Genomic DNA, 45,760 nt, shown 5'->3' with positions numbered 1-45,760 from the left:
TAACCAACCAAATAGGCAACGAAAGCCCAAGAGGTAGCGATAGCGTTAGATTTGATACTACAACCACTTCAGCTCCGATCGTTACTATAACCGAAGATACTAATAACGACGGAATTTTAAATAGAAATGAAAACGGAATAGATCCTAACACTACGACGGCTAAGATCGAAATACCTGCAAATGCCGTAGCAGGAGATACTCTAAACGTTACCGTTACGAATCCCGACGGTACTCAAAGAACGCACAGCGTAACTATTACTCAAGATATGAAAACTAACGGCTATATCATGGATAATAGCACTGCCGATAAAACGGTTCCTGTCCAGGACGGCAAGGTTTCTACCGTATCTGCAACTATAACCAACCAAATAGGCAACGAAAGCCCAAGAGGTAGCGATAGCGTTAGATTTGACACCACCACGCCTGCGGCTCCTACGGTTGTATTTACGGAAGACAGGGATAATAGCGGGTTGCTTAGCTATTCTGAAAATAAACATGACGGTGATAAAAAAGTTACCGAAGCTAAGATTACCGTACCTTCGGACGCCACATTAGGAGATATTCTAAAAATTACCGTTACTAATCCAGACGGCACGAAAACAACACAAAGCGTAACTATTACTCAAGATATTAAAGATAACGGCTACTCGTTGCAAATCCAAACCAATAAGATGTCCAATAGTGGATCAACTACGGTATCTGCAACTATAACTAACTCGATAGGCAACGAAAGCCCAAGCTCTAGCGATACGTTAAGGTTGGATGTAAATCCAGTAGTTTACTTGCCTGAGAATTACAACGGAGACCGAATATTAACTCCTTCTGAAAATATAAGAGACGGGAATTTAAATTTCACGACAGTAAAAATTACCATCCCTGAGGATGCAAGAGCCGGCGATGATATGAAAATTACTATGACATATACTGACAAAAACGGTAACGTAACTACAGAGGAAAGAATAGAAGTAATCAAGCCGGAACATATAAATAACGGACGAACAATGGTGATCGATGGTATGGCCAAAGTAGCTCCGGGAGTTAAAACCGGAGTTATAGCTAGAGTCGTAGATCACGGTAACGGCGATCAGAAGAGCGAAGATTCAAACAATGCAGAAGTAACATTCTATGACGGCAATATAGGCGTAGAATTTAACGAAAAACCTAGCAAGGTACAGGCATCGGGAGCTAAGATACTATCTAGAGCAGACGGTATGACCGATCAAAACGTAAACGAAACTAACGCTACTATAACTATACCTTACGACGTCAAAGACGGCGATAAACTAGTCTTGAAGGTTGAGGAACCTGGCAAAGGCGTAGTTACAAAAACGTATACTATTAAATTAAATGCGCAAGGCGTTATAGAGTCTATAAAAAATGACGCTGATAGCAGCGATATTTTACCTAGAAAATCTAATAAGCCGATCTCCGATCTAAGAACAGACGACGAGCTCTATAAATTTGAGTACAAAGATCTCGACGTAAGATCAAATCAAGATACGAAAATAACGGCTACCGTACAATACGCTGAACCGCAACCCGACAAAACTGCCGATGCGAAAATCAGCATCGAAGCTATAAAAGAACCGGGCGTGATTTTTGAGGACGCTAAAGGCGGAAAGGTTACGGATAGAACGGTTGCTGGACACACGAGCAGTGAATACACGACGACCGTAACGATTAAAATTCCAAACAATGCGGTTAACGGCGATAAGCTAACTGTGACAATTAAAGAACCTCGGGCTGACGGATCATATATAGATACCGTTAAACACTACACTATCGAGAAAAATAATAACAAGAGCAATGCTGTAACGAGACTCAAAGATAATGATACCGGTAGCTACGTAGATATGAAAACAAAAAATAGCTTCGAGATAAAAAACGTTCGTATGCGCACAGATCACAAAACTACCGTAGAAGCCGAGATATCAGATGCTAGAGGTATAGAGAAGGCTAGTGCTACTAAAGATAATATAATCAACAATCTAGATGCTATGGAAGTTAAATTTGATAAAGACGTTAATCAAAATTTAACCGTATCAAGAGCCGAAAGCGCTGAGGGCGGTAATACGCAGATCCATAAAACTACGGCAAGCATAAAGCTTCCTTACAACATAGTTGACGGCGACAAGTTAAATATTACCGTAAAAAATAAAGCCGAAACTTCAGGCGAGACGAGTCAAACTAAAACATACACTCTTCAATCATACCAAGACGCCGACGGAAATAAGCGCTTTAAGGGTGTGGCTGCCGACGGTACCGAGGTTGAGGTTAAAAAAGACTATACGGTACAAGTAGGCGTAACTATGGATGAGGGATACAAAACCGTAGTAGAGGCCGATGTTTCAGATGGTAAAGGCGGTAAAGCAGCTGCTAAAAATAACAGCGAAATAACACCTCTTTATGACGATATGTATGTGGCATTTGCCGAAGATGAAAACAACGACGGGTCTATTTCTGCCGGCGAAAATGCTCAAAGCGGCGTAACTACCGCTACCGTAAAACTGCCTAGCAACATAGTAAACGGCGACAAACTAGATATCGACATTAAACATAACGGTGTAGTAACTGAAACTAGAACTTACACTATTAAAGAGTATCAAGATCCGGCAGGTAATAAGAAATTTAAAGTCGTGGCTGCTGACGGTACCGAGGTCGAGGTAAAACAAAATAATACTGTAGAAATCAAAAATATACCTATCAGCGATACCGCAAGTACCGGAGTGGATGCCAAAGTAACAGGAGCAGACGGAATCGGAAAGGCCGCGTCTGCAGCTAATAGCACGATCCTAGGAAGCGGCGCGGGACATAGACCTCTTTACTTGGGCTTTGAAGAAGACGTAAACAGAAACGGTAAGCTAACTAGAACGGAAGCAGACCTAGACGGCAATATCCACAAGACAAATGCTCTAGTTACGATCCCTAGCAATGCGGTAGCCGGCGATAAAGTACAAGTTAGCATAAAACAGCCAAAACCGGATGGAACTACCGAGAATATCTCAAAAGAATTCTCTATAGTAGGCGTAAATCCTGATGGAAGCTATAAGGTTAGAGGTAACGACGGGGTTGAATTTGATACCGGCAAAAACGGCATCATAAAAGTTCCTGTATCTATGATAGCCGGCAAAGAAACCTTAGTCGGCGCCAAAGTTGTCGATGGAGCGGGAACTGAAAAAGCGACCGTTGCAGATAAGGGTCTTGAGCTAACTCCTGAGTTAAACACTAAAAACGTATCTGTAAGCTTTGACGAAGACAATGCTAATAGAAACGGCGTAATAGATAGAAGCGAAGCGTCAAGCGACAATAGCGTTCTTACTACTACGATTAGCGTAACTCTTCCTAACGGCGTAGTGGCTGGAGATAAACTAACCGTAAATATAAACGGAGCCGACAAGGTCTATACCTTTGAAAAATCAAACGGCAAGCTACAAGCTGTCGGTACGGACGGCTCAAGGCTAGACGTAGAGGACGATACGGTAAAAATTAAAAACGTACCTATGCAAAACGATACCGAAATCGTTGCAAAAGCAACACTCTCTGACGAATTTGGAATAGATAAAACTCCTACGGCCGAAGCTAAAAATAAACTAAACAGCGACTGGAACGGAGAGCTAACCGCTAGATTTGAAGAGGATGTCGATGACGACGGTAAGATTAGCAGGATAGAAGATACCGCAGACGGCGGATATGCTAAAACTACTATCGCGGTAGGACTTCCAAGCAATATAATAAACGGCGATAAGCTAAATATTAATATTAAAGAGGGTGGCGTAAGCAGAAGCAATAAGTCATATACTATCGAAGAGTATAGAGATGCAAACGGAATTAAGAAATTTAGAGCAGTAAGCAGCGATGGATCAGAAACTCTAGAAGTAGAGGGCGGCGCAGTGCGAATTCGCAATGTAGGTATGAAGCCGGATGATCAAACCAAGGTTTCCGTAGAGGCTACGCTAACCGATGCGTATAACAATAATAGAGTCACAAGTAACGATGAGGCTGTCCTAGAAAAAATGCAAAATATAAGCACGATAGGATATAGCGAAGAAACCAACTATGACGGCAGACTAACGGTAGCGGAAAATAGCCATGACGGAGATAAGGGTTCAACAGGTATAAGCGTTTACCTACCTGACGATACGGTAGCCGGAGATAAAGTCATAGTGAGCTATACCGATCCTCACGATGCAAGCAAAACGATAACCAAAGAGTTGCCTGCTCTGACTCAGGAAGATATAGATCGCGGTCATGTCTCTACCGATATATTGATAAATACCGAAAAAGACAATAACAAGGTAAATATTAGCGCTAAAACGGTAGATCAAAACGGCAACGAAAGCGCTACCGTCCTTTTCCCTACGATAAACGTGGAAAAAGACACCGCTAACGACACCGTCACATACAAAGCGACTCAAGAGAGGATGTACGGCGGACTAGGCGAAGATACGTTGGTATTTAACGATAGTATCGACTTAAGCCAAGTAAGCAACTTGGATCATAAGGTTGAAAGCTTTGAGGAATTACAGCTAGGTGCCAACGGCTCAGCCGGAGCCGTAGAGCTAACCATTAGAGCTAAGGACGTGCTAGATATCACCGATAATGCCGATACGGTATTAAAAATAAAAGGCGATGAGCACGATAAGGTTAAAGGTCAAGGACAGTGGAGGCTATCGGATGATCAAAGCAAGGCCGATGCCGGCTATAAAGTGTATGATAGCGTAGATAGCGTAGACGGCAAAACCGTACACATACAAATCGACGAAAAGATCCAAACGGACTTTTAAGTTTTAAACGCTATGCGGCAAGGGAAGCAAAATCTCTTGCCGCAAATTTATTATTCAAATTTATTCCTGGTTCTCTCAAATTTAGCTCAAAATTTAACTTCAAATTTATCCGACCTTCATTTTTAAATTATTAATTTTAAAAGCATTTAAGTGTATAATCAAGGTAGAAATTTCTCAAAGGAGCACCCATGAAAAATCTAGTCGTTTTTCTAGTCGTCTTAGGCGTTATCGGCGGTATCGCCTTAAAGTACGTCAATGCCTTCCCCGTACTCGACGAAACGGTTAAGGAGAAATGGGCCCAGGTGCAAAACCAGTACAAACGCCGCGCCGATCTTATCCCAAATTTGGTAAAAACGGTTCAGGGCTACGCTAGCCACGAGGAGAGCGTGTTTAAAGAAGTAACCGAAGCTAGAAGCAAAGCTTCTCAAATGACGATCGACGTTAGCTCGTTAGATGATCCGGCTAAGCTAAAAGAGTTTGAAAACGCTCAAAAAACTCTAGGCGGCGCGCTATCTAGGCTAATGGCCATCACCGAAAACTACCCTCAGCTAAAAGCCGATCAAAATTTCCTCTCCCTGCAAAGCCAGCTTGAAGGTACGGAAAATCGCATTGCGGTCGCTAGAAAGGATTATATCGCAGCCGTCAAGGACTACAACGTCGCTCTGCGCAAGATCCCGGGCAAATTTATCGCCGAAATGATTTATCCCGAGCTAAAACCGCGCGTAACCTTTGAAGCTAGCGAAGCCGAACAAGCCGTACCGGACGTATCCTTCGCCAAATAACCCAACCAAGGTACAAAAAATGAAACGCATTTTATCTACTTTATTTTGCGTTTTTACGCTTTTAGGACTTACGGCTATAAATTTATCGGCAGCGGATAATACTACCGAACAAAACAAAACCGTAAAAGAAACTACCACTCAAACATCAAACGAAAAGAGTTTAAATTTCCCTGCCTTAACCGGCAGGGTAGTAGATCAGGCAAGAGTACTAAGCCAGAGCACAAAAGACGAACTAGAAACATTACTAGCCACTCATGAAAACAATACCACTAATCAAGTCGTAGTAGCTACTATAGAATCTCTAGGTAACGCTCAAATAGAAGAGTACTCCCTAGAACTAGCTAGACATTGGGGTATAGGACAAAAAGGTAAAGATAACGGAGTAGTATTAGTAGTAGCTCCAAACGACAAACAAGTACGCATAGAGGTAGGATACGGCCTAGAAGGTACTCTAACGGACGCACTTAGCAGCAACATCATAAACTACTACATAATCCCTGAATTTAAAAAAGGCGATATCCAAAACGGTATAAAGATAGGCACGCAAAAGATCATAGCGCTACTTGACGGGGATGAGGGGGTGAAGAAGGAGATAGAAAAGCAAGATGAGACGCCTGTGGAAGCCTACGGGATAGTAGTTGGCATGGTGATGGTATTTGCTTCGGCTATTTTTGGCGCGGCAGCCCTGCGAATCGGAGCCAGCGCGACGCTATCGGGCTTTATCTCGGGCGTAGTCGCAGGGACGTTTGGTATCGAGGATCTGCTTGTTAGAGGCACGATAGTGCTCGTTCTTTTTGTGCTACTTTTTTACCTAATGCGAAATATGAAAACCGGCGGCAGAGGCTTGTACGGCGGTGGCGGCTCTGGCGGTTACGGCGGCGGCGGATTTAGCGGCGGGGGTGGAAGCTCGGGGGGCGGAGGTTTTAGCGGCGGCGGCGGAAGCTTTGGCGGGGGCGGAGCTAGCGGCAGGTGGTAGTCTGTTGCTTTAAAATTTAGCGTCAAATTTTACGGACTTGCTTGCTAAATTTGACGCCTTTGCTTTGTAAATTTGATTTAAATCCGCGAGTAGGCGGTTTAAATTTGGCCCAAGGCGTGGTTAAAATCTAAATTTAGTTCCGTCAAATTTCTCACGCTTGCTGTCAAATTTGCGGTTTTTGAGTATGTACTGCCGAGAACGTGCAGATTTTGCCGACCATCAAATTTTACTCCAAATTTGTAAATTTCTCCGTCTTTAAATTTACGCGTCAAATTTCTCGCTGTGCCCGTTAAATTTGCTCTAAATCTCTCCCAAAATCTTTTTATAATTGCTAAAAATCGGCGAATCCTCGCCAAAATACAAACTCATCGCGCGCACGTAGCGATCGAGCGGATTTTGGATGCGATTTAGCGTGAGACGCTTGCAAAACGGCAGGTCGTAGCTGCTTAAAATCACGCTAAAAGGTACGGGAAAATCGGTACCAAAAAGGATTTTGTCGTGGATTTGCGTTTGGGTTTTTAGATGCGGCAGTATGCGGGCCTTGTTTATGCAAAGCAGCGCCGAAACGTCGGCGTAAAGCCCGTCAAATTCGCGCAGCCAACGAAGTAGCGTGAAGTAGTTTGCGCCCAGTTTCTCCGGATCGCGCGAAAGCATAGACAAAATGCCGTCGCTTGAGGCGCCCATGTGAGCGCAGACGATGCGGCAACCAAGATTTAGCGGGGATTTTAGCTGCTCGATGCTCTCAAGCGCCTTGTTTGATGCTAGCGAGTTTTCGTCGCCCACGTGTATAACAAGCGGCAGCTCAAGCTCGCTAAGCAGCCTAAAATATGGCTCATATCGCTTGTCGTTTAGATCCGTCTCCCAGTAAGAGTGCAGCAGCTTGCCGCCTTTAAAGCCCATTTTGTAGTACTTTTCGATCAAATTTAGCGCGTCTTTTCGGTTTGGATTTACGCTAAAAAACGGCACGACCTCGTTTGGATTTTGCCCGTAAAAGGCAAAAACCTCCTCGTTTGAGGCGCAGACGGTTTTGTCCTTGTGTACGAGGTTTCCGCTCTCGTCAAATTTCGCATCGACGCCGAAAACTACAGACTTTTGGACGAAATTCGAGCTTTTAATCAGCCGCGCAAAGTTGCTTTTGTAGCCTTCAAAGCCATTTTTTATAAGCTCGCGCCTGTTTATGTCGAATTTTTTGGCGAAAAACGCAAGCGCTAGTTTGTCGTAAAATCGGTCGAATTTGACATCCGCGCTAAGCAAGTGCGAGTGGATATCGACGGTTTTTATCTGCGTTAAATTTGCGCTTTGCAAGCCGCCTAGTTCGCTTTCCCGCACGGCGGTTTCGTTAAATTTACACTGCGAAAACCCGCCAGAATTTACTTCGTTTGCGATTAAATTTACGCTCGTTTTAGCAAATTTATCTTTGGCGTAAATTTGACTAGCGTTTTGGCAAAACCCGAGCGTTTTTGGCGCGGCCGTCTCGCTCGCTCTTAGATTTGAGCTTAAATTTACCCGCGCGTTTTGCTCGGTTAAATTTGCGCGAGTTAAATTTGCCTCCGTTTTTCGAGCTACTAAGCCAAAGCTTGCGGCGTTTGCTCGGGTCAAGCTTGTCGCCGTTTTTCTGCCTATCAAATTTATGTCAAAACCCAAAGCGTCCAAGCGCTCGTTCGCGCGGTTAAAAACATCTCGAAACATCGTTTCTCCTTTTTAAAATTTGACGAAATCATAGCCTAAATTTTAAAAAGTGTCAAGTGACGCTTTACACTTTATGGTTTTCTAAGCTAAATTTGCGTAAGATTTCGTCAAATTTAACAAAAGGAAAGAGATGAGCTACAAGATGAGCGAGCTTTGCGAACTATCGCAAACGCCCAAATCAACGATACTCTTTTACGTCAAGGAGGGGCTTTTGCCCGAGCCCATGAAGGTAAAAGACAACGTACATCAGTACGGCGAGGATACGCTTTTGATGCTAAATTTCATCAAATACGTCCAGAGCAACTTCCACCTAAGCCTAAAAGAGGTAAAGGCGCTCACGCAGCAAAAGGGCTTTAGCTTTAAGCGCTGCTACGAGGCGCTTTTTGATTCGCTCGATACCTTTATGGGGTCAAATTTCGCCCAGACGCTAAGCGCCGAGCAGGCGTGCGAGAGGCTGGGTATCACGGAGACCGAGCTAGATAAATTTATAAAGGACGGATTTATCTTTATGCGAGGCGGCAAGCTAACCGAAAAAGAGGTCGAAATCCTGCAAATCGTGCTAGAAACGCAAAAAAGTGAGCACGGGCGGGAAATTTTACAGACCTATATAAATTTAGCCAAGCAAACGGCCAAAATCGAAGCCCAGTGCGCGCGCGAAATTTACGCGAAAGCAAAGGACAAAAACGCGGCCTTAAAGCTCGTTTTCGATAATATCTTGATCCTAAAACCGTATATCTTAAATTTTCACACATTCGATGCCTACAAAAAGGAGAACAAATGAAGGGCGTTTTTTCGGTTAGGGGCTTTTTGCCCTTTTTGATCGTTATGTTTATCAACGCGGTCGTCGATCTTGGCCACAAGATCACGATCCAAAACATACTTTTTAAGAGCATCGAGGATGAAAATTTACAGATCATCCTGACCTCGCTCGTAAATTTGCTAATCTTGTTGCCCTACATCATGCTTTTTAGCGTTTCGGGCTTTTTAAACGATAAATTTTCGCGCACCCGCATCACGAGATACGCGGCGGCGAGCGAAATTTTACTCACGCTTTTTATCACTATAAGCTACCTTTGCGGCTGGTTTTACGTGGCATTCGGTACGACGCTGCTGCTAGCGGTGCAAAGCGCGGTATATAGCCCTGCTAAATACGGCCTCATCAAAAAAATCGTAGGCGGCGAAAAGCTGGGCGCTGCAAACGGTATCGTGCAGGCCTTTACTATCGTGGCGATACTGCTTGGCTCGTTTGTTTTCTCGGCGATTTTCGAGAGCTACGCCGCTACTAGCACGGACGCCGGTGAGATGATAAAATCGGTCTGGTTTATCGGCGCGATACTTTTCGTTTGCTCGGTAGCCGAGACGATTTTTACGTTTAAGATTCCGTTTTTCGAGGCGACTGACGCAGGGCTTAAATTTGACGCAAAAAAGTACTTTAAACTAGGCTACCTAAAAGAAAATACGAAGCATATCTTTAACAACAAAAATGCCTTTTTATGTACGCTGGGGCTTTCTGTTTTCTGGGCGGTGGCGCAGCTGGTTATCGCCGTTTTTCCCGCTCACTACAAGGCTATGAGCGCGGATAACAACGTCATGATCGTGCAGGCGATTTTAGCCGTTAGCACCATCGGTCTAGTCGCCGGCTCTGCGCTAGCGGGCAGTTACTCGAAAAACCACATCGAGATGGGCATCGTGCCTTTTGGGGCGCTTGGGCTTTTTGTTTCGCTACTTATGTTTGCGCAGGGTTCAAGTGCTGCGTTTATGACGCTGGCGTCCTTTTTGTTCGGCTTTAGCGGCGGCATTTTCATCGTGCCGCTAAACGCAAATATCCAGTTTTTCACATCCGAAGAGCAGATGGGCCGCACGCTAGCGGGCAGTAACTTTATCCAAAACATCTTTATGGCGGCGTTTTTGCTGCTTGCGATGGCGTTTAGTTTATTTGCCGTTAGTACGCCCGAAATTTTCGTCATTACCTCTTTTAGCGTGCTTATTTGCGCGCTGGTAGCGATAAAATACCTGCCGCATCTTTTTGCTCGTTTGCTTATCATGCCGTTTTTTAGGATCGGATACACGATCAACGTCGACGGCGTCGAAAATATCCCGCAAAAAGGCGGCGTGCTGCTGCTTGGCAACCACATGAGCTGGATAGACTGGGCGGTGCTACAGATGGCCTCTCCGCGTCCGATCAGATTTGCGATGCATAAGAGCTTTTATGAAATTTGGTACCTAAAATGGCTGCTAAATTTATTTGACGTGATCCCTATAGGCGCGGGAGCGAGTAAAAGCGCTCTAGAAAAGATCCGCGAGTGTCTAGACGCGGGCAACGTGGTGGCGCTGTTTCCGGAGGGACATATCAGCTATAACGGCCAGATAGACGAGTTTGCGCACGGTTACGAGATAGCCGCAAGCGATACGAACTCCGTCATCGTGCCGTTTTATCTGCGCGGCCTTTGGGGTTCTAGCTTCTCACGCGCTCAAAAATACTACCAAAGAATCAGCCGCAAAATAGACGGCAAGCGCGCTATCAGGGTGAGTTTCGGCGTGCCTTTGGCACCTGAAACCAAAGCCCCGCAAGTACGCGAAAAAGTAGTCGAGCTGTCGTTTTTTAGCTGGGCCGAGTATCTAAAAACTCTCGAGCCTATGCAGTTTAGCTGGCTAAAGCACGCCAAAGCGGATCTGTTTAAACGCTCGATGGTAGATAGCACGGGCGCTGATCTAAACAATCTCAAGGTTATCGCGACGGTGCTTGTGTTTTTGTCTAAATTTAAATTCTCGTTTTTAAAAGAGCGAAACGTCGGCGTGATACTGCCCTCCTCGGTGATGGGTAGCATTATAAATTTGATGCTATTTATCAGAGGCAAGATAAGCGTAAATCTAAACTACACGCTTAGCGAGCAAAATTTGATCGGCTGCGCGGACAAGGCGGGGCTAAGAAGCATAATCACGTCACGCCAATTTATCGCCAAACTAAAGGCTCGCGGCTTTGAGCTGGAAGAATCTCTAAAAGGTAGACTAATCTATCTCGAAGACGTCGCGCAGGGCATAAGCAAGGCTGATAAAATTTGCGCGATGCTAAAGGCGGTTTTGATGCCGCGCTGGCTGCTTGAGCTTATATATTTTCGCGACGTTCGCATCGACGACGAGGCGGCGATACTCTTTAGCAGCGGCAGCGAGGGTACGCCAAAAGGCATCGTGCTAACGCATAAAAACATAATGGCTAACATCAAGCAAATTTCAGAGATTGTAAACACGGACGGCAACGACGTTATCTTAGCGTCGCTACCGATATTTCACTCGTTCGGGCTTACTGCGGCGACCTTTTTCCCGCTTAGCGAGGGTATCGCCTCCGCTCACGTGCCTGATCCCACGGACGCCTTTGCCGTGGGTAAGATGGTTGCTAAATACCACGCGACGATAATGTTTGGCACGTCGACGTTTTTTAGGCTCTATACCAAAAACAAAAAGCTAAATCCGCTGATGTTTTCTACGATCCGCTACGCGATTGCCGGCGCGGAGAAGCTAAACGCGGCCGTTAAGCGCGAGTTTAAGATGAAATTCGGCGTCGAAATTTACGAAGGCTACGGCACGACCGAGACCTCGCCCGTCGTTAGCGTAAATACCGCAAACGTGCTAGAACCGGAGTTTTTTAAAGAGCTTGTTTTCTCAAAAGAGGGCAGCGTGGGTCTACCGACTGCGGGCACGATAATAAGAATCTGCGATCCTACAAGCCTAGAAAAGCTAGAAAGCGGACAGGCCGGCCTAATCCTAATCGGCGGCCATCAGGTGATGAAGGGCTACTATCTAGATGAGGAGCGCACGAAAGAGGCGATCGTCGAGCTAGACGGCGTGCGCTACTATAACAGCGGCGACATCGGCTTTTTAGACGAGGCGGGCTTTTTAACCATCACGGATAGGCTATCTCGCTTTGCTAAAATCGGCGGAGAGATGATCAGCCTAGGCGCGCTCGAGGCTCAAATTTCAGGCGTACTGGGCGATGAGGTTACCTTTGTCTGCACCAACGTCGCCGACGAGAAAAAGGGCGAGCAAGTCGTCATGCTCTTTAGCGGCGAGATCAGCGAGGATGAGCTAGCCGCGCGCATCAGGGCTTCTGCGATACCTTCTATCATGCAGCCTTCAAAGATTTACAAAGTCGAAGCCGTACCTGTGCTAGGAACCGGTAAAGTGGATTTTAAATCAAGCAAAAAGCTAGCGGCCCAGCTTGTCGCTGGCGAGGGAAATTTAGGCGCGGCGGAGGAAGCTGAGGTTTAAATTTGCCGTCGTAACGGTTTGGTTAAATTTGATAAAAGGGCTTAAATTTGCGAGTTAAATTTAAGCCCGAGAAGTAAAATTTGATCAAATTTGACCGCCGCAAAACGAGTCAAATTTACACCAAATCCCTGCTGCTAAAGATAAAATACCCCCCGACAAGCATAATCGCGCCCAAAATCAGCGGATAAAAAATCGAGTAAATAACAAATCCAAACGCGCTAAAGTTGTTTAGCACAAAATTCGACGCTACGCCGATCACGGCTAAATTCGGATCAAACAGGCTAATCGCCGCGATCCTAAAGACCTCGATCGGGTTAATGAGCGCGATAAAAAAGATGATATCCTCGCGCACGTTGCTCTTCATCAAAAAGCCCATGAGAGCTAGATCCAAAAACGCCAGCAAGACAAGCCAGAGTAAAAACGCGACGCCCTGACCCATTTCTTGATTTTTGATTACCGAGGAGATGAGAAATCCAAACGACAAAAACACGAAGCTAAGCGCGAAAAGTAGGGCGGTGTAGAGGCTTAGGATATCCCACGGGATCTCGATTTTTTTAACCAGACCCGCGACTACTGCTAAAACAAAAGAGAGCAAAAGTGGCACGAAAATGACGAAAATGCGCCCCAAAGCCTTGCCGAAATAGTATTCGCCCAGGCTAACGGGGAAGCTAAGCATGTATTCAAGCAAATTCGTATCGCGGTCGGCGCTGATGCTGCGCACGGTCGAGATGAGGATAAAAATAGGCACGATAACGATGCAAATTTGGATAAAAAGCAGCAAAAGCCGCGTAAGTCCGCTAAAGCCCAGCACCCGCGAATCCGTCACGCCGCTAAAGATAAAAGTAACGATAAGCCCCATAAAAACTAGCATATAGATGAGGAACCAGCGCGAGCGCAGCGACTCGGCGACATCTAGTTTGGCGATGAGTAGCAAGTTACGCATGCGCGCCTCCTTGATAGATCGGCTCGTCTTTTATGATCTGCCCCAGGTCCATCTCGACGTAGCGGTTTGATATGCCCTGCACCTCATCAAGCCTGTGCGAGATAAAAACCAGCGTCTTTTCGCGCGCGAACTCGCCTAGCAGATCCATAAAATTTCGCCTGGCTTTCGGGTCTAAATTTGCCGTCGGCTCGTCAAACATCATGGCATCGGTATCTTTAGCAAAGGCGATTGCGATTAGCATTTTTTGCTTCATACCGCCTGAGAGTTTGTAAAATGGCTTATGAAAATTTCCTTTTAGATCAAGCTCCATTTTCTCGCAAAATTTATCTATGTTTTCCTGCGCGACGTTTGAACTTTTACAGACGAACTCGCAAAGCTCTTTTAGGTTAAATTTAAGCGGCGGCGGCGTTTGCGGGACGAAAGATATCACGCCAAGAGCTTCTTTGCGCGCGGTAAAAGGATCAAAGCCGTTTACTCGCACCTCGCCGCTGTTTGGCTTAAATTCGCCTAGGATTATGCGCATCAGCGAGCTTTTGCCGGCGCCGTTTTGCCCGAGCACGACGGTTTTTTGCCCCTTTTCTATGCTCAAATTTACGTTTTGCAGTATCTTTTGCGAGCCAAAAGCCTTGGTGATGTCTTTTAAGATTATCAAATTTATCCTTTTAGATGAGCTTTTTAAAGCCGTTGTCGAATTTCAGCGCGTCGTGGTGACACACGTCGATACAGCGCCCGCAAAGCGTGCAGTCGCCGCCCACGAGACGAAATTCTTTTTTATTTTCGTCGTCGCCCGTTTTAGCGTTTTTCTTCGTGATTTCAAGCACATGCGGCACGAGACAGGTATCTATGCAGACTAGGCAGTGGTCGCAGCGCTCTTTGTTCCAGCTAACTTTAACGGCGTTGGTGCGGGTTAGCAGCGAGTACGTAGCGCCGATTGGACAGACGTAGCGGCACCAGCCTCTGCGGGAGTAGAAAATCTCGACTAAAAGCACGAAAACCGCAAACCAAATCGCGTGAAAATAGCCGTAAATGACGAATCTAGACACTATGCCCGTCACGCTAAATATCTCAAACACGAGCTGCGAGCTAGCAAAACTCATCGCTATAAAAAGCGCGGTAAAGACGTAGCGCCATTTCGGATCGAAATTTCGGCGTTTAATTATCTTTTTGGCGGCTAAATTTTCGTGTATTTTCTCGCCGATCTCGCCTAAAAAAGTATAAGGGCAAATCCAGCCGCAAAAGGCTCGTCCGCCCGCAAGCGCGTAAAAAAGTAAAATCGTAGCCGTGCCGATGATCAAATTTGTCGGAAACTCGTGCGTCGCGGCAAATACCTGAAAGCTCATAAAAGCGTCGGTCAAATGAAAGCCTAGGATCCTTGATCCGCTGATGTCGCCTTCTAAAATTTGAATATCCGCGCGGTAAGAAAGCACGAACAAAATATGCACGAGCGCGATAACGATAAGCCGCCAAGCGCGGATGCTAAGGCGCTTTTTACCCTCGGCGTTTTTTACCGTGAGCGTGCTTAGAAACGGGACTTTGGCGACCGTGCAGCGCGTGGCGTACTTGTCCATTTTCTACTCTTTAAATTTTGAAATTTCATCAGCTAACGCGCCTAGATCCTCGTCTGAAACATTCGTGAGAAGCCCTTTCATCAGGCTATTTGGCACCTTGCCCTCTTTGTAGTTTTTTAGCGAAGCTAGGATTTCGTCCTTGCTTTTGCCCGCGATGCTAGGAGCCATCACGCCCTTGCCGTTTGCTCCGTGACAAGGCGCGCAGGAGGTTAGGTATCGTTTGCTAACGCCCTCGCTAGGCTGATTTGCGACGCTGTTTTGCAGCTGTTTTATCTTTTTGATCTCTTCGCTATCTTGCAAATTTAGCTCTTCATTTACGACTTTTGGCTGCGTTTGCTGTGCCGGTTTTAGCTCGGGCCTGCTAGCGTCCTTTATAGGTGCCGACGGCTGGCTAGTCAGCATAAAAACCATGAGCGCAAGTACCAAAACTCCAAAGATTATCGCTATTTTCTTTCCCATTTTAGCCTCCTATTTTTTTCTAAATTGCTCGTTAAATTCGCTGATTTCATTAGCTAGCGCCCTGATCTGCGCCTCGTCCATACCGCGAACTAGATCTTTCATCAGCGGATTTGCCTTTTGCTTGCTCTTATACGCGGCGATCATGTCGTAAATTTGATCCGAGGTTTTGTTTAGCAGCGACGGGCCGATGATGCCGTTGGCGTAGTCGTCGTGGCAGGCGGAGCATTTTACGATAAAGTCCTTACTAAGGCGCCCTTTTACGAGTTTTAAATTTATGCTTTGCAGCGGGCTTCGCACCATCGCTAGCGCGCCGACTGAGCGGCTAGTCTCGCTCTCTTCGTCATCTAGACCAAATTTGACTCTCTTTTTGCCGTTTATGTCGTAGCTCATAAACTGATCGTAGTCTTTTTGCGCGGTTGCGTTAGCGTCCGCTTTTTGCGTCTCTATTATGCCTGCAGCGACGGGCGTCACTTGCGTTTTTGCCGCTTGCGTAGCGCTTTTTTTATCGTCTTTGCTCTCGCAGCCAGTTATCAGCGCTACCGCAGCGAGAGCCGCGAGACAGCCTAAAATTTTATTTTTCATTTTTATCCTTTGTAAATTTCGTCATAGCTGCGGTTTGGCGCTATGTCGATGATTTGTGCGGGGCAAACCTCGGCACACGCTCCGCATCCGACGCAGCCACGTTTAAATTCGGGCAAATTTCGCCCGTCGCTTTTAGCCATCGTTATGGCGGCGTCTCCGACGGGACAGAGGCTAACGCACAGATCGCAGGGCTTATCCACGCTATTTTGGATGGCGTCTTTTACGGCTTGCTCGCGGTCGTTGTAAATTTTACGTTCAAGCATTCTCGTAACGCCGCTTAAATTTACGTTTTCGTTTTTGTACGCTAGACAGGCTTCGCGTCCTCGCAGCACGCCCACGCCCATCTTTACGTCGCTAATCTGCGTCGTGGCGTGATCTAGCGCGCCGCTGGGACAGGCTAAAACGCAAGGAAAAAGGTCGCACAGATAGCAGCCTCGCTCGTGCGCGTCGATGTAGGACGTGCCGTTTGAGTAGCCCTGCACGATGTCTAGTAGCTTGATGCTGTGATACGGGCAGACCTGCACGCACTGGCCGCATTTTATGCAGAGCGATTCGAAATTTTTAACCGCTCCGGGAGGCCGTAAAAAAAGCTCGTCCGCGCGCGTTTTGGGTAAAAAATATCCGATACCGTAGCCTGCTGCCGCCGCGCCTGCCGTTAGGGCGATAAAATTTCGTCTATTCATAGCGTTGCCTTTTGAGCGTTATTGGGGCGCATTTTAGGAGAGCCGTCCTCTAAAAGCTTGAGCGGCTCGGAAAACGGCGCTAGCTTAGCTAGAAAATTTAGCCCACTAATCACGGTGGAGCCGTAGAAAAAGCGCAGAGTCGGATAGTACTGCCAAAGCTTATCGGCGTAAACAAAGTGCAAGTATGGCGTATCGCCGATACCGTCTCTATCGACGTCGAGTCCTTCGTATTCGTCGAAATAATTACCGCTCCACTCGTTTAGCTCGATCTTTGAGCCGGGCGTATCGTTGATAGCCGTTTCCATGTTGCCGATAAAATCATTGCCCTTAAACACGCTTTTTTCCTGCGTCGCGTGCATTTGCAGCCCGATGACGTTGTATAAAATTTGATTGTTTTCGAGGGTATTTACGGTGCCCGGATTTAGCGGCGAGCGGTCCGAGTAGATGCCGCGCGAGTTATATAAAAAGGTATTTTCTCTGATGTTAAATCCCGAGGCGTCTTTTAGCGCGATACCCACGCCAAACGCTCCGTTTGAGTTGATTATCACGTTTCGGCGCACGAGAGAATTTGTTGAAAACATAAAATACATCCCCACCGCGCCGCCGCTAAATTCGTTATCCTCGATGAGGTTACCCGCAGAGTACATCGTATGCACGGCGTAGCGGTTGTTTTGCCCGTAGTTCTTGCGGATTATATTGTTGCTGGAAAACCACGCCACGATGTCGCGGCTGTTATAGACGTAGTTTCGCTCGATCAAATTTTCGTGCGAATACCACGCGCGCACGGCGTCTCCGCGTCTAGGCACGTCAAAGCCCTCTTTTGAGGTGATGTTGTTATCTCTGATGACGGCTTGGTTGCACTCTGATAGCTCGATACCGAAAAGCACGTCTTTAAAGCGGTTTTTCTCGACTAAAATATTATTGCCCTTAGAGCAGCTGACGCCCGCGTCTAGCTCCATCTGGCTCGTGCCGCTGCCTTCGATGTTTAAATTTATGAGCTTGACGTTTTTTGCCGTTACTTTTATCACGCTTGATTTGCGGTCGCCTCGTATCACGGCGCCGTCGCCCTTGCCTATGATTGAGAGCGGTTTATCGATTATGATATTTCCCTCGTAAAGTCCGTCGTTTAGGCGCAAGATGTCGCCCGGTTCGGCGGCGTTTATAGCGTCTTGTAGCGGACTGGCGAAGGCCGTCAAATTTAGCGCACAAAAGAGCAGAAGCTTAAATTTCATTTCGCGTCTTTGAGCTCTTTTTTCTTTGAAAATACGGCTAGGATACAAAGCGCGCTCATAGCCATCATCACCCAAAATCCTATGCTAGGATACGAGTGCGTAGTAAACTGCGCGACCTTGCCGTCGCCAAGCACTGTCGGCATAAACGGTTTTATCTTAAACGCGCCCCACTCTTGCATATTGTGCCCGTACCAGTATAGCCAGCCCGCAAACGCGCCCATAAAAAGTAGCGGAGCGATGGTCGGAAGCACCATGAGCAGGGAGTTAAATTTGCCGTCGTAGTATAAAAAGGCTAGCATACAAAGCGTCGAAATAAGCAGATAATAAGGCGCAATCGCGCGCTCGACGTTGCCGCCGTGCTCCATCGGATACATGCCGATGTAGTGGTTTATGGTGTTCATCTCGTGCACGTCGCCGCCGTATCCGTCAACGTGAAAATAAACGGGAATGCCGTTTGGAAAGGCGTCTTTTGGGTAGTTTGGCGCTTCAAGCGCGACGTACCAGATAGGAAAAGACGGCGTGCCGATCTCGGCTTTTTGCTCGATCGCTTTTTGCAGGCTGGCTTTTACGTCGTCTGGCATCAAGTGATTTTTGTACTGAAACGAGGTGTAAAGGTCATAAATTTTATACGAATACCCGGCAAGCGGCTCGCCCGCGGCGATCTTAGCCTTGGCTCCAAAAAAGCCCAGCACCGGGATCGTAAAACAAACGGTCATCAAGACTAACGCGATAATAGTGTAAATTTGATACTTCTTCATCGTTTCTCCTTTGTTAAATTTAAAAAATTTTTCGCAAAACGCTTTTTAAATTTAACGTAAGAGGCTCGGGTTACGCGCGCCGAGCCTCAAATTTAGCGGATCTGTTCGGACCGCTAAGCCCGAATCAAATTTGGATTACATTCCCGCGTTTTCGTCGATCCATTTTAGGTATTCGATGATATCTTTGATCTCTTGGTCGCTCATGTGCTGATTAGGCATTCTTAGGTTAAAGTAATCGATCATAGACTTGATATACTCGTCGCCGTAAAATTTAGACGGATCTTTGATAAAGTCAAACACCCATTTCTCGCCGTTTTCGTGACGCAAAAGAACGCCGGTTAGATCTGGGCCCGAGCTAACTTGACCGATGACGTGGCAGCCGTTACAACCGCCTTTTAGATAGGCAGCCTCGCCTTTAGCGGCAGCCGGACTCATAGGCGTGGCGATCTCTTTAGCTAGGTTGTTTTTAGCTCTTAGGCCGACGTCTGCGGTTTTAACCATATACTGCCATACTTGGTACTCCCATAGGATCGCACCGTTTACGTCGCCTTTTTTGTAGGCTTCGTCGGCTTTTGCTTTTACTTCAGGGATTTTGCCGTATTGATCTAGCGCATCGGTAACTAGCTCTTTTACCTTAGGATATTTTTCGTAATGCTTCTCTTTTAGATACGTAACGACGCTTTGGATAACCTCGTCGGTAGCTTTATTCGTAGCGATTACTTTATCGTATTCGGCTTTTAGAGCTTCCGGGCTTAGGGTTTTTAGCTTGCTTGCTTTGGCGGATTCGTATTTTTTGTTCGGATCTTTAACTAGCAAGTAACCCATCATCTCAAGGTGCAGCGCAGAGCAAAATTCGGTGCAGTAGTAAGGGAACACGCCCTCTTCGTCCGCTACGAAATTTACGGTTGCTGTTTTACCCGGCTCTAAAGAGGCGTGGATGTTGTAAAGATCCACGGTAAAGCCGTGCGTCTCGTCCTGTGCGCGCTCTAGGTTGGTTAAGTGGATGGTTACGTTGTCGCCTTTATTTACCTCGATATGCTCAGGGTTGATGTGGCTTCTGATCATCGTAGCGTAGACGGTTACGTTTTTGCCGTTGCGCTCGATCCTCTCTTGTCCGGCGAGAGTTACGAACGGACTTTCTTTACCGGTGCGAGAGTTTGTTCCCATGGCGTAGGTGGTAGCCGGTTTTAGCTTGCTAGCCGCAATCGAAACTACGTCGTGAGGTTCGCCTAGAGGTATCGGCATATCGTATAAAAGCTCCATTTTTGAGCCGGCTATGTCGATTAGCTGGTGGTTTTGCGGGTGAAGAGGACCTACCGGGTTAAAGCGATCGATCGAAAGTTTATCAAGAGCGATAGCGTATTTGCCCTTAGGTTTGGCCGATTTTCCCTCCATAGTATCTAGGTGTCCGATGTTGTAGTGAACGTTGATCCTATCTAGGACTTTTAAATTTTTATAGTCCCATTTCACGATCTGGCTATCGACGTAAAGAGAGGTATAGATGACGCCGTCTTTTTCGTCAAAAGAGTTGTGCAGAGGTCCAAGACCAAGTTCGACTTGTCCTTGCAAGCTCTTTGCCATATCAAGCACCGGGATGCCGTACGGATCGGTGCCGGCGAACTCTTTTTTGTCGATTAGGTTTTTGATCTTTTTAAAATCATAAACCGTCGCGTGAGTATCTAGCTTGCCGCCGATAACGATATAGCGACCGTCAGGAGTGACGTCTACGCCGTGCGGGCTCTTTGGTTCAGGGATCAAAAATAGCGCGCCGGCTTTAACGGCAGCCTCTATCGTAACTACTCTGTGGCCGTTTATTTCTCTGTAGTTTTTCTTATCCTGAGCTAGTTTTTCTAAAATTTGCCAGTTATAAACGTGCAAATAATCAGTGTCGTTTCTGCTCGCGCCCGCTTCAAACGGAGGCAAGCCCTTTTCGATACCGCCCGTATACATCTCGGAGTTTATCGAGTTTGTAAACGCCCAACCAAAGCTCTCGCCCTTACCTGCGTCGCTTAGGTCTTGCCAGTATGGAGGAAGCTCGAGCGAGAAGGAAGCTTTCTCGTCTATCTTGCCTTTTGGATAGTCGAATTTCCAAAAAGTTACCGCACCGCGGAAAACCGCTTCGTATTCGTCCATCGAGTGATAGCCGTTATCTAGCGGAGCCGCGTACTGCGCCGCTTCGATGACGTATTCGCTGTTTGGAGTGATAAAGCTACCGCCGTGTTCGCTTTTCATGATAGGGTTAACCACGATCTGAGTCGTCTCGAAATCATGTAAATTTATCACTGCGATGCGAGGGTTGGCCTTGTCGTTGATGAAAAGATAATCACCGACGTATTCGCCGTTTTTCTCCGTAAGAGCAGGGTGGTGAGTGTCGCCCCACGTGATTTGTTTGCCTCTGATGGCGCCGCTTTTTAGGATGGCTTTAGACTCCTCGTCATAGCCGTATCCCTGCCAAGGCTCGGGCGTAAAGACGCCGATATACTTGTAAATCCTCATCGAAGGCACGCCGTAAACCATCACCTGTCCGCTTTGGCCTCCTGAGGAAAATACGATGTAGTCGTCTTTTTTACCGCTTGGCTGATACGTTTTAGCGGCCGCTAGGATGTCTTTTTCCGTTAGCCCGCGCGCTTTCATGATAGCTTGTAAGTCGCTATCCGCCGCACACGCACTGCTAACGGCAAACGCGAGGCCCGCAGCCGCAACGATACCGCAACTAAGTAGTTTGTTCATTGAAAATCTCCTTTCCTAAGATTTTTTCTTGTAAATTTGGATCTCGCCGTTTACGCTAACGGCTATGACGCTATCTTCGTCATTAAAAATTTTTATCACGGCGTCGGAGTTTTTGCCTATTTTTTCTATCTGTTTAAACTCCGCGTCGCTTCGTAAAATTTCGCCGTTTCCAAGCCCGATATAAACTTTATCCTGCACGACCAGCAAGCTTTTAACGCGCGAATTTGAGATTTTGTAAATTTGAATTTCTGCGTCCGTCAAATTTGCGTTTGCTTTGCCGTTAGTTAAATTTAGATCCGCTTTGTTTTGCGCGTTTTTGACGGCGGTTAAATTTGCACTTGCGTTCTCTTTGTCGCTTGTTTGAGTTAAATTTGCTTCGGCGGCCAAATTTGCCGCGCTAGGCTGCTTGCTTGCTAAATTTTCGTTCGTAAAATTTCCATCTGCGTCAAATTTGAGGCTCGCTATCTCGCCGCTAGCAAGTCCGAAAATCATGCCCGAGTTTATCTCCGCCGCGCTCAGAGCTACGGATTTTAATTTGCCTAGATTTTTTGCCTGCATCGTGCTTAAATTTACGCTAAAAACCGATCTATCCCAGCCCGTTATCAGCACGGCGCCGTTTAAAATTTTACAGGTTGCGATACGATATGCGCCGTCAAGATTGGCGCGCATCAGCTTTTTTGACGCAACGTCGTAGGAGATAAAGGCGTCTTTACCGGCGACCGCGTAAATTTTGCCGTTTGCGACGTGAAGGTGCGTTATCTGCGCATCAAGGCTTAAATTTGAAAGATTTAGCATGCCGGCAAAAGAGCTAAAATCATCGCTAAATTTAGCTATCTCTCCGCCCGAAAAACCGGCGTACAAATTTGCGCCGTCAAAGGCTAGAGAGGTTATCTCATTTGCTTTAAGATCAAATTTGCTTATGGGTTTTAAGTCTTTTTGATTAAGTATTTTTAGCGAATTTTTAGCATCGTAGACGGCTATGGTTTTGTTTTGCTCGCTATAGGCGCAGCTTTTTACGTCGAGGCTAGCTGTAGCGCTAACATCGCTTGCGAAGGAGAAAACAAATAGAGCGCATACGAGCGCTATAATCTTCATGGATGACTTCCGAATTTTAAATTTCCGCTAAAGAAACTATACAACCGGAAGGCTTAAAGTATATTGATTTAAATCAAAATCATTAATAATTGAGTATAAAAAAATATCTTTGTGTTATAACGTAACACCTGCAATTTACGAAATAATAAAGCTGTTATTATTTCAGATTTTCCAGCGTTTTCTTGATATTTTGCGCCGTTAGATTGGAGATCTCGGCGACGAATTTATCGTTTTTGTCTAACACATAAAGCGAGGAGCTATGAGCGACAGAGTACTCTATCGCCGATTTTTCAAGCAGCACCTTTTGATACTTCACGCCGTAGCTTTTGGCAACCTTAGGCAGATCGTCTAACACTATGCCGTAAGAATTCGGATAAAAATACTTCGCATACTCGTCGACGTTTTTAGCCTCGTCGCGCTCCGGATCGAGGGTGACGAAAATCACGACGATGTCGTCTCGTTTAAGTTCGTTTAAAACGCCCGAAAGGATACCCAGAGTCGCAGGGCAGACGTCGGGGCAGGTGGTGTAGCCGAAGTAGATAATCTTATTTTTGCCCTCAAAGCTCTTTAGGCTCACCGCGCCGTTTGCGCCTTGGCCCGTAAGAGCGTATTTGTTTGAGTAGAGTGCGAGATAGCCTGCGCCAAGAACCGTTAAAATCAGTATAACTGCGATAATAAGCTTTTTCATCATCCGCCCTTTTAAGTAAATTTTGCGTCTATTGATGCAAGTCGAAGTCTATATAAAGCCCGCTTCTTTTGCCGTTTTCCAGCACCTCGAAACGGTATCTCATAATGTTTATCAGGCATGCGCTTAGCACGATGTTTGAGACGTAGGCGTTATCGCGCTTTTCGACTTCGGCCTTAATCACGCCCATATCCATATTTACGCCGTGGATCTCAAGGCTGGGGTTTTTAAACCCTTCTAGCCCCTCGATGCGCACGATCGTGGGCTGCATCGTGTAAACGGGCTTTGGCGAGAGGCTAAATTTAACCGTCTTGCCGCGAAACTCCACGCCGCAGGAGTGCTCGGCGTTCATATCGCAAGGAAGCGGGGTTAAATTTGCCCCCACGTCCTCTGCGCTCAAAAAGTCCTCTTGCGCTTGCGGTTTAAAAAATAGGTACGCCGAAGTACCCAAAACGCCGACTAGAAGGACTAAAATTATGAGAAATTTTTTCATTAATGCTTGTGGTGTTCGCCGTCTTTTTTAGCTACGACCGACTTTGCGACGATATCTTTTAGCTCGAGTTTTTGTCCGTTATCAAACTCTAGCGTGGCATCTAGTTTGTCGCCCTCTTTGATCGGAGCTTTGATGTTCATCAGCATTACGTGCAGACCGCCCGGTTTTAGGCTCACGGCGCTTTCCGGCGCTACTTCGATGCTATCTATTTGCACCATCTTTTTCATGCCGTCTACTTCTTTGTGCGTATGTATCTCGCCCGTAGCTGCCGCAGGAGAGCTAGCGCCGATTAGTTTTATAGGTTTGTTGGTGTAGTTTTTGATCTCAAAAAATAGAGCCGTATTTTTTGCGCCAGGAGGCGTAGCTTTGGCATAGATATCTGAAACCTCAACATCTGCGGCGTTTGCAAAGCCCAAAGAGGTGACTACTAGAGATAAAGCTAAAAATTTGCTTTTCATTTTTTGCGTCCTTTTACGTGGAATTTTGATATTCGCTATTGTAACACAAAATAAAAGTTTTTTAAAATTTTTAAGAGAAAATGTAATATAATTCGATCCTTTATTACGAAAATACGCAATGTTAGGAAAATTTTGAAAAAACTACTCGGCTTACTTATTTTTTCTATCTTTTTTTCTCAAATTTTATCCGCCAATGTTCTAGCGGACGCAAATTTGACGGGCGCTAAATACTGGCTGGAAAAGCTAGGTGCAGCCGACGTTAGATACGGCTACTACGAGGCCAAGACTAAAATCATCGTCGTAAATAAAGCGCAAAAAACCCTGCAAAGCTTCGAGTATGCAGGCGGTGCGTTGGAGCAAATTTTTTCGCAAAGCGTGATAACGGGCAAAAGCGGGGATAAATTTAAAGAAGGCGACCTAAAAACGCCGGTCGGAGTTTACGACATCACGGACAAATTTACGCCGCCCGATCCCTTTTACGGGCCGCTTGCGATGTCGCTATCGTACCCAAACGCCCACGACAAGGCCGCACAAAAAACGGGCGGAGGCATCTGGATACACGGATTGCCGATGAAAGGCAAGCGCGAGGACGAAGTAAAAACGCGCGGCTGCGTGGCGTTTAACAACGATGCGCTGGTGAAATTCGGCGAACTGATTGGCAGCGAGGGCGTCGTGATAATCAGCGAAAGCCAGAAGGTAGACGCTAGCAAAGACGACGTCGCGCGCGTGCTGGCGCATCTGCATGAGTGGCTGCAGGCGTGGCGAGATAACGAAACTAAAATTTACCTGGGCTTTTATGCGGACGAATTTGTAAAGATAGAGGGCAAAAACGCGCTAACGAGGGCTAAATTTGCCGAAAATAAAAAGAGAATTTTCGCGCTAAAAGAAAAAAAGAGCATAAAAGCTTCAAATTTTAGCGTGACGCCGTACCCGAACACTAAAGGGCAAAATCTTTTTAGAGTAGTTTTTGACGAGGATTATGCCGCGCCCAGTCACGAATTTAAAGGAAAAAAAGAGCTCTACGTGCGGCTAGATAAAGATAAATTTAAAATCTTAACGGAGAAGTAAATGCAAGAAAAAAAAGAAATAGTAAAAAATCAAATCGAGGAAATTTTAAAGGCTAGGAGCGAGTTTTTCGCCGAGCTGGACCGCCAAGTGCCAAAGGTTGCGGGCACGGACGTGTTTGACTTTGCCGCGGTCAAAGAGGCCGATCTAAAGGCGCTGTATGCTAAATTTTACGCTTATGATTATAATATCAGAAAGCTGCTTCCTAACGTTTACGAGGCGTTTGGCGTAAATTTTAATGTCTGAACTCGTTTTAAACAGATCCGCCTACATACATAATCTAACTAAAATTTGCACCAAAGCTGGCGGCAAAGATCGCGTGATCTTGGTACTAAAAGACAATGCCTACGGTCACGGAGCGGTGCTTGTGGGGCGCGAGGCGGCAAGCTACGGCATCAAATTTTGCGCGGTCAAAAACGAAGTCGAGGCGCGCGAGCTAGAACCCTTTTTCGAGCACATTCTCATCCTTTCGCACATTCCGCACGGCGGCGAGAGTGGGCGATTTATTTATGCGGTAAACGATATTTCGCTGATTGCTAAATTTAAAAAAGGCGCTCGCGTGCATATCGCCGTCGATACGCTCATGCACCGAAACGGCGTTGCTACGTGCGAAGTGCGTGCGGCGTGCGAGGCGGCTTTGGCGCATGGACTGCAAATTTGCGGAGCATTTACGCATTTTAGAAGCGCTGAAGAGCTTAGTAGCGATTATTTCGTGCAGAGGCAAAATTTCGCCGCGGCAAAAGCCGTAGCGCGCGAAATTTGCGGCGAGAGAGATTTGATCTTTCACTCGCACAACTCCGCTGCGACCGAGCGTTTCGGCGAGCTAGCGGACGAGTTTGTGCGCGTGGGTATCGCAGCCTACGGCTACGCGCAGTTTGACGAAAGCTTGGGACTAAAGCGCGTGGCGTCACTCTGGGCGCATAAGGTTAGCGGCAGGGTGCTAAAAAAAGGACAATGCGCGGGCTACGGCGCTAAATTTTGCGCGAGCGAGGATATGCAAATCGCCGTTTACGATCTAGGCTACGGCGACGGACTGTTGCGCTACGGGGGTGAGGGCGAGCTGCGGACGGCCGGCGGACGGCGGTTGCTCGGTAAAATGTCGATGGATAGCTTTTGCTGCGAAGATGCGGGCGATAAAATTTGCGTATTTGACGACGCGTGCGTTTGGGCGGATTTTTTCGGCACGATCAGTTATGACGTTTTGACGAAACTTTCGCCCAATATCTCAAGGCGGTTTGAGTAAAACTCCTCGCAAGTCCGCTTGAGCGTGCATGTAGCAAACTCTGCGCGCAGAACTAGCGGCGAAAGCCAGCTTTGCAAATTTTTGAGCTTAGCCTGCTATCTTCAAAAGCATAAATTTGCCGTCTGATTCAAATTTATGCCGAATTTTAGATTTTAACGAAAGCTTTCCGCGAGGCTTTTTACGTATTAGCGGAGACCTATCTAAGGTTTATATCATTAACGCTAAAGGCGACAGTATGGAGCCTACTATCGCTAACGGAGAACTTCTTTTTATAAGTACGGCAAATGCAGGTGGCGTAATAAGCGGCAATATATACGTCATAAACTACGGCGGAGACGTATTCGTCAAACGATTAGAAAAACCCGATAACAAGAGCCGTAACGTTATTTTCGGATGATGAAAAATACGAGCCTATCGTAATAGACGGCGAAAATTTAGAAAATTGCGCTATCGTAGGACGCGTCGGCACATATCAGAAAAGGTGTGATTTAAAGGGACTTTGAAGCTATCTTTGAAGTTTTTGAAGCAATTTGAAACTTTAGCTTTCAAATTGCAAAAAAAAATGCCTAAATTTTGCATTTTGAGTTCTCATTTTTTACCCTATGTCCCTATCTGCTAAAATAACGCTCTTAACGCTATTTGCTCCATATTTTTATCTGTTCTCATTTTTTTACCTTTTGCATAAGATTTATCAGAATTTTACCTAATATCGGCTCGCGATTTTGTAAATTTATGACATCGTTCGGCAGTCGTAAAAATTTATCGCTTTTTCTTGGGCGGCATCATGCTAATTTTACCCAAGCGTCAGGTTTGCTAAATTTTGTTTACTGATTTATAGCCCGCCATATCAGCGGGCAAAGTATTTTATATTTTAAGCGCTACCGTATTTGTCCTTATGTCTCTACGCCGGCGTTTTTAAAATTTGGATTTGCGATAAAATCGGACGGGATTCTAGCCGCGGCTAGACTTTCGTAGCGAGGTCAAATTTACGCGGGGTTAGCGCTGATTGTTTGAATTTTTAAAGCCGCGACGTAAATTTGCCGCCATGAGAATTTGCATTCCGCCAATTCTCAAATTTACTTCAAAATATCCTCTAGCGCTGCTTTTAGATCGCTAAATTTAAAGCTAAATCCGCTTTTTATCAAGGCTTTGGGATAGACTTTAGCACCTTCAAGCAGTACGCTTGATCCCTCGCCCAGCATCAAATTTAGCGCAAATTTAGGCACTTTAAAAAACGTCGGTCGCCCCAAAACCTCGCCTAAAATTTGAGTAAATTCGCCGTTTGTACTAGGAGTCGGCGAAACGAGATTAAAAACGCCGCTTTGACGGTTTTGTAAGACAAATTTAAACGCTTCCAGCAAATCCGTTACGCAAATCCAGCAAAACGCCTGCTCGCCGCTACCGATCTTGCCGCCAAGACCGAGCCTAAATGCCGGCAGCATCTTAGCTAGCGCACCGCCTTGCCCCAGCACCACACCTAGGCGAAATATCGCCGTTTGCGTCCGCGCTTTAGCGGCCTGGCTCTCCCACTCGCATGCTAGCTCGCCCAAAAATCCGCGGTCAAATTTGACCGAGCTCTCGTCGTGACCAAGCCCATTTTCATATATCCCAACGGCTGAAGCGCTGATGAAAAAGGGCGGATTTTCTAGCTCGTTTATAGCGCAAACCAGCGTGCGCGTAGTCTCTATCCTGCTTGCGCGAAGGCGCTTTTTATAAGCCTCGCTCCATCTTGCGGCGATAGAGGCGCCTGCTAAATTTATAACCGCATCGCAGCCGTCAGCGAGATTTTTGATCGCGTCTTTGTCGGCGTAGGCGGCCCTTGGGATAGCTACTATCTCGTGCCCATGGGCTCTAAAAAAGCGGCAGAGTTCGCCGCCGATAAATCCGCTTGCGCCGTTTACGGCTATTTTCATCTTTTGCCTTTTTGATAAATTTACTTTGACGCGGGCGGTCAAATTTGACGCGACGCGGATTTAAAAATCGGCTTTAACTTAAAGTCCGAAGCCGAGCCGTTTTGCTTAAATTTAACGGCAAGACCTGCGCTTAAATTTGCCCGTCAAATTTACTTTCTAAAATACTCTTTCACGCCGTTTTCGCCATCTATCTGCGAGCGTAAATTTTCTAGCGCGGCGATGCGGTCTTGGGTGCTCGGGTGCGTGCGAAACAGCGAGCCCAGCGCGCTTTTTACGCCGCTAAAAGGATTAACGATAAACATATGCGCGCTTTGTTCGTCGGCGTTTGCCATCACGCGTCCGCGCGCGTAGTCCTCGAGCTTTCGCAGCGCGCCGGCTAGGTGCTGGGGCTTGCCCGTTATCATCGCGGCGCCCCTATCTGCCTCAAACTCCCGCGCCCGCGAGATCGCCATGCGTATGATCGTAGCGGCTAGCGGCATGATGGCGGCTAGAGCGATTAGCATCAGAGGATTTTGCTTGCCTTGACGATTCGCCGCGCCAAGCTGCGCGAAATTCGCCAGTATCGCGATCGCGCCCGCAAATACCGCCGCGATAGAGCCCGTCAGGATGTCGTAGTGGCGCACGTGGCTTAGCTCGTGAGCTAGCACGCCCTCGATCTCGTCTTTGTTTAGCAGATTTAGCAGCCCCTCGGTCACGGCTACCGCGGCGTGGCTAGGGTTGCGACCCGTGGCGAAGGCGTTTGGAACGGCTTCGGGGATGATGTAGATCTTTGGCATCGGCAAATTTGCCTTCGCGCAAAGCTCGCGCACGATCTGATAAAGCCCCGTCGCGTGCGCTTCGTCCACCGGCACGGCTCGGTAGTGCTTTAACACGAGCGTGTCCGAGAAAAAATACGAAAAGAAATTCATCCCAAGCGCAACTAAAAACGCTACCAGCATGCCGCTAGTGCCGCCTATCGCGCCGCCCACGGCTACGAAAAGCAGCATCAGCACCGTCATCAAAAATGCGGTTTTAAAAAGTTCCATTTGTTTCCTTTGCTCGTAAAATTTTACGAAAATATCTCGCCGCCGTCTTTTATCTTTTTTATAAAGGCAAAAATATCTCGTTCCGCTAGGCGCATCGGAGCCGAGCCCAGCGCACCTAGATCGTTAAAATAAATAGCATCGTCCGAGTTTAATTTTATGAAAAATCCAAGGTCGCCGTCTTGGCCTATCATATAAAAATCCGGCTCGTAAAGCGCTACTTCGTAGGTTTCGTTTCGCTCGGCTAGAGACGCGCGCCCGTATAGATAGGCGCCCGCTCCCGCCTCGTTAAAAATGTCTACGCACTCCTCGCCCTCGATACTTTCTAAAAATTTTAGATATAATGGCGGGAAATTTATCATCGTTTATCCTTGCCTATTACGGCGTTTTTAAATATCGCGACGTCGGCTTGATACCCCGCTATCTCGCTAAGTTCGATTTCATCGCCGATTATACAAGCGACTTTGGCGTCAAAGAGATAAAATTGGGCCAAATTTGCGGCCTTTGGCGTAAACTCTCGCTTTGATATAACAAGCAGATTCGCGCCCGCCGCATTTGCGATTATGCACTCGCTTACGTTCTCGCAAGCTACGCTAAATTTAGCCCTTTTTTCTTGCGCCGCTCTTATCATCGCTTTGTCGAATTTAAATAAATTTTGCTCGTCCGCCTTGATCTGATCCGCGTTTTCGCGCCAAAATAGCGGCTCATAGGGCACTAGCTCGTGTCCGATTAATTGCATTTTCTACTCCTTTTTGCTTTGCATGCACTCGGGGCAGACGTATCCGCCGCCGCTTATTACGGCGTCTTTAGCCTCTATAAAGGTACCGCATTTTTTACATTCGACGAAATTTTGCGCATCCTCGTCCTTATTTTTCGCTCCTTTTACGCCTCTTTTGACGCGGGTTTTAAAAAATATCAAATAAATCGCGATTAAAACCGCTAAAAAAGCCGAAATTTTAAATAACATCGCCGCCCTTTATAAATACGTAATTTCTATTGCCGCGCCCGTAAATTTGAGCCTTGAGCCCCCCTAGCTCGCTTTGCACGCTGCTTCCTTTGTAAAGTAAAATTTGAGTTTGCGCGTCAAAAAAACCGTCGCAAATGCCGAGCAAATCTTTCGTTTTCATCAGCGCTCGGCTGGTAATAAGCTGCGCCGTAAAGGGCTCGCCATCCTCGATCTTGCAAGATTTTACGCAGACGTTGGTTAAATTTAGCTCGGCCTTGACGTAGCTTAGAAACGCCGATTTTTTCGGGCTGGGCTCAAAGAGATGCCACTCGCACTCCCTTAAAATCATCGCGAGAAATATCGCCGGAAAGCCCGCTCCGCTGCCGACGTCAATCGCCGTTTTGGCGTCCGAAATTTGCGGGAAAATTTCAAGCGGAGCTATGCTATCTGCTATCTGCTCGTTTAAATTTTTGTAGTTGGTGAGGCTATGCACGCGGTTAAATTTAGCCAAAATCTCGCTAAATTTCGCCGTTTGCGCGTCAAAGTCCCTCGGCAGGTCAATTTTCATCTAGCATATGCCCCATCTGCTCTTTTTTCACGCGCAGGTAGTTTTCGTTAAATTTGTTCGCGTGTATGACGATCGGCACGCGAGAGACGATCTGTACGCATTTTAGCCCGGATAACTTTTTTGGATTATTGGTCAGCAAATTTATCTTTTCGATGCCAAAGTGCTTTAAGATAAAATCCACGATCTCATACGTGCGCTCGTCGGCCTTAAAGCCTAGCTGGTGGTTTGCCTCGATGGTGTCGAGGCCCTCGTCTTGCAGATGGTAGGCGTTTACTTTGTTTAGTAGGCCGATATTTCGCCCCTCTTGGCGTAGATAGATCACCATACCGCCGTGCTCTTCGATGTATTTTAGGCTGGCTTCCAGCTGGTCGCGGCAGTCGCATTTTAGGCTACCGATCGCATCGCCCGTTAGGCACTCGGAGTGGATGCGGACGTTTACGACCTCGCCGAAAGGTTTTTTAAATATCGCTAAATGTTCCTTCTCTCCCTCCTTAAATGCCTGTATCTCAAATATCCCGAAACGAGAGGGTAAATTTGCCGTATTTGAAAGCTCGATATTCATAAAATTTTAACTCCTATTATGTTACACTAAGCGTAAATTGTAGCGAAGTAAAAGGAAAATTATGTTTAAACGTTTTAGAAGGCTCAGGATAAATCCCGCGATCAGGCAGATGGTGCGCGAAACTAGCGTTGCGGCGAGCGATTTTATCTATCCGCTTTTCGTCGTCGAAGGCAAGGGCGTGAAAAAAGAGATAAGCTCGATGCCGGGCGTCTTTCAGATGAGTTTGGACGAAATTTTAAAAGAGTGCGAAATCGTGCGAAATTTAGGCATAAAAGCGGTGATATTGTTTGGAATCCCGAGCCTAAAAGATAGCGTAGGCAGCGATGCTCTAAGTGACGATGGCATCATCGCGACGGCGCTTAGGGCGATAAAGGATAAATTTACAGATCTAGTCGTGATAACCGATCTTTGCTTTTGCGAGTACACCGATCACGGCCATTGCGGTATCCTAGATCACGTCCATCAGACCGTCGATAACGACGCGACGCTGGAAATTTCCGCTAAACAAGCTCTGATCCATGCTAGAAACGGCGCCGATATGATCGCTCCAAGCGGCATGATGGACGGCATCATCGCTACCTTGCGCGGGGCGCTGGATTTGAGCGGATATGAAAATTTGCCGATTATGGCGTATTCGACCAAATTTGCTTCGGCATACTACGGGCCGTTTCGCGACGTAGCGGAATCAGCACCGAGTTTCGGCGACCGAAAAAGCTACCAGATGGATAGCGCAAACCGCCTAGAGGCCGTGAGCGAGAGCCTAGAGGACGAGGCGCAAGGGGCCGATATCTTGATGGTAAAGCCCGCCCTTGCGTATCTAGACGTCATCCGCGATCTGCGCGAAGCGACGAGGCTGCCGATCTGCGCGTATAACGTGAGCGGCGAATACGCCCTGCTAAAAGCTGCGGCAAAAGCCGGCGTCATCGACTATGAGCGCGTGATGATGGAGACGTTAGTCGGGTTTAAGAGAGCGGGGGCGGATTTGATAATAAGCTATCATGCTAAAGAAGCCGCCGCTTTACTAAGAAAATAGCGGCTTGTCTCGCGAGTATTTTTGCTTGATTTCGCAAATTTCGCCCTGCGATAGGCTGCATGCCTTATCTTGGGACGAAATTTACTTCTTCTATTTAGCTACAAGCGTAGCGAAGTAGAAAACAAGCAAATCTATCTCGCGATACTTCGCCTTAAAAATTTTTGGGCAAATTTGGGAATTTAAGGGGGGGGCAAAATGCGACACTTTTTGACGCTAAACGACTTCGGTAAAGACGAAATTTTAGAAATGATAAATTTGGCGCGCGAGATAAAAAAAGAGGCAAAGACGCGAGATTTCAAACCGTATCTAAAAGATCAAAAATTAGCGATGATATTTGAGAAAAGCTCGACTAGAACGCGCGTAAGCTTTGACGTGGGGATGAACGAGCTTGGCGGGCATGCGCTGTTTCTTAGCTCGAGCGATATCCAGATCGGGCGCGGCGAACCGATAAAAGACACCGCGCGCGTGATCTCGCGAATGTGCGATCTCATCATGGCTCGCGTTAATCGCCACGAGACGCTCGAGGAATTTGCCAAATTTAGCCGCGTGCCCGTGATAAACGGCCTTAGCGACAAATTTCACCCGGTGCAGCTTATGGCGGACTACCTCACGATGCTGGAATTTGACGCGGGCAAATGCGTAGCTTATGTGGGCGACGGCAACAACATGGCTCACTCGTGGCTGATGCTAGCTAGCAAGCTGGGCTTTGAGCTAAGAATTGCGACGCCTGCGGGCTACGAACCGGACGGCGAAATCCTAAATTTAGCGATGAAAAACGCTCAAATTTCGGGAGCTAAAATTTATCTAACCCATGACGCAAAAGAAGCCGTCTCGGGCGCCGACGTCGTCACTACCGACACCTGGGTCTCGATGGGACAAGAGGCGGAAAAAGAAAAGCGCCTAAAGGATTTTGCAGGCTTTTGCGTGGATGAAAATTTGATGAAATTAGCTGCGTCCGGCTCGATATTTTTGCACTGCTTGCCCGCCTACCGCGGATACGAGGTGAGCGAGGCGGTGTTTGAGGCGCATGCGGATGAGATTTTTGCCGAGGCAGAAAATAGACTGCACGCGCAAAAAGGCGTGATGGTTTGGCTCGATAGGCAGCGAAACTGGTAAGTTAAGGAAGTAAATGAAAGAAAAAAATCTACAAAAAACATACGAAAAAATAGATGAAATTTCGGGCGAGCTCGGGATAAAAGAGGGCGAAAAAACGATATTTGAGATCGTTCCGACAAGCGACCCCAATCAAATGAGCCTTAGCCTAAAAAGCGGCTCGTGGGACGGGGTGGAGCCGTGGTTCGGTATTGACGAAAATCAAAATTTACACACGATGGTTTCGTTAAAATCGCTCTCGCAGCTCATCGAAGCCTACCGCAACGTCCAAAAGGAAAATTTCGAGCTAAGGCTTGAAAAGACGATCTGGCAGAACGTGCCGATAGATTTCGCCGACGTTTGGGTCGTGGCGATGGACGAGATACGCAAGATCGCCGCAAAAAATAAAAACAAAAAAAGCATTGACGTAAATTTGGAAAAACTGGTAAAGGGTATCAAAAAACAGTATCCCAATTTGTTCGTCGATATGGAGAATATAATGAAAAACGCGAGGAATAAAACGCTATGATAGATTTTGACGCTTACGTGAAGTATTCGCGCCCGGGACCGCGATACACGAGCTATCCGACCGCGCCCGAGTTTAGCGATAAATTTAGCTGCGAGGACTACCTGCGGGAGCTAAAAAACCGCGACGCCTCGCGCCCGCTTTCGCTTTATTTGCACTTGCCGTTTTGCCGCAGCGCCTGTTATTTTTGCGGTTGCAACGTGATTTATACGAGCAAAGAGGACCGCAAAACGCGCTATATGGAGTATCTGCAAAAAGAACTCGATCTGCTAGCGGCGAACCTCGACGCGAGCGCGCCCGTGCTGCAAATGCACTTTGGCGGCGGCACTCCGACGTTTTACGGCGCGGATCAGCTAGATGAAATCATAAAAATGATAAAGGCTAAATTTAAAAACTTCTCGCCCGAGGCTGAAATCAGCTGCGAAATAGACCCGAGATTTTTAACCCTCGAGCAGCTTGACGTGCTCGTCTCTCACGGATTTAACCGTATCAGCTACGGCGTGCAGGACTTTGACGAGCGCGTGCAAAAAGAGATCCACCGCATCCAGCCCTACGAGATCACCAAAAACGCCGTAGATATGGCGCGCTCTAAGGGCATAAACTCGATAAATATGGACCTGATCTACGGCCTGCCGTATCAGACGCTAGAGAGTTTTAAAGCGACGCTGGATAAGGCCTTGACGCTGTCTCCGGACCGCTTGGCGGTGTTTAACTACGCGCACGTGCCGTGGATAAAAAAATCTATGCGTAAATTTGACGAAGCGACTCTGCCTAGCCCTAAAACCAAGCTTGAAATTTTAAAATACACGGCCGAGTTTTTTATCAAAAACGGCTACAAAATGATCGGAATGGATCACTTTGCAAAGCCGGTCGACGAGCTTTTCGGCGCGCTTGCTAACGGCACGCTTCATCGTAACTTCCAAGGCTACACGACCAAGGGTGGAGCCGATCTAATCGGTATCGGACTAACTAGTATCGGCGAAGGGCAAAGATACTACGCGCAAAATTTCAAGGATATGGACGAATACGAAAAGGCCCTAGATAGCGGCGTTTTGCCGTACTGCAAGGGTATCTATTTAAACGATGACGATCTAATCAGAAAAGCCGTGATAATGAGCCTGATGAGTAACTTTGCGCTTGATATCAAGGCGGTCGAGGCCAAATTTGACATCAAATTTTTCGAGTATTTTAAGGATGATTTGGTCGAGCTTGAAAATTTGAGCGAATTTGTAACCGTAACGCCTGAAAAAATCAGCGTAAACGAGACCGGCACGCTAATCATCCGCAATATCGCAATGTGTTTTGACGCGTATTTGAAAAAAATACCGGAAAATTTACGCCGATTTTCAAAAACGGTTTGATGGATTGATATGTTTAAATTTAGCGAAATTTCAGATAAATGCGTAAAATGCGGCAAATGTATCCAAGTCTGCACGATCCATCGGATAAATCCCGACGAAACGACCTCTCCGCGCGGCTTTTTAGACCTTGTCGGAGCCTACGAGCGCGGCGAGCTAAAGCTTGATAAAAACGCTAAAAATATCTTTGAGAGCTGTTTTTTATGCACGAGCTGCGTCGAGGTCTGCCCAAACTCCTTGCGCGTGGACACGGCGATAGAAAACGTCCGCCGCGACATCGCGGAAAAATTCGGTATAGCGTGGTACAAAAAGGCGTTTTTTTGGCTACTGCGCTACCGTGCGGTTATGGATTTGGCGGCAAAGCTTGGCTACGTGTTTCAAAGCTGCGCCTTTAAGATCAGGGAAGGCGCGATGAGTCCGAGGTTTAGCCTGCCGATGGTGAAAAAAGAGCGGCTTTTGCCCACTGCTAGCAAAAAGAGCTTTTTAAACTCGCACGCAGAGTTTATCGATAACGGCGGAGAAAAAACTATCGGAGTTTTTATCGGCTGTATGGGAAACTACGCGTATACTGGCATCGGCGAGGCTCTCGTTAAGATCGCGCGCGAGCTTGGGTTAAATTTAAATTTGATGAAAAAGCAGGCCTGTTGCGGCGCGCCGGCGTATTTTACGGGGGATTTTGCGACGGTCGAGGTTTTAGCAAAGCGAAATATCGAGTATTTTGAAAAAATGTTGGGCGAACTAGACGCCATCATCGTGCCCGAGGCGACCTGTTCGGCGATGATAAAGATCGACTACGAGCACTTTTTTCATGATGACGAGCAGTGGCGAGGGCGCGCAAAAGCGGTGAGCAAGAAGATATTTTTAGCGACGGAGTATTTTGAAAAATTTACGAATTTGGCTGAAATTTTGGCTAAAAAAGGCAAAAACTTAGCCTCCGTGACCTATCACGACCCTTGTCACGCTAGAAAAATGCAAGGCGTCTTCAAAGAGCCTCGCAAACTGCTCGCTCAAAACTACGAAATAACAGAAATGAGCGATCCAAACGAGTGCTGCGGTTTTGGCGGAGTGACTATGCAGTCTGAAAAATATCACCTAAGCCGCGCGGCCGGACAAAGAAAATCAGAGATGATAAAAAACTCGGGCGCAAAGATCGTAAGCGCGGAGTGTAGCGCCTGTAAAATGCAAATTTCAAATGCGTTACATATCGGCGGCTCAGACGTGAAGTGCGAGAACCCGATAGAGTTAATCGCAAAAGCGCTTTTGTAAATTTATAACTTTTTTATTTTTTATAATATATAATCGCGGGTTAATGTATCAGCGTTAATTTAAAATAAATTACAAAGGATTTCTATGAGAAAAGCAGCAGCGATTAGCTTTTTAGTTTGCGGTTTGTTGTTCGCAAATGACGAATATAACGTATTTGTGAGCAGCTTTGGCGACGACGTAAAAGAAGAAGCGATAGAGAGCGCCAGAGCTAGCGTAGAGCGCAAGGTAGGCGACTTCGATGGAGTGGAAAAAGTAGTAAGCGGAACTTTCGGTAAATACCGTGCCGTAGCCGTTAGAACCAAGTCTTTGGATAAAGATAGCATTAAAAATTTAACGGCTAAAATCAAGGCGGCAGGATACCTAGACGCTTATAGCGCAGTCGCTAAAGATTCTATTTCTTCAGACGAAGAAACGCAAAATTTAAGCGAAAGCAAAGAGGCCGCCAAAGCTCCAAAACCTGGTCTAAGAAAAAAACAAGATTTGACGTTTAAGGAAGCGCCGGAGCCGATGGGGGCTGCCTATCTTGAAAACAGCGCGCAAGAGAGCGGTCAAGTGAGCCTAAATACGGCGGTTAAAAACCTGCTTCTTGAAAACCCGGGTCTAAAAGAGACCGAATATGCATATATGCAAGTCGGAAAAGACCTAAATATCGCTAATAACGCATACTATCCGACATTTGATATCGGCGGAACTTACGGCTACAGAAAAGAAAAAATAGATAACGGCATAACCGTACAAAAAGGTAGCGGCAAAAGGCTTACCGCAAATGCGACGCTAACGGAAAATTTATACAACGGCGGAGCCGATAAAAACAGAATGATCTCTCAAAGCCACAGGATGGATGCGGCCGCTTATAGCGTAGCGCAAAAAGCCGACAGACTTACGCTTGAGTTTGCAAACGCGTATATTACCGTGCTTCAAACTAAAGAGTTGCTTGAAATCGCGCAATCAAACGTAAAAACTCACGAGGAAATTTATTCGCAAATCAAAGATAGAACAAGCTCAGGCTTTGCTAGGGGCTCTGAGGAGAGACAGGCCGGCTCTCGCCTCACGCTAGCTCAGGCAAATTTGATCTCTCGCGAAAACAACTACAACGACGCTCTAAGCACCTTTGAGAAACTTTACGGTAAAGGAATCGCGGCGGAAAATTTGGTCGCTCCAAGTTTTGAGTTGCCGTTACCTGGAAGCGAAAGCGCGGTATATAACATCGCTATGAAATGCAACCCGAGCGTTCTTTTGCAAGATGCAAACATAAAAATGAATCAATCGGTCGTTAATGAGAAAAATGCTGCTTTTAGACCGAAGGTGGATCTCGAAGCCAGCGCAAATCACGAGAGAAACGATGTGTTTTACGACGATTATAAAGATACCTCTTACGACGTTTTGCTAAGATTAAAATATAATCTTTACAACAAAAACTCAGACAAGCTAGAGAAAGAAAAAGCCGTCCTAGCCGTTACAGAGTCGTCTCACGGGCTTGAGAGGGTAAAAAGAGAGCTTTCGGAGAGTCTTAAATTTTCATGGCAGACTTACGTGCTAAATCAAAAAAGACTCGAGTATCTAAACGAGCACGTCAAATACGCAAAAGAGACGCTTGATGCGTATAGAGACGAGTTTAGGATTGGCAGACGCGATCTTATAAACTTGCTTGACGCCGAGAGCGAATACAACAACGCTTTGGTTGAGATCGTAAATACTCAAAAAGAGCTTTTATACGCTAAATTTAGGCTTCTTGATAATATGGGTATGATTACCGATAGCTTCGAGCCTGGATTTGCTAAAAAATATATCCAAGGCGCGTGCTCGATAGCCGAGGATCTAAGATAGTCTTAGACTAAAATTTAGATAAATTTTATGAAATTTGGCATAAGCGCGGGCAAATACAGGAGGGCGTTTTTAGCGAGCGCCCTTTTCGTGTTCGCGATTTTTGCGGGAGGCGAGTTTATAAAAGCCTCCACCTACGACAAGATCGCTAAAGTTTACGGCCAAAACGCCAAAAAAAGAGTGGTTGCCTTAAACGAGCTTATGGTGAGCTTAAAGGACGCCACGGAGCAAGAAAAGCTCGTAAAAGTAAATGACTTTTTTAACCGCTTACAGTGGAAAGACGACAGGGAAGTTTGGGGGCAAAAAGACTACTGGGCTACGAGAATGGAGTTTTTGGGCAAGGGCGCCGGGGATTGCGAGGATTTCGTTACGGCGAAGTACTTCACCCTAAAGCAGCTCGGCGTTTCCACGCAAAAGCTTTATTTCACTTACGTAAAAGCGCTTGATTACAACCAAGCGCATATGGTTTTATCTTATTATGACAGCCCAAAGTCCATACCGCTAGTTTTAGACAATATCAACCCAAACATCAAAATAGCTACGCAAAGAAAAGACTTAGCGCCCGTTTATAGTTTCAACGGCGATTCGCTATTTTTATCAAAACAAGAAGGCTTGGGGCAGGCCATCCCCGGCGGAAACAAAAAACAAAATCCAAAATGGCTAAATTTAGTCGACAGAATGAAAGAGGACGGATAGATGACGCTTTTAAAACAAATAATGCTGGCGATAATTTCCTTTATGTTGGTTATTTTCGTAGCCGTCGGGATTTTAAATTTTACGACGACGAACGACTATATCTCCGCTCAGCTAGGCACTAACGCTAAGCACACGGCAAATTCGCTAGGTCTTGCCATAGCGTCGGTAGCAAATCCAAATGATTTATCCGGCATTGAAACGATGATAAATTCGGTATTTGACAGCGGATATTACTCGATGATAAAGCTAGCCGGAGTAGACGGCGAGACGCTGATAGAAAACTCGCAGCCTCTAGTGGTAAATAGCGTTCCCGAGTGGTTCGTAAAAAACGTAAAACTAGAAGCTCCGGTAGCGCAAAGCGAGATAATGCTCGGTTGGAGCAAATTCGGCACTATTTACGTGCAAAGCAACACCGGCATCGCTTATTACGAGCTTTATAACATAGTTAAAAAGGTATTTTTCGTGCTTTTCGTGATGTCGCTATCGGCTCTGCTTATTAGCTATTTTGGCGTAAAGATAATTTTTATCCCGCTTAAAAAGGTTCAAAAGCAAGCCGAGGCCATACTGCAAAACAGCTTTATCTTGCAAGAAAAAATTCCTTTTACGCTAGATATTAGGCAGGTCGTCCTTGCGATGAACGTGATGATAACACGCGTTAAGGACGTATTTGAGCAAAGCGCTAAGACGCTAAGCAAATACGAAGAGCTACTTTATAAAGACGAAGAAACCGTACTTTTCAACAGAAGATATTTGCAAAATAACTTTAAAGATTATATCTCGAGCGAGGAGTATTCAAGCGGCGCTGCATCGATGATAACTTGCAAAGATTTGCGAGATCTAAAACAAGAGATCGGCTTTAACGCGCAGCAAAAGCTTATAAAAACCATCGCGTCTATAATATCCCAAAACGCCATAGGCATGCTGCGAGCTAGGCTAAACGACGATGACTTTATGATCGTAGCCGCAAATTTAACGACGCAAAATGTCAAAGCCATAACCGATAAAATTTTACTAACGATACAAGAAGAATTTATCAAATTTAACGTAGATATGGACAAGCACCCGGTCTTTGCCGCGATCGTGCCTTACGGACCGAAAACTCCGCTAAAAGACGTGCTCATAACGGCCGACATCACGCTAGCAAGAGCTAAAGAGGGCTCAAATTTCTCCTCCCTGATCTATAAGAGCGACAAAGAGATCATGCTAGGAAAAGAGGAGTATAAAGAGCTCATCGAAACCTCTCTTAAAAACGGTATGTTTAAATTTGCGGGACAAAAAGTGGCGTCAAATTTTGCTGAAATAGCGCACTGCGAGCTGTTTATCAGACTCGTCGACGGCGAGGGTAGATGGCAGACGGCGAGCTACTTTATGCCGATGGTAAACGAGCTAAAGATGGCGGTGGATATCGACCTTTACGTTTTAAACAAATTTGCCGATATGCTAAGAGACGGCAAGCTTAAAACTATGCAATATGCGCTAAATTTGGGCAAGGATATCTTAAACTCTACTCAGCACTTTACCGAGCTTGAAAATGCGCTCAAAAAGATAAGACGATACGCGCCTGCTAAAATTTTTATCGAGATCCCGAACAAAGACGACATAGACGTGGCGGTTCTTGACGGACTTCACCAGAGATTGCGCGCGCTCGGTTTTGGCTTTGGACTAGATCACTTCGGATTTGACGCGAAAAGTATCGAAAGGCTCAATGCCGTTAGCCCTGATTACGTCAAAATCCCGGTGGCAAATTTGATAGACTTTTTGGGTGAGAGAACGTCGGAGCAAAGAAGCTCGTTTGAAGCGATGATGAGAAGCAAGGGCGTAAAAATCATAGCCATGGGCGTAGAAAACGAAGAGCAAGAAAAGAGACTGCATACCCTAGAAATCGACTATTTGCAGGGAATTTTCATATCTCAAATAGAAAATATCGGATAAAAAATGCAAGAAAAGAAAAACGACGAACTGCTTGATTGTTTGGTGATATTTACCAAGCTGCACAACAACCCATATACCGCCGATGCGCTAGTGGCCGGGCTACCGACTAACGAAAACGAAGATATCGAGCTTTTTTCGCTTAGCGGCTCGAAATCTCTTTTTACCAGAGCGGCGGCTAGGGCAGGGTTTGTTTCAAGTTTGGTAAATAAACGAGTCGAGGATATCTCGCCCTTGGTGCTGCCTTGTATCCTGCTTTTACGCGGAAAAAAGGCTTGTATATTAGAGAGTTTTGAGGGCAAAACGCACGCTAAAATCATAACTCCCGATATGCCAAACGGCTCAAATTTGATAGAAATCGAAAAGCTAAAAGAGGAGTATCTGGGCTATAGCTACCTGCTAAAGCGCGAATTTATCCCCGAGGATAATAAGCCAAATTTGATAGACACCAAAACTAGCCACTGGTTTTGGGGTACGCTAAAGCGCTCGAGGAAAATTTACATCGACGTTATCGTAGCTAGTATAGTGATAAATTTGTTTGTTTTAGCCAGCCCGCTTTTTACGATGAACGTTTACGACCGAGTCGTACCAAATAACGCCGTAGAGACGCTTTGGGTACTAGCTCTTGGCGTGGGCGTGGTTTATCTTATCGATCTGTTTTTAAAATTTATACGCACGTATTTTCTAGACGTCGCGGGCAAGAAAAGCGACATCATCATGAGCTCGTTGCTTTTTGAGCGCGTGATGGATATAAAGCTCTCCGTTAAGCCAAAATCGGTTGGCTCGTTTGCTAATAACCTGCGCGAATTTGACACGGTTAGAAATTTTTTCACTTCAAGCACTTTGGCTGTTCTCATCGACCTTCCGTTTGCGATTCTGTTTTTGCTGATTACTTATTTTATCGCGAGCTACTTGGTAGTCGTGCCGCTGTTTTTTATGGCAGCCGTGCTTTGCTACACGCTTTTTATCAAAAATCCGCTCCAAACCAGCATAAAAAGTACTTTTGAGGCTAGCGCGAAGAAAAACGGAATTTTGATCGAGACGCTAAACGGTCTTGAGACGATAAAAACCATGGGCGCGACCGGAAACGTACAGTGGAACTGGGAAGAGGCTACCGGCGAGATAGCAAATAAAAGCATAAAATCAAAGCTGATCTCGGCGTCGATAAATACGGTTACGTCGTTTTTCGTGCAGTTAAATACGGTCGGCATCATCGTCTTTGGTGTATATATGATACAAGACACCAAGCTCACGATGGGCGGACTCATCGCGGCCGTGATGCTTAGCTCGCGCGCTATCGCTCCTATGGGGCAGTTTGCGAGCCTGCTGGCAAACTACGAACAGACGAAAACCGCCTACGAGAGCCTAAAAAAGATAATGGAGATGCCTGTCGAGCGTCCAGAGGGTAAAAAATTCGTTCGCCGAAATACCTTTAACGGCAAGATCGAGTTTAAAAACGTATGCTTTACCTATCCGGAAAGCACCAAAGCCTCGCTAGATAGGGTAAATTTTACTATAAACGCAGGCGAAAAGGTGGGCATCATCGGCAGAAACGGCTCTGGGAAAACCACTATTGAAAAGCTTATTTTGGGACTTTATTCGCCGACTGAGGGCTCGATCCTGATAGACGGCATCGATATAAATCAAATCGACCCGGCCGACTTGCGCCGAAATATCGGCTACGTCCCGCAAGACGTGGTTTTGTTTAAAGGCACGGTAAGAGGCAACATCGTCTACAAAGCCCCGCATGTCGATGATATGCAGATTATACGCGCGGCAAAGGTTAGCGGCGTAGACGAATACGTAGACGCGCATCCGCTAGGCTTTGATATGCCGGTACACGAACGCGGCGAGGGTATAAGCGGCGGACAGCGCCAAGCTATCGCCGTAGCGCGCGCATTTTTGCTAGATAGTCCGATTATATTGCTCGACGAGCCGACAAATTCCCTTGATAGTAGTGTGGAAAATAAGCTAAAAAATAATCTCAAATTTAACACGAAAGATAAAACCATGCTGCTTATCACGCACAAAACGTCTCTGCTCGAGCTAGTAGATAGACTCATCGTCGTCGATAACGGCAAGATACTGCTAGATGGGCCGAGAGATGAAATTTTAGCTAAGCTTGGCGGAAAGTAGCGAGCATGGATAAGAAAAATTTAGAAATACAAGAAAACATCGGGCAAAATTTAGAAGCTTCGACTCAAAATATAAAAAAGATCATCCAGTCTAAAAATTACGACGCAAACGATCTTCGCTTTATGTCGAGTTTATCGGAGGCGGTGCTGGCTAAGGCGCCGTCGGGGTCTAGGAAAATTTTATATATCGTCGCGATAACCGTTTTTTGGCTAGTGGTTTGGGCGTCGTTTGCGCAGATAGACGAGATCACCCGCGGCAACGGCAAGATAATTCCGTCCGGCAAAAATCAGATCGTACAAAATTTGGAAGGCGGCATAATCGAGGAAATTTACGTTCGCGCGGGCGATGAAGTAAAGAAAAATCAAATTTTGCTAAAAATCGACGACAAGAGCTTTTCTAGCGTCTACGGCGAGTCCAAATTTAGACTAAACGAGCTTCAGGCAAAATACTTGCGCCTTTACGCCGAGTCAAACGACGAGGAATTTGATGCGAAAGAGACGGGAGATAAGGACTACGACCGATTCGTCGGATTTGAAAAGAGTCTTTACGATACGAACAAAGCAAGGCTAAGGGAGCAAATCGGCATCCTAGAGGAGCAAATAAAACAGCGCCAAAGCGAGCTAAGGGAGCTTGAGAGCAAGATCGACCAGACTCAAAGCAGCTATAATCTACTACAAAAAGAGAAGCAGATAACCGAGCCGTTATTTAGAAAAGGGCTTGTGAGCGAGGTTGAGTACTTGCAACTCCAAAGGCGCGTAAACGATCTAAGGGGCGAGCTAAGCGCGGCGAAACTCTCTATCCCTAGAGTGCAGTCTACGATAAAAGAGGTAGAAAATAAAATAACCGAAGCCAAGCTTGCCTTTCAAAATAGCGCAAAGAAAGAATTTAACGAAGTTTCGGCTGAAATTTCTAGGCTAAACGAAAGCCAGGTAAATTTAAGCGACAAAGTAGAAAGGACGCTCGTGCGCTCGCCGGTGGACGGTATAGTGAGCAAACTGATGGTAAATACCGTCTCTGGCGTCATAAAGCCGGGCATGGATATCGCCGAGATCGTCCCCGTTGAGGATAGCTTGATAGCCGAGGTAAAGGTAAAGCCTGCGGACGTGGCGTTTTTGCGACAAGGACTAAAAGCGATGGTTAAGCTTACCGCTTACGACTTTGCGATATACGGCGGACTAGAGGGCGAAGTGACGCAAATCTCGGCCGACACGGAAACGAATGAAAAAACTGGCGAGAGCTACTATCTAGTCAGGATAACGACCGAGAAAAACTACCTAGGAAGTGAAGATAGACCGCTTCGCATCAAGGTGGGCATGATAGCTAGCGCCGACATTATAACCGGTAAGAAAACGGTGCTTGATTATTTATTAAAACCGATATTAAAAGCTAAACAAAACGCTTTGAGAGAACGATAGGAGCGCGGATATGAGAATTTTGGCATATTCAGGAAATGCAGCCGTAATAAACGAGATAAAAGATAAGTTGGCTGCGAGCGAGGTAACAGCGACGCAGGAAAAAGATATTTTTTTAGAGCTTGCTTATAGCAAAGACTACGACGTAGTTTGCGTGGATATTTGGGATGCCGACAAAGAAGCGAGAGAGCTTTTGAGTGCGGTGGAGGGTATTAAAATTTTGATACTTTCTCATGAGCCTAAATTTAACGAAGGTAGAGAGTTTTTGCACCTTGGTGCAAAGGGCTATGCAAACGCGCGTATGCTTGAGGTGCATTTTCAAGATGCGCTCGAAGCGATCGAAAGAGGCGAGGTTTGGCTCTATCCGGAATTTATCCAAAGCATGATACAAATGATGACAAAGGAAATTTTGCCTTCAAATTCGTCAAATTTGCTAGAAAAGCTAACAAGCAAGGAAAAAGAGATAGCGGAACTAGTCTATAAAGGGCTAACAAATCAAGAAATCGCTGAGATTTTGCAAATAACCGTAAGGACGGTAAAAGCGCACGTAGGCACTATTTTTGAAAAAACAGGAGCGAAAGATAGGATAAATTTGATTTTATTGATGCAAAAAATGGAATAATTTTCTTAAAAACCTTGACTTTAAAAAGAAATTGGGCTATAATCCAACTTTCATAAATCAGGATGCTGGTGTAGCTCAGTTGGTAGAGCTACTGCCTTGTAAGCAGTGGGTCGGCGGTTCAAGTCCGTTCACCAGCTCCATTTCATAACAGTGTTTGACCAGAAATACCATTGCAAAGCATTTTTTTTAAAATAGGGTGAGATACTCAAGTGGCCAACGAGGGCAGACTGTAAATCTGCTGACTATGTCTTCCGTGGTTCGAATCCACGTCTCACCACCATTGTTATGCGGGAGTAGCTCAGTTGGCTAGAGCATCAGCCTTCCAAGCTGAGGGTCGCGGGTTCGAGCCCCGTTTCCCGCTCCA

41 protein-coding genes and 3 tRNA genes are annotated in these 45,760 nt (G+C 46.2%); 23 read left to right on the top strand and 21 right to left on the bottom strand.

The window, feature by feature from the left end; genetic code table 11:
- The 3 genes from RWM02_RS07965 to RWM02_RS07955 form a co-directional block, all read left to right on the top strand.
- A partial coding sequence (locus RWM02_RS07965; RefSeq protein WP_314070922.1) for a hypothetical protein occupies nt 1–4,784 on the top strand: 4,784 nt, incomplete at its 5' end.
- Nucleotides 4,785–4,972: 188 nt separating this feature from the next.
- On the top strand, nt 4,973–5,566 hold the full coding sequence (locus tag RWM02_RS07960; protein WP_314070919.1) for a LemA family protein: 594 nt from the start codon (nt 4,973–4,975) through the stop codon (nt 5,564–5,566).
- A 19-nt stretch (nt 5,567–5,585) separates the two neighbouring features.
- Nucleotides 5,586–6,542, top strand: coding sequence for a TPM domain-containing protein (locus RWM02_RS07955; protein WP_314070916.1), 957 nt, complete (start codon nt 5,586–5,588; stop codon nt 6,540–6,542).
- Nucleotides 6,543–6,842: 300 nt separating this feature from the next.
- On the opposite strand, the gene RWM02_RS07950 is transcribed toward RWM02_RS07955, so the two are convergent.
- Complete coding sequence (locus tag RWM02_RS07950) at nt 6,843–8,231, bottom strand: amidohydrolase family protein (protein WP_314070912.1); 1,389 nt, start codon at nt 8,229–8,231, stop codon at nt 6,843–6,845.
- 130 nt (nt 8,232–8,361) lie between these two features.
- On the opposite strand from RWM02_RS07950, the gene RWM02_RS07945 reads away from it, so the two are divergent.
- Both RWM02_RS07945 and RWM02_RS07940 read left to right on the top strand, forming a co-directional pair.
- Complete coding sequence (locus RWM02_RS07945) at nt 8,362–9,012, top strand: MerR family transcriptional regulator (protein ID WP_314070909.1); 651 nt, start codon at nt 8,362–8,364, stop codon at nt 9,010–9,012.
- Nucleotides 9,009–12,497 (top strand): acyl-[ACP]--phospholipid O-acyltransferase, encoded by a 3,489-nt coding sequence (locus tag RWM02_RS07940; RefSeq protein WP_314070906.1) that lies wholly within the window; start codon nt 9,009–9,011, stop codon nt 12,495–12,497. The genes RWM02_RS07945 and RWM02_RS07940 overlap by 4 nt, the downstream gene beginning before the upstream one ends.
- 115 nt (nt 12,498–12,612) lie before the next feature.
- Here RWM02_RS07940 and RWM02_RS07935 read toward each other — a convergent pair whose 3' ends face one another.
- The 13 genes from RWM02_RS07935 to RWM02_RS07875 all read right to left on the bottom strand — a co-directional run bounded on the left by RWM02_RS07935 (nt 12,613) and on the right by RWM02_RS07875 (nt 24,183).
- A complete protein-coding gene (locus tag RWM02_RS07935) occupies nt 12,613–13,440 on the bottom strand; it encodes an ABC transporter permease (RefSeq protein ID WP_314070904.1) in 828 nt (275 codons plus the stop codon).
- Nucleotides 13,433–14,092, bottom strand: a complete 660-nt coding sequence (locus tag RWM02_RS07930; RefSeq protein ID WP_314070901.1) for an ABC transporter ATP-binding protein — start codon at nt 14,090–14,092, stop codon at nt 13,433–13,435. The genes RWM02_RS07935 and RWM02_RS07930 overlap by 8 nt, the downstream gene beginning before the upstream one ends.
- 10 nt (nt 14,093–14,102) lie before the next feature.
- Nucleotides 14,103–15,008: a NapH/MauN family ferredoxin-type protein gene (locus RWM02_RS07925; RefSeq protein WP_314070898.1), complete on the bottom strand. Its 906-nt coding sequence runs from the start codon at nt 15,006–15,008 to the stop codon at nt 14,103–14,105.
- Nucleotides 15,009–15,011: 3 nt separating this feature from the next.
- Nucleotides 15,012–15,467 carry a c-type cytochrome gene (locus RWM02_RS07920; protein WP_314070895.1) on the bottom strand — a complete coding sequence of 152 codons (456 nt, stop codon included), beginning with the start codon at nt 15,465–15,467 and terminating at the stop codon, nt 15,012–15,014.
- Between the two features lie 9 nt (nt 15,468–15,476).
- A complete protein-coding gene (locus tag RWM02_RS07915) occupies nt 15,477–16,049 on the bottom strand; it encodes a c-type cytochrome (protein WP_314070893.1) in 573 nt (190 codons plus the stop codon).
- 2 nt (nt 16,050–16,051) lie between these two features.
- The gene (locus tag RWM02_RS07910) at nt 16,052–16,732 is read right to left on the bottom strand and encodes a 4Fe-4S dicluster domain-containing protein (RefSeq protein WP_314070891.1); all 681 of its coding nucleotides are present in this window, start codon (nt 16,730–16,732) and stop codon (nt 16,052–16,054) included.
- Nucleotides 16,729–17,964 (bottom strand): nitrous oxide reductase family maturation protein NosD, encoded by a 1,236-nt coding sequence (locus RWM02_RS07905; protein ID WP_314070889.1) that lies wholly within the window; start codon nt 17,962–17,964, stop codon nt 16,729–16,731. Before RWM02_RS07905 ends, RWM02_RS07910 begins: the two co-directional genes overlap by 4 nt.
- Complete coding sequence (locus RWM02_RS07900; RefSeq protein WP_314070887.1) at nt 17,961–18,722, bottom strand: cytochrome C; 762 nt, start codon at nt 18,720–18,722, stop codon at nt 17,961–17,963. Before RWM02_RS07900 ends, RWM02_RS07905 begins: the two co-directional genes overlap by 4 nt.
- 135 nt (nt 18,723–18,857) lie before the next feature.
- Nucleotides 18,858–21,452: a Sec-dependent nitrous-oxide reductase gene (nosZ, locus tag RWM02_RS07895; RefSeq protein WP_314070885.1), complete on the bottom strand. Its 2,595-nt coding sequence runs from the start codon at nt 21,450–21,452 to the stop codon at nt 18,858–18,860.
- A 15-nt stretch (nt 21,453–21,467) separates the two neighbouring features.
- Nucleotides 21,468–22,547, bottom strand: coding sequence for a hypothetical protein (locus RWM02_RS07890; protein WP_314070881.1), 1,080 nt, complete (start codon nt 22,545–22,547; stop codon nt 21,468–21,470).
- Between the two features lie 157 nt (nt 22,548–22,704).
- Entirely contained in the window at nt 22,705–23,235 is a 531-nt protein-coding gene (locus RWM02_RS07885; RefSeq protein ID WP_314070878.1) for an SCO family protein, read from the bottom strand.
- 28 nt (nt 23,236–23,263) lie between these two features.
- Nucleotides 23,264–23,725 carry a hypothetical protein gene (locus RWM02_RS07880; RefSeq protein ID WP_314070875.1) on the bottom strand — a complete coding sequence of 154 codons (462 nt, stop codon included), beginning with the start codon at nt 23,723–23,725 and terminating at the stop codon, nt 23,264–23,266.
- Nucleotides 23,725–24,183 (bottom strand): copper chaperone PCu(A)C, encoded by a 459-nt coding sequence (locus RWM02_RS07875; RefSeq protein ID WP_314070873.1) that lies wholly within the window; start codon nt 24,181–24,183, stop codon nt 23,725–23,727. The genes RWM02_RS07880 and RWM02_RS07875 overlap by 1 nt, the downstream gene beginning before the upstream one ends.
- A 132-nt stretch (nt 24,184–24,315) precedes the next feature.
- On the opposite strand from RWM02_RS07875, the gene pgp2 reads away from it, so the two are divergent.
- The 4 genes from pgp2 to RWM02_RS07855 all read left to right on the top strand — a co-directional run bounded on the left by pgp2 (nt 24,316) and on the right by RWM02_RS07855 (nt 26,888).
- Nucleotides 24,316–25,251 (top strand): cell shape-determining L,D-carboxypeptidase Pgp2, encoded by a 936-nt coding sequence (gene pgp2 / locus RWM02_RS07870; protein WP_314070871.1) that lies wholly within the window; start codon nt 24,316–24,318, stop codon nt 25,249–25,251.
- A complete protein-coding gene (gene cmeU, locus RWM02_RS07865; RefSeq protein WP_314070868.1) occupies nt 25,252–25,494 on the top strand; it encodes a CmeU family protein in 243 nt (80 codons plus the stop codon).
- Nucleotides 25,487–26,491, top strand: coding sequence for an alanine racemase (locus RWM02_RS07860; protein ID WP_314070866.1), 1,005 nt, complete (start codon nt 25,487–25,489; stop codon nt 26,489–26,491). Before cmeU ends, RWM02_RS07860 begins: the two co-directional genes overlap by 8 nt.
- 115 nt (nt 26,492–26,606) lie before the next feature.
- On the top strand, nt 26,607–26,888 hold the full coding sequence (locus tag RWM02_RS07855) for a S24 family peptidase (protein ID WP_314070863.1): 282 nt from the start codon (nt 26,607–26,609) through the stop codon (nt 26,886–26,888).
- A gap of 679 nt (nt 26,889–27,567) precedes the next feature.
- Here the strand turns inward: RWM02_RS07855 and RWM02_RS07850 are convergent.
- The 7 genes from RWM02_RS07850 to ribA all read right to left on the bottom strand — a co-directional run bounded on the left by RWM02_RS07850 (nt 27,568) and on the right by ribA (nt 31,502).
- A complete protein-coding gene (locus RWM02_RS07850; protein WP_314070860.1) occupies nt 27,568–28,404 on the bottom strand; it encodes a TIGR01777 family oxidoreductase in 837 nt (278 codons plus the stop codon).
- Nucleotides 28,405–28,553: 149 nt separating this feature from the next.
- Nucleotides 28,554–29,429 (bottom strand): zinc metalloprotease HtpX, encoded by an 876-nt coding sequence (gene htpX, locus RWM02_RS07845; protein WP_314070857.1) that lies wholly within the window; start codon nt 29,427–29,429, stop codon nt 28,554–28,556.
- A 23-nt stretch (nt 29,430–29,452) separates the two neighbouring features.
- Nucleotides 29,453–29,788 (bottom strand): hypothetical protein, encoded by a 336-nt coding sequence (locus RWM02_RS07840; RefSeq protein WP_185897855.1) that lies wholly within the window; start codon nt 29,786–29,788, stop codon nt 29,453–29,455.
- Nucleotides 29,785–30,165: a hypothetical protein gene (locus RWM02_RS07835; protein WP_314070852.1), complete on the bottom strand. Its 381-nt coding sequence runs from the start codon at nt 30,163–30,165 to the stop codon at nt 29,785–29,787. Before RWM02_RS07835 ends, RWM02_RS07840 begins: the two co-directional genes overlap by 4 nt.
- A gap of 3 nt (nt 30,166–30,168) precedes the next feature.
- Nucleotides 30,169–30,393, bottom strand: a complete 225-nt coding sequence (locus tag RWM02_RS07830; RefSeq protein ID WP_314070849.1) for a PP0621 family protein — start codon at nt 30,391–30,393, stop codon at nt 30,169–30,171.
- Complete coding sequence (rsmG, locus tag RWM02_RS07825) at nt 30,383–30,940, bottom strand: 16S rRNA (guanine(527)-N(7))-methyltransferase RsmG (protein ID WP_314070846.1); 558 nt, start codon at nt 30,938–30,940, stop codon at nt 30,383–30,385. The genes RWM02_RS07830 and rsmG overlap by 11 nt, the downstream gene beginning before the upstream one ends.
- Entirely contained in the window at nt 30,930–31,502 is a 573-nt protein-coding gene (ribA, locus tag RWM02_RS07820; RefSeq protein ID WP_314070842.1) for a GTP cyclohydrolase II, read from the bottom strand. Before ribA ends, rsmG begins: the two co-directional genes overlap by 11 nt.
- Before the next feature lie 61 nt (nt 31,503–31,563).
- Here ribA and hemB point away from each other — a divergent pair, with 61 nt between their 5' ends.
- The 14 genes from hemB to RWM02_RS07750 all read left to right on the top strand — a co-directional run bounded on the left by hemB (nt 31,564) and on the right by RWM02_RS07750 (nt 45,760).
- Entirely contained in the window at nt 31,564–32,535 is a 972-nt protein-coding gene (gene hemB, locus RWM02_RS07815) for a porphobilinogen synthase (RefSeq protein WP_314070839.1), read from the top strand.
- 195 nt (nt 32,536–32,730) lie between these two features.
- A complete protein-coding gene (argF, locus tag RWM02_RS07810; RefSeq protein ID WP_314070836.1) occupies nt 32,731–33,651 on the top strand; it encodes an ornithine carbamoyltransferase in 921 nt (306 codons plus the stop codon).
- A 13-nt stretch (nt 33,652–33,664) separates the two neighbouring features.
- The gene (locus RWM02_RS07805) at nt 33,665–34,156 is read left to right on the top strand and encodes a DUF2603 domain-containing protein (protein ID WP_314041089.1); all 492 of its coding nucleotides are present in this window, start codon (nt 33,665–33,667) and stop codon (nt 34,154–34,156) included.
- Nucleotides 34,153–35,514 carry an oxygen-independent coproporphyrinogen III oxidase gene (hemN, locus tag RWM02_RS07800; protein WP_314070833.1) on the top strand — a complete coding sequence of 454 codons (1,362 nt, stop codon included), beginning with the start codon at nt 34,153–34,155 and terminating at the stop codon, nt 35,512–35,514. Before RWM02_RS07805 ends, hemN begins: the two co-directional genes overlap by 4 nt.
- A 9-nt stretch (nt 35,515–35,523) precedes the next feature.
- Nucleotides 35,524–36,777 carry a (Fe-S)-binding protein gene (locus RWM02_RS07795; RefSeq protein WP_314070830.1) on the top strand — a complete coding sequence of 418 codons (1,254 nt, stop codon included), beginning with the start codon at nt 35,524–35,526 and terminating at the stop codon, nt 36,775–36,777.
- A gap of 84 nt (nt 36,778–36,861) precedes the next feature.
- A complete protein-coding gene (locus tag RWM02_RS07790; protein WP_314070827.1) occupies nt 36,862–38,604 on the top strand; it encodes a TolC family protein in 1,743 nt (580 codons plus the stop codon).
- A gap of 27 nt (nt 38,605–38,631) precedes the next feature.
- On the top strand, nt 38,632–39,297 hold the full coding sequence (locus RWM02_RS07785) for a transglutaminase-like cysteine peptidase (protein ID WP_004322117.1): 666 nt from the start codon (nt 38,632–38,634) through the stop codon (nt 39,295–39,297).
- Nucleotides 39,298–41,229, top strand: a complete 1,932-nt coding sequence (locus tag RWM02_RS07780; protein WP_314070822.1) for a bifunctional diguanylate cyclase/phosphodiesterase — start codon at nt 39,298–39,300, stop codon at nt 41,227–41,229.
- A gap of 3 nt (nt 41,230–41,232) precedes the next feature.
- Nucleotides 41,233–43,362, top strand: a complete 2,130-nt coding sequence (locus RWM02_RS07775) for a type I secretion system permease/ATPase (RefSeq protein ID WP_122861855.1) — start codon at nt 41,233–41,235, stop codon at nt 43,360–43,362.
- A 5-nt stretch (nt 43,363–43,367) separates the two neighbouring features.
- Entirely contained in the window at nt 43,368–44,777 is a 1,410-nt protein-coding gene (locus RWM02_RS07770) for an HlyD family type I secretion periplasmic adaptor subunit (RefSeq protein ID WP_122861856.1), read from the top strand.
- 10 nt (nt 44,778–44,787) lie between these two features.
- A complete protein-coding gene (locus tag RWM02_RS07765) occupies nt 44,788–45,396 on the top strand; it encodes a response regulator transcription factor (protein WP_314070818.1) in 609 nt (202 codons plus the stop codon).
- A 64-nt stretch (nt 45,397–45,460) separates the two neighbouring features.
- Nucleotides 45,461–45,536: transfer RNA gene (locus tag RWM02_RS07760), tRNA-Thr, on the top strand.
- Nucleotides 45,537–45,591: 55 nt separating this feature from the next.
- Nucleotides 45,592–45,676 (top strand) — tRNA-Tyr (locus RWM02_RS07755).
- A gap of 7 nt (nt 45,677–45,683) precedes the next feature.
- Nucleotides 45,684–45,760 (top strand) — tRNA-Gly (locus RWM02_RS07750).

Source organism: Campylobacter showae (genome assembly GCF_963515975.1).
GTDB lineage: Bacteria > Campylobacterota > Campylobacteria > Campylobacterales > Campylobacteraceae > Campylobacter_A > Campylobacter_A showae_F.
Note: the sequence above shows the minus strand (reverse complement) of the source record. Positions and strands in the feature narration are given on the sequence as shown.

Coding starts and splice junctions, on each gene's coding strand:
- RWM02_RS07910 (WP_314070891.1), bottom strand. CDS start 16,732: ATGAATAGACGAAATTTTATCGCCCTAACGGCAGGCGCGGCGGCAGCA.
- RWM02_RS07830 (WP_314070849.1), bottom strand. CDS start 30,393: ATGTTATTTAAAATTTCGGCTTTTTTAGCGGTTTTAATCGCGATTTAT.
- hemN (WP_314070833.1), top strand. CDS start 34,153: ATGATAGATTTTGACGCTTACGTGAAGTATTCGCGCCCGGGACCGCGA.
- ribA (WP_314070842.1), bottom strand. CDS start 31,502: ATGAATATCGAGCTTTCAAATACGGCAAATTTACCCTCTCGTTTCGGG.
- RWM02_RS07925 (WP_314070898.1), bottom strand. CDS start 15,008: ATGGACAAGTACGCCACGCGCTGCACGGTCGCCAAAGTCCCGTTTCTA.
- RWM02_RS07955 (WP_314070916.1), top strand. CDS start 5,586: ATGAAACGCATTTTATCTACTTTATTTTGCGTTTTTACGCTTTTAGGA.
- RWM02_RS07885 (WP_314070878.1), bottom strand. CDS start 23,235: ATGAAAAAGCTTATTATCGCAGTTATACTGATTTTAACGGTTCTTGGC.
- RWM02_RS07920 (WP_314070895.1), bottom strand. CDS start 15,467: ATGGGAAAGAAAATAGCGATAATCTTTGGAGTTTTGGTACTTGCGCTC.
- nosZ (WP_314070885.1), bottom strand. CDS start 21,452: ATGAACAAACTACTTAGTTGCGGTATCGTTGCGGCTGCGGGCCTCGCG.
- RWM02_RS07790 (WP_314070827.1), top strand. CDS start 36,862: ATGAGAAAAGCAGCAGCGATTAGCTTTTTAGTTTGCGGTTTGTTGTTC.
- RWM02_RS07890 (WP_314070881.1), bottom strand. CDS start 22,547: ATGAAGATTATAGCGCTCGTATGCGCTCTATTTGTTTTCTCCTTCGCA.
- RWM02_RS07770 (WP_122861856.1), top strand. CDS start 43,368: ATGGATAAGAAAAATTTAGAAATACAAGAAAACATCGGGCAAAATTTA.
- RWM02_RS07775 (WP_122861855.1), top strand. CDS start 41,233: ATGCAAGAAAAGAAAAACGACGAACTGCTTGATTGTTTGGTGATATTT.
- RWM02_RS07935 (WP_314070904.1), bottom strand. CDS start 13,440: ATGCGTAACTTGCTACTCATCGCCAAACTAGATGTCGCCGAGTCGCTG.
- RWM02_RS07780 (WP_314070822.1), top strand. CDS start 39,298: ATGACGCTTTTAAAACAAATAATGCTGGCGATAATTTCCTTTATGTTG.
- hemB (WP_314070839.1), top strand. CDS start 31,564: ATGTTTAAACGTTTTAGAAGGCTCAGGATAAATCCCGCGATCAGGCAG.
- RWM02_RS07805 (WP_314041089.1), top strand. CDS start 33,665: ATGAAAGAAAAAAATCTACAAAAAACATACGAAAAAATAGATGAAATT.
- RWM02_RS07905 (WP_314070889.1), bottom strand. CDS start 17,964: ATGAAATTTAAGCTTCTGCTCTTTTGTGCGCTAAATTTGACGGCCTTC.
- RWM02_RS07880 (WP_314070875.1), bottom strand. CDS start 23,725: ATGAAAAAATTTCTCATAATTTTAGTCCTTCTAGTCGGCGTTTTGGGT.
- RWM02_RS07945 (WP_314070909.1), top strand. CDS start 8,362: ATGAGCTACAAGATGAGCGAGCTTTGCGAACTATCGCAAACGCCCAAA.
- RWM02_RS07850 (WP_314070860.1), bottom strand. CDS start 28,404: ATGAAAATAGCCGTAAACGGCGCAAGCGGATTTATCGGCGGCGAACTC.
- RWM02_RS07940 (WP_314070906.1), top strand. CDS start 9,009: ATGAAGGGCGTTTTTTCGGTTAGGGGCTTTTTGCCCTTTTTGATCGTT.
- RWM02_RS07915 (WP_314070893.1), bottom strand. CDS start 16,049: ATGAAAAATAAAATTTTAGGCTGTCTCGCGGCTCTCGCTGCGGTAGCG.
- RWM02_RS07960 (WP_314070919.1), top strand. CDS start 4,973: ATGAAAAATCTAGTCGTTTTTCTAGTCGTCTTAGGCGTTATCGGCGGT.
- RWM02_RS07950 (WP_314070912.1), bottom strand. CDS start 8,231: ATGTTTCGAGATGTTTTTAACCGCGCGAACGAGCGCTTGGACGCTTTG.
- argF (WP_314070836.1), top strand. CDS start 32,731: ATGCGACACTTTTTGACGCTAAACGACTTCGGTAAAGACGAAATTTTA.
- RWM02_RS07900 (WP_314070887.1), bottom strand. CDS start 18,722: ATGAAGAAGTATCAAATTTACACTATTATCGCGTTAGTCTTGATGACC.
- cmeU (WP_314070868.1), top strand. CDS start 25,252: ATGCAAGAAAAAAAAGAAATAGTAAAAAATCAAATCGAGGAAATTTTA.
- RWM02_RS07785 (WP_004322117.1), top strand. CDS start 38,632: ATGAAATTTGGCATAAGCGCGGGCAAATACAGGAGGGCGTTTTTAGCG.
- RWM02_RS07840 (WP_185897855.1), bottom strand. CDS start 29,788: ATGATAAATTTCCCGCCATTATATCTAAAATTTTTAGAAAGTATCGAG.
- rsmG (WP_314070846.1), bottom strand. CDS start 30,940: ATGAAAATTGACCTGCCGAGGGACTTTGACGCGCAAACGGCGAAATTT.
- RWM02_RS07765 (WP_314070818.1), top strand. CDS start 44,788: ATGAGAATTTTGGCATATTCAGGAAATGCAGCCGTAATAAACGAGATA.
- RWM02_RS07860 (WP_314070866.1), top strand. CDS start 25,487: ATGTCTGAACTCGTTTTAAACAGATCCGCCTACATACATAATCTAACT.
- RWM02_RS07875 (WP_314070873.1), bottom strand. CDS start 24,183: ATGAAAAGCAAATTTTTAGCTTTATCTCTAGTAGTCACCTCTTTGGGC.
- RWM02_RS07795 (WP_314070830.1), top strand. CDS start 35,524: ATGTTTAAATTTAGCGAAATTTCAGATAAATGCGTAAAATGCGGCAAA.
- htpX (WP_314070857.1), bottom strand. CDS start 29,429: ATGGAACTTTTTAAAACCGCATTTTTGATGACGGTGCTGATGCTGCTT.
- RWM02_RS07835 (WP_314070852.1), bottom strand. CDS start 30,165: ATGCAATTAATCGGACACGAGCTAGTGCCCTATGAGCCGCTATTTTGG.